This window comes from Rubrivivax gelatinosus IL144 (assembly GCF_000284255.1).
GTDB classification, from domain to species: Bacteria; Pseudomonadota; Gammaproteobacteria; order Burkholderiales; family Burkholderiaceae_C; genus Rubrivivax; species Rubrivivax gelatinosus_A.
The window spans coordinates 4477207-4532436 of record NC_017075.1; the positions used below are offsets into that span (position 1 = coordinate 4477207).

A 55230-nucleotide genomic window follows, 5' to 3' on the forward strand; every position below is an offset into this window, starting at 1 on the left:
GCGGCGCAGAAGGCACCGGTGGTCGCGATCTGCGCCAAGACCGAGGCCGACCTGGCCGACATGTCCGACGAGGACAAGACGATGTTCCTGGCCGAGATGGGCCAGGACGAGCCGGGCCTGAACCGCCTGATCCGCGCCGCGTTCACGCTGCTGGGCCTGCAGACCTACTTCACCGCCGGCGTGAAGGAAGTGCGCGCCTGGACGATCCACATCGGCGACACCGCACCGCAGGCCGCCGGCGTCATCCACACCGACTTCGAACGCGGCTTCATCCGCGCCCAGACCATCGCCTACGAAGACTTCGTCGCCTTCGGCGGCGAACAGGGCGCCAAGGACGCCGGAAAGATGCGCGCCGAAGGCAAGGAGTACGTCGTCAAGGACGGCGACGTGATGAACTTCCTGTTCAACGTCTGATCCCCACGACCAAATCCTGAGCGGCGCGGCACGCGGCGCCGGGCGGCGGTAGAGTGATTCCGTGCGCCTGAACGCCGACGCCCCGCCCGCCGTCGCCCCCCCGCCCGCCTGGCGGGTCGCCGCCGCGACCGCGCTCGCCTACGCCGCCGTCGGCTGGATCGCGCTGCTGCTGGCGGTCCCGCCGGGCTACGCCTCGCCGCTGTACCCGCCTTCGGGCATCGCGCTGGTCGCGGCACTGGTCTACGGGCGCGCCGCGCTGCCCGGCGTGTTCGCCGGCAGCTTCCTCGTCAACGTCGTGCTCGGCGCGGCACGCGGCCAGACCGACGTCGCGGCGCAGCTCGCGCCGCTGGCCATCGGCGTCGGCGCGATGCTGCAGGCGGCGCTGGGCGCGGCGCTGGTGCGCCGGCTGGTGCCGCAACCGCTGGTGCTCGACAGCGCCCGCGACATCACCGCCACCGGCGTCTGGGGCGGCATCGTCGCCTGCCTGCTGAACCCGCTGCTGGCCACCGCCGCGCTGTGGGGCACCGGCGCGATCGCGCCGTCCCAGGTGGCGCTGAACGCGCTGACCTGGTGGGTCGGCGACACGCTGGGCGTGATGATCGGCGCGCCGCTGGCGCTGACCATCGTCGGCCGGCCCGCCGAAGCCTGGCGCCCGCGGCGGCGCACGGTCGCCGTGCCGCTGCTGGCGACGACGCTGCTGCTGTCGGGCGCGACGCTGGCCGTCGGCCGCTGGGACCGCGACCGTCTGGCCACCGCCTTCCGCAACGACGCCGCCTCGCTGGCCGCCGACACCGACCGTCTGCTGCACGAGCCGATGCAGGCGCTGCAGGCCCTGGCCGGCGCCTACCGCGCCGCCGGCGGCATGAACTCCGGCACGCTGGAAGACGCCGCCGGCTGGTGGCTGTCGCAGCCGCTGCAGCTGCGCGCGGTGGGCCACGCCAGCCGCGTCGCGCACGATGAGCTGGCCGCGTTCCAGGCGCGCCGGCGCGACGCCGGCGAAGCCGGCTTCACCATCTACACACGCGGGCCGACGAACGGCGGCGACGCCCTCGTCATCGACCTGATCGCCCCGCGCGAGGCGAACGCCCGCGCGCTGGGGGTCGACGTGACGACGGTCCCGGCGGCGCGAGCGGCCGTCGACCTCGCACGCGGCAGCGGCGAGCCGAGCGCGAGCGCCGCGTTCCGGCTGTCGCAGTCCGACCCGCACGACGACGAGAACGGCTTCGTGCTCTATTACCCGCTGTACGACGGCGCCAAGCCGCACGATCCGGCCGGGCGCCAGCAGCGTTTTGCCGGCGTGCTGTTCGTCACCGTGCGCGCCGAGCGCCTGCTCGCCGGCCTGCCGGGCAACGACGCCGCCGGGCTGCGCTGGTGCCTGGTCGACACCGAGCCCGGCGTCGAGCGCGCGCGACTGGCCGGCCCCGCCGGCTGCGAGAACGAACGCCTGGAACGCCTGTCGGCGCGCCACCGCATCGCGCTGGCCTCGCGCACGCTGGAGCTGCGCGTGAGCTCGACGGCGGCCTGGGAACGCGAGCGCCAGCAGACCAACGCCTGGGTGTTCTCGGTGGCCGGGCTGGCCGCTGCCGCGGTGCTGGGCGCGCTGCTGCTCACCGTCACCGGCCGCGCCCACCGCATCGGGCTGGCGGTCGAGGAGCGCACCGCCGAGCTGCGCCGCGAGATCGGCGAGCGCCGCCGCGCCGAGGAGGAGATGCGCGAGGTCCAGGACCGGCTGCGCGGCATTCTCGACAACGTGCCGATCGGCGTGATGTTCGCCGGCCTCGACGGCCGCCTCGTCGAGACCAACCCCTGCCTGTGCACGATGCTCGGCCGCAGCGCCGAGGAGCTGGTGAACTGCTCGCTGGACGACATCTCGCACCCCGACGAGCGCGAGGCCGACCGCCAGGCGCTGGAGGAACTGCGCAGCGGCAGGGCGAGCACGGTGCGCCGCCAGACGCGGCTGCAGCGTGCCGACGGCGCGGTGCTGCACGCGCGCACGCTGTTCACGCTGCTGCGCGACGCCGCCGGCCAGCCCTGGCGCCTGGCCGGCGTCGCCGAGGACATCACCGAGCACCGCCGGCTCGAGGAGTCCGAACGTGCGCTGCACCGCGCCGAAGCCGCCAACCGCGCGAAGACCGAGTTCCTCTCGCGCATGAGCCACGAGCTGCGCACGCCGCTGAACGCCATGATCGGCTTCGCCCAGCTGCTGGGCCTGGACCGCGACCCGCCGCTGGCGCCGCACCAGCGCGAGTGGTCGACGCAGATGCTGCGCGCCGGCTGGCACCTGCTGGCGATGATCAACGACACGCTGGACCTGGCGCGGCTGGAGACCGGCTCGGTGCAGCTCGACCTTCGCGCGCTGGACCTGCGCTCGGCCGTCGGCGCGAGCATCGAGATGATCGCCACCGCCGCCGAGCGCATGGGCGTCACCGTCGACGCCGAACTGGCGCCCGAGGCGCTGGCCGTGCTGGCCGACGACACCCGGCTCAAGCAAGTGCTGACCAACCTGCTGTCCAACGCCGTCAAGTACAACCGCGCCGGCGGCACGATCGTCGTCGAGTCGGCGGCGCCCGACGACCAGCACGTGCAGCTGCGCGTGCGCGACACCGGCCTGGGCATGACGCCCGAGCAGGTCGCCGGCCTGTTCCAGCCCTACAACCGCCTGGGCCGCGAGCAGAGCGGCATCGAGGGCACCGGCATCGGCCTGGTCATCAGCCGGCGTCTGGCCGAGCTGATGGGCGGCACGCTCGAAGGCGAGAGCAGCGCCGGCCGCGGCTCGGTCTTCACGCTGACGCTGCCGCGCGCCGAGCTCGTGGCCGGCGCGCCGCCGTCGACGATCAGCTCGCCGCTGGAGCCCTACGCCAAGCGCCGCGTGCACTACATCGAGGACAACGAGACCAACATCGAGGTCATGCGCGGCGTGCTCGCCCAGCGGCCGCAGATCGCGCTGGAGGTCTCGATGATGGGCCTGGACGGCCTGGCGGCGGTGCGCCAGCACCGGCCGCACCTGATCCTGCTGGACATGCACCTGCCCGACATCAGCGGGCTGGAGCTGCTGCGCCACCTGAAGCAGGACCGCGACGTCGCCGACATCCCGGTGATCGTCGTCAGCGCCGACGCGACGACGGCGCGCATGCAGGAGGCGCTGACGCTGGGCGCCGCGCACTACATCACCAAGCCGCTGGACGTGCGCCGCTTCCTGCGCACCGTCGACGAGGCGCTGGCCTCGCACGAAACGCGCTGGGGCCTGATCTGAGCCGCGCGCGGGCGCTCAGCCGCGGCGTCGGTCCAGCGCTGCCTGGCCGGCCGCGATCATCTCGGCATGCATGCTGCGGATCTCGTCGAGCCGGGCCCGGGCCTCGGGGTCGAGCGTGGTGCTGACCAGCAGCTCGTCGATCGCCTCCAGGCAGCGCTGCTGGCGTGCGATGCGGCGCTGGGTGAACACCTGCACCGGGTTCTCGACGAGGCGGAAATAGGCCTGGCGGTCGCCCGGGCGCGTGATGCGCTCGAAGACGCCCAGGTTCTCCAGCAACCGCGTCATCGTGCTGACGCTGGCGCGGCTGATCTGCATGCGCTCGCCGATCTCGGAGAAGCTGAACGGCCCGGGTTCGAGCATGAAGGTGGCCGCCATGCGCCCCAGGATCCGGGGCATGCCGTCGGCCTCGGCCAGCTGGCCGTGGGTTTCGATGAAGCGTTCGATGGCCGCGTCGTGGTCGGGCATGGATCTGGAACCGATGGGAGCCGCCCGGTGCGGGCGGCAGCATTACCGCGGTCACATTCAGTCTAGAACGAACAAACAGCGCTCACAACCGAGCCGCGCGCGCAGGTCGTCCCCTCACGACGACGGCCCTGCCGACGAAGGGATGCGGCTTGTGATCGCCCATTGTTCAGTCTAGACTGAACTGTCTGAACGATCCGCTCGCATCTCGGACGTTCGGGCACCAGCGGCACCTCCCGCGGGCCTGGTCGGATGCATGGGAATGCTTGTCGTGAGCCTCGAACCTCTGCGCCGCTTCGTGCAGGCCGCCAGTCTGGCCGTCAACGCAGGCGGCCTTGCCGAACCCCCTCTGCAACTGCTGGCCTGGCAGCTGCGCACCCTGCTCGGCCACGACGGCTGGCTGCCCGACGAGCTCGCGCGCCCGCACCGCGGCTGCAGCACCTACCTGCTCTACGCCGACCCGGTCGACCGTTTTTCGATCGTCAGCTACGTCACCCGGCCGGGCTACCGCTCGCCGGTGCACGACACCGGCGTCTGGGGCCTGTACGGCGTCCTGCGCGGCCGCCACCGGCTGCACCTGCACTCGCGTGCCGCCGATGGCCGCCCCGACAGCGCCGAGCAGATCGAGCTGCTGAAGCCGGGCAACGTGACGCTGCCCGATCCGGAGCGTCTGCCGATGTTCCAGATCGAGAACCCCGACGACGAGGCGCCGGGCATCGGCGTGCACGTCTACGGCGGCGTGCTCGCCGGCCTGCAGTCGCACAGCTTCGACGAGCAGGGCCGGCCGCAGACGCATGTCTTCAGCTACGCCAACTCGTGGATGCCCAATCTCTGGACACGGCGGGGCAACGACAACGTCGGCGAGAGCCTCGCCCCGGTGAGCTGGCGGCGCATGTCCAGCGTCTGAAGGCCCGCACGACGGAAGGCGTGCGCAGCCACGCCGCGTCAGACCAATCAGACATGTGAGCACATGCACACATTCCGTCGGCAAGGTCCTTTAGCACTCATCGGAAGCGAGTGCTAATATTCGACGGAACTCGAGACGCCCGACAGGACTCCCAAGCGACCATGAACCCTGCCACCACCGCCCTGACCGTCCGCGACCCGTGGGCTCTGGTGCCGTCGATCGGCAACCTGGACGCCTACATCACGGCCGTCAACCGCCTGCCGATGTTGACTGCGCAGGAGGAAGTGGCGCTCGGCAAGCGCCTGCGCGACCACGGCGACCTCGAAGCCGCCGGCCGTCTGGTGCTCTCGCACCTGCGCCTCGTCGTCTCGGTCTCGCGCCAGTACCTCGGCTACGGCCTGCCGCAAGGCGACCTGATCCAGGAAGGCAACGTCGGCCTGATGAAGGCCGTCAAGCGCTTCGACCCCGACCAGGGCGTGCGCCTGGTCAGCTACGCGCTGCACTGGATCAAGGCCGAGATCCACGAATACATCCTGAAGAACTGGCGCATGGTCAAGGTCGCGACGACCAAGGCCCAGCGCAAGCTGTTCTTCAACCTGCGCTCGATGAAGCAGGGCCTGAAGGCCGACGCCGCCGAAGCCGACCTGCACCGCAGCACGCTGACGCCCGCCGAAGTCGACACCGTCGCGCGCGAGCTCAACGTCAAGCCCGACGAAGTCATCGAGATGGAAACCCGGCTGGCCGGCGGCGACGTCGCGCTGGAGCCGCAGACCGACGACAGCGAAGAGAGCTTCGCGCCGATCGCCTACCTGGCCGACGACGCGAGCGAACCGACGCGGCTGCTCGAAGCCCGCCACCGCGACTGGCTGTCCGGCGACGGCATCGCCCAGGCCCTGTCGGTGCTCGACGAGCGCAGCCGCCGCATCGTCGAGGAGCGCTGGCTGAAGGTCAACGACGACTCCAGCGGCGGCATGACGCTGCACGAGCTGGCGGCCGAATACGGCGTCAGCGCCGAGCGCATCCGCCAGATCGAGGTCGCGGCGATGAAGAAGATGCGCAAGGCGCTCGAAGCGACCGCCTGAGGCGCCGCACCGCTGCCCCGCCGGGCCGCCTTCGGGCGGCCCGCGTCGTTTTCAGGCGGCCTTCTCGTCGAGCAGGATCTTCAGGTCGTGCTTGAGCTTGTCCAGGCCGGCGCCATAGCGCGTGAACAGCCGCACCCGGCCCTGGGCGTCGAAGACGTAGGAGCCGGCGGTGTGGTCGATCGTGTAGCTGGTCGGCGTCTGGCCGGCGACCTTGTTGTAGAAGACCTTGAACTGCTTGGCCGTGGCCTTGGTCTCGTCGGGCGTGCCGCGCAAGGCGACGAAGCTCGGGTCGAAGTTGGCGACGTAAGCCTTCAGGATCTCCGGCGTGTCGCGCTCGGGGTCGACGCTGACGAACACGCCCTGGATGCGCTCGCCGTCGGCGCCCAGCTGGCGCTTGACCTCGGCGAGCTCGACCATCGTCGTCGGACAGACGTCGGGGCACTGGGTGTAGCCGAAGAAGACCACCGTCACCTTGCCGCGGAAGTCCTGCAGGCTGCGCCGGCGGCCTTCGGCGTCGGGCAGGTTCAGCTCCCGCGCGTAGTCGGCGCCGGTGATGTCGACGCCCTCGAAACCGGCGCGCGGCGGGCTGTTGCCGCGCTCGCAGGCGGCCAGCGTGAGCGCCGCGGCGGCGGCAAGGATCAGACGACGGGAGAAGACAGCCATGGCCAGAGGTAGTGGTCGATCAGCAGGGCCGCGAACAGCAGCGACAGGTGCCAGATCGAGAAGCGGAAGGTCTGCCGCGCGAGCGCGTCGCCCCCTTCGCGCCACAGCCGCCAGGCCAGCACGACGAAGCGTGCACCGAGGACGACCGCGGCTGCGAGATAGATCCCGCCGCTCGACCGGGAGGTGAAGGGTAGCAGCGTCGCGGCGAACAGGGCGATCGTGTAGAGCAGGATCTGCAGCCGCGTGTAGGCGCTGCCGTGCGTCACCGGCAGCATCGGCAGGCCGGCGCGGCGGTAGTCCTCGACGCGGTACAGCGCCAGCGCCCAGAAGTGCGGCGGCGTCCACAGGAAGATGACGAGGAACAGCGCGACCGCCGGCGCGCCGATCTCGCCGGTCATCGCCGCCCAGCCCAGCACCGGCGGCATCGCGCCGGCGGCGCCGCCGATGACGATGTTCTGCGGCGTGCGCGGCTTGAGCACGACGGTGTAGACGATCGCGTAGCCGACGAAGGTGGCCAGCGTCAGCAGCGCCGTCAGCGCGTTCACCCACGCCAGCAGGATGGCGCAGCCCAGCGTGCACAGCGCCACGGCGAAGACCAGCGTCTCGCCCGGCGCGAGTTCGCCGCGTGCGCTGGGCCGCCAGGCGGTGCGCGCCATGCGTCGGTCGATCTCGCGTTCGACCAGGCAGTTGAAGGCCCCGGCCGCGCCGGCGACCAGCCAGATGCCCAGCGTCGCCGCCAGCAGGCGCGGCAGCTCGGGCCAGCCGGGCTGGGCCAGCAGCATGCCGATCAGCGCGCAGAAGACGACCAGCTGCACGACCCGCGGCTTGGTCAGCTGGACGAACTGCGCCGGCTTGGACGGCAGCACGAACGGGGCGGCGGCGATGCGGGCCATGGTGGTCTCCTCGGGAGTCAGGCGGCGGCGGGCCGCGGCTGCGTCTGGGCACGCGGTGCACCCACCGGCGCCGCCAGGGCGACGACGGTGGCCAGCAGCACGACCAGCGCGGCCGCGCCCGCCGAATGCGCCAGCGCGGCCGCCAGCGGCCAGCCGAGCACGACGTTGGACAGGCCGCTGGCCAGCTGCGCCAGCAGCAGCGCCGCCAGCGTGAGGCCGAAACGCTGCCAACCCGGCGAGCGCCACAGCCGCCAGGCCAGCACGGCGAGCGCCAAGGCGGCGACCAGCGCGAACAGCCGATGCGCCATGTGGATCGCGACCAGCGCCTCGAAGGGCAGCAGCGCACCGTCGCTGCCGTGGCCGAGCTCGCGCCAGATCCCGAAGCCGGCCGCGGCGTCCATCGCCGGCCAGGCCTCGCCGTTGCAGGACGGAAAACCGGTGCAGGCGAGCACCGCGTAATTGCTGCTGACCCAGCCGCCCAGCGCGGCCTGCAGCATCAGCACGGCGAAGCCGGCGAGCGCCAACGGCCGCAGCCCCGATGGCGCCGACGGCCGCGCCGCGCGCCACGACGCCTGCTGCCAGGCCAGCAGCCCCAGCAGCCCCAGGCCGCCGAGCAGGTGCAGCGTGACGACGGCCGGGAACAGCTTAAGCGTCACCGTGTACTTGCCCAGCAGGCCCTGGGCCAGCACCCAGGCCAGCGTCGCCAGCGCCCAGCCGGCGCCGTGCGGCAACGTGCGCCGGGCGCGCACGCTGGCCACCGCGAGCACCAGCACCAGCGCGCTGACGGTCATCGCCAGGTAGCGGTGGATCATCTCGACCCAGGCCTTGGACCAGGTCACCGGCCCCGAAGGCAGCGCCTGCTGCGCCGCGGCGATGTGATCGGCGGCGCCGACCGGGCTGGCGTGGCCGTAGCAGCCCGGCCAGTCGGGGCAGCCGAGACCGGAGTCCGACAGCCGCGTGAAGGAACCGAAGAGGACGAGGTCGAAGGCGAGGACCAGCGTCAGCGTGGTCAGGGCCGCGATCCGTGCCGGCGGCGCCGTGCCACGCGTGCGCCACAGCAGCCAACCCAGCGGCAGCGCCGCCAGCAGCGCGGCCAGCGCCAGCAGGCGGCCCAGGGGGGCGAGGTCGACGGCGGCCATCGTCAGCGCCCCGGGCGGTCCCAGGAGGCCGAGGCACGAAGCAGGCGCTCGAGGTCCCGGCGCGCGAGCGACGGGTCGGCGCCGGCCGGCAGGCGCATCATCTCGCGGCCCATCGGGTCGACGATCAGCAGCGCGTCCTCGGCCTCGGCCGGCCCGAGCCAGCGCGCCAGCGCCGCGGCGTCGGCACGCAGCAGCGTCACCGCCGGCGCGGCCTCGACGGCGGCCTGCAGCGCTGGCGCCGGCCGGCCGGCGTCGGGCAGCAGCCAGAGCTTGTCGACGCGGTCGCGCTCGCGGCCGAGCATCTCGCGCAGCTGGCGCTGCAGGAACAGCCGCCGCTCGCAGGCCTCGCCGCAACTCGACGGCGCGACGACCAGCAGCAGCCACTGCCCGCGCAGCGAAGCCGGCGCCACCGGCCTGCCTTCCAGGCCGGCCAGCGACAGGTCGGCCGGCAGCTCGCGCGGTGGCTGCACCAGCATGCCGGCGCGCGGCGCGCCCGCCGGCCGGACGACATAGAACGCCAGATACGAGGCCAGCACCGGCGCGGCGCAGACCGCGGCGACGGCCAGCATCGTCAGCCGCCGGCGAAGCACCAGGCCGGGCGGCGGCTCAGCGTGGCCGGCGGGCACGGAAGACCAGGATTCCGACATACAAGACGAGCGCCAGCGCGGCGAAGAGGAACCATTGGCCGGCGTAGACCCGGTGGCGCGAGACGTCGGCGCTGGGCTGCGGCATCACGCGGCGCAGGCCGTCGACCGGCGTCTGCGGGCCGTCGAGCTGCACCAGCGACAGCGGGCGCAGAGGCACGCCAATCTCGGCGCTCCAGGCGCCCAGGTCCAGGTTCTGACGGATCGCCGCGCCCGGGGCGTCGGCGCCGAAGGCGAACAGCCGCGACGGCGGCGGCGCCAGCTGCCCGGCCACCTGCACCGGCACGGCCGGCAGCAGTGGCGCGGCGATGCGGCTGCGATCGGACGCGTCGCGCGGCAGCCAGCCTCGCTGCACCGCCACCGCGCTGCCGTCGGCCAGCACCAGCGGGGTGACGAGCACGAAACCCGGCCGGCCGTCGACCTGGCGGTTGTCCAGCGCGACGGTGCGATCGGCCAGCCAGCGGCCGGCGAGCGTGACGCGGCGGTAGTGCTGCGCCGCCGCCTCGGGCGTGGCGGCCAGGGCCGCCGCCGGCAGCGGCGGCAGCGCCGCGCGTTCGGCGACCTCGGCGCGCAGCGCCAACTTGGCGGCGGCACGGTCGAGCTGCCAGAAGCCCAGGCGCACGCACAGCGCGGCGAACACCACCGTCACGATCAGCCACAACCCCGCGCCCCGGCGGGCCGGGCGGCGCGCTACGCTGGGGCGATGAAGTTCGCCATCCTCGCCCTGCTCGCTGCGGTCGTCGGCGCGCTGGCCGCCGCCGGCGTCGCGCTGCTCGGCGGCCGCGACGCCGCCACCCGCGACCGCCGCATGGCGCGCGCGCTGGCTTGGCGCATCGGGCTGTCGATCGCGCTCTTCCTCGGCGTGCTGCTGGCCTGGCAGCTCGGCTGGATCGCGCCGAACGCCGTCTGACAGCGCCGTGCTCACAGCCAGTACACCAACAGGTACAGGCCCAGCCAGACGACGTCGACGAAGTGCCAGTACCAGGCTGCGCCCTGGAAGCCGAAATGGCGCTCGGGCGTGAAGTGCCCGGCCTTCAGCCGCAGCGTGATCGAGCCCAGCATCAGCAGCCCGAGGAACACGTGGAAGCCGTGGAAGCCGGTGAGCATGAAGAAGGTCGAGCCGAAGATGCCCGAGTTCAGCTTCAGGTTCAGCTCGGTGTAGGCGTGGTGGTACTCGGTGGCCTGGACGCCGAGGAAGACCAGGCCGAGCACGATCGTCGCGGCCATCCAGCGGATCGTCGCGCCGCGTTCGCCGGCCAGCAGCCGGTGGTGGGCGACGGTGATCGTCAGCCCCGAACTCAGCAGCAGCGCGGTGTTCAGCGTCGGCAGCGGCCAGGGGCCGATGATCCCGAAGGGCTCGACGACGCCGGCCGGTGAAGCCGTGAGCCCCGGCGCCTCGCTGGGCCACAGCGGCTTGAAGTCGGGCCACAGCAGCTGGTGGTCCAGGCTGCCCAGCGAAGGCAGCGAGATCATGCGCGCGTACAGCAGCGCGCCGAAGAACGCGGCGAAGAACATCAGCTCCGAGAAGATGAACCAGGCCATGCCCCAGCGGTAGGAGCCGCCGACCTGCTCGGAATAGAGCCCGGACTCGCTCTCGCGCGCCGCCTGGCGGAACCAGTGGAACAGCACCCACAGCCAGACCGCGATGCCGGCCGCGGTGACCCAGGGCGCCCAGCGCGCGCCGTTGACCCACTGCGAGGCGCCGAGCATCACCAGCAGCATGCCGGCCGCCACCTGCACCGGAAAGCTCGACGGCGACGGGACGAAGTACGCGGACCGGGCGGGCGGATGGGCGGACATGCGGACTCCTCGTGTGGCGGTTCAGGCGGCGACGCCGCTGTCGACGACCCAGGTGGCCAGCAGCAGCAGCGCGGCGACCAGCGCGACCGCCGCGGCGATGCCGACGGCGATCACCAGCGCCGGGTTCAGGTGGCGCAGGTCCTCCTCGTGCGCGGCGCCGCGGCGCACGCCGAAGAAGGACCAGGCGACGGCCCGCAGCGTGCGGGCCAGCGGCAGGCGGCGCGGCGCATTCACGTGCCGCCCCCGGGCGCCGGCGGCGTGCGCCCGCCGACTTCGAAGAAGGTGTAGGACAGCGTGATCGTCGTCACCTCGCGCGGCAGCTTGGGGTCGACGACGAAAACCACCGGCCAGCTGCGTTCCTCGCCCGGCTGCAGCGTCCATTGGCTGAAGCAGAAGCACTCGAGCTTGCCGAAGTGCGCCGCCGCGACCTGCGGGGCGTAGCTCGGGATCGCCTGCGCGGTCATCGCCACCGGCTGGCGGTTGCGGAACACGTAGTCCACCCGCGCCAGCTCGCCGGGGTGCACGCTCAGCGTGCGCTTCTCGGGCCGGAACTCCCAGGGCCCGCGCGCGTTGGCGTCGAACTCGATGACGACGCTGCGGCTGGTGTCGACCTGGGTGTTGGCCGCCGGCGCCGCGGCGCCGCCGGTGTTGAGTTCGGCGCGCGCCAGCACGTTGATGCCCAGCGCCTCGCAGATCGCGCGGTACATCGGCACCAGCGCGTAGCCGAAGCCGAACATCGCCGCGGCGACGACGGCGAGCTTGGCGAACAGCCGCCGGTTGTCGGCCAGCAGCGCCCGCGCCGTCACCAGCGCCCCCAGCTCATGCGCAGCACGAAGGCCAGCCCGAAAGCCAGCGCCAGCGCCGCCAGCCACAGCCCCAGGCGCCGGTTGGCGCGCCGGCGCGCTTCGTGCTCGTCGAGCGCCATCGTCGCGGCCCTCAGCGCAGGATGCGCGTGGCGCTGGCGTCCAGCCGCGGCGGCGTCTCGAAGCTGTGCCACGGCGCCGGCGACGGGATCTCCCACTCCAGGCCCTCGGCGCCGTCCCAGGGCCGGGCCGCCGCCGGCTCGCCCTTGCCGCGCATCATCGGCAGCACGACGAAGACGAAGAAGTAGACCTGCATGATCCCGAAGCCGAAGGCGCCGATCGTCGACAGCGCGTTGAAGTCGGCGAACTGCACCGGGTAGTCGGCGTAGCGCCGCGGCATGCCGGCCAGCCCGAGGAAGTGCATCGGGAAGAAGGCGACGTTGAAGAACACCAGCGACAGCCAGAAGTGCACCTTGCCGTGGAACTCCGAGTACATGCGCCCGGTCCACTTCGGCCCCCAGAAATAGACCCCGGCGAAGATCGCGTACAGCGAGCCGGCGACGAGCACGTAGTGGAAGTGCGCGACGACGTAGTAGGTGTCCTGCAGCTGGATGTCGATCGGCGCCATCGACAGGATCAGCCCGGTGAAGCCGCCGATCGTGAAGACGAAGAGGAAGCCGATGGCCCAGAGCATCGGCGTCTCGAAGCTCATCGAGCCCTTCCACATCGTCGCCGTCCAGTTGAAGATCTTCACGCCGGTCGGCACCGCGATCAGCATCGTCGCGTACATGAAGAACAGCTGGCCGGTGACCGGCATGCCCGTCGTGTACATGTGGTGCGCCCAGACGATGAACGACAGGATCGCGATCGAGGCCGTGGCGTAGACCATCGAGGTGTAGCCGAACAGCTTCTTGCGTGCGAAGGCCGGCAGGATGTGACTGATGATCCCGAAGGCCGGCAGGATCATGATGTAGACCTCGGGGTGGCCGAAGAACCAGAAGATGTGCTGGTACATCACCGGGTCGCCGCCGCCCGCGGGGTTGAAGAAGCTGGTGCCGAAGTGGCGGTCGGTCAGCGTCATCGTCACCGCGCCGGCCAGCACCGGCATCACCGCGATCAGCAGGTAGGCGGTGATCAGCCAGGTCCAGCAGAACAGCGGCATCTTCATCAGCGTCATGCCGGGTGCGCGCAGGTTCAGCACCGTGACGACGATGTTGATCGAGCCCATGATCGAACTCGCGCCCATCAGGTGGATCGCGAAGATCGCCGCGTCCATGCTGGGGCCCATCTGCAGCGTCAGCGGCGCGTACAGCGTCCAGCCGGTAGCCGGCGCGCCGCCGGGCATGAAGAACGAGCCGACGAGCAGCAGCGCCGCCGGGATCAGCAGCCAGAAGCTGAGGTTGTTCATGCGCGCGAACGCCATGTCCGACGCGCCGATCTGCATCGGGATCAGCCAGTTCGCGAAGCCGACGAAGGCCGGCATGATGGCCCCGAAGACCATGATCAGCCCGTGCATCGTCGTCAGCTGGTTGAACAGCTCGGGGTTGAAGAACTGCAGCCCGGGCTGGAACAGCTCGCTGCGGATCGCCAGCGCCAGCACGCCGCCGGTGATCAGCATCGCGAAGCTGAACAGCAGGTACATCGTGCCGATGTCCTTGTGGTTGGTGGCGTAGAGCCAGCGCCGCCAGCCCTGCGGCACGCCGTGGGCGTGCTCGTGCTGCGCGCCATGTGCTGGTCCGTGCGCGGGGCCGACCGGCGGCTCGAGGACAACGCTCATTCGGGGCTCCTGCCGCCTGCGGGCGGCGTCAAGGACGGGCCTGCGCGACCTGCGCGGGCTGCACCAGCACGCCGGTCTGGTTGCTCCAGGCGTTCTTCGTGAAGGTGATGACGGCGGCGATCTCGGTGTCCGACAGCGCCTTCCACGACGGCATCGCGCCGTTGGCCGCGCCGTGCAGCACGATGTCGATCTGGCGCGCCGGGTCGTCGCGCACGATGGCGCTGCCGTCCAACGGCTTGACCGGCCCGCCGCCCTTGCCGTCGGGGCGGTGGCAAGCGGCGCAGGTCGAGGCGTAGACCTGCTGGCCGCGCGCGACGAGTTCGTCCAGCGTCCAGATGCGGGTCGGGTCGTCAGCCGCGGCGGCCATCTCGCGCTTCTTGGCCTGCACCCAGGCGGCGTAGTCCGCGGCGCCGAGCACCTTCACGTGGATCGGCATGTACGCGTGCTCCTTGCCGCAGAGCTCGACGCACTGGCCGTAGAAGTCGCCGGTGCGCTCGGCGCGGAACCAGGTGTCGCGCACGAAGCCGGGGATCGCGTCCTGCTTGACGCCCAGCGCCGGCACGCCCCAGGCGTGGATCACGTCGTTGGCCGTCGTGACGATGCGCACCTTGCGCTGCACCGGCACGACCAGCGGGTTGTCGACGCGCAGCAGGTAGTCGTTGCCCTCGGGCCGGCCGGCGTCGGACATCTGGCGCTGGCGAACGTCCAGCGTCGACAGGAAGGCGATGCCCTCGCCTTCACCCTGCAGGTAGTCGTAGCCCCACTTCCACTGGTAGCCGGTGGCCTTGATCGTCAGGTCGGCGTTGGTCGTGTCCTTCATCGCCACGACGGTGCGCGTGGCCAGCGCGCCCATCAGGATGATGATCAGGAAGGGCACGACGGTCCACGCGATCTCGACCGTGACGCTCTCGTGGAAGTTGGCCGCCTTGTGGCCCAGCGACTTGCGGTGCTTCAGGATGGACCAGAACATCACCCCGAAGACGCCGACGAAGATCACCAGGCAGATGACCATCACGACGTTGTGCAGCGAGTACTGCTCCATCGCGATGCGGGTGGCCGCGGGCTGCAGGTTGAGCTGGCGCACGCCGGGGCCGCCGGCGAGGTCCTCGACGGCCCGGGCCGCCCCCGCCGACAGCAGCAGCACGGCGGCCAGCGCCTGCGCCAGGCGCGGCCGGGCGGTAAATCCTTCTGCTGTTTCGTTCGCGCTCGCCTGGATGTCGTTCAAATCGCTGGACTCCATCAGGCTCGCGCGTCGCTAGCCGGGAGCTCTCCGGCCGGCGCGAACCATGCTTCGCAGGTCGTCGAGCGGCACCGCGGTCTGCGGTGCGACACGCGGCCGCGGCGGGGGCCGGAAGGCGTGTCCGAAGACGATCTCGAACGCGAGTGCCGGGCGACCGCCGGGAGCCGCGTCGGCCGCGAGCGCCGCCTCGAGCCGCCGGCGCCAGCGTGGCGTCCGCAGCCCGGGGTGACGCGACACGTCGACGTTGCCGCCCAGGGTTCTCAGCTCGGCAATCGCCGCTCCCGCGTCAGGCCATGTCAGCGTGATGGTTTCCTGGTCCATCACCGGGTCGGCGAAACCGGCCTCGACCAGCATGTCGCCGAGGTCGTGCATGTCGACGAAAGGCGCGAAGGGCGCCGTCCAACCCTGCTCGGCGTAGAGCGCGCTCAGCCGCTCCATGGTGCCCGGGCCCAGCGTCGAGAACATCAGGAAGCCGTCGACCGCCAGCGCCCGGTGCCAGCGCGCCATCGTGGCCTGCGGGTCGGCGACGCCATGCAGCATCATGTTCGCCCAGACCAGCTCGGCGCCGCCCGGCGCGAGTTCGGCCTCGGCCTCGACCTGCGGCGCACGCGCGCCGCTCCAGCGCCGCGGCGACCACCACGGTGTCGCCGCCGGTGCCGGCGTCGCCTCGGCTTCGACGGCGACGATCTCGGCCGACGGATACGCCGCGGCCAGCACGCTGCGGCTGGCGCCGGTGCCGGCCCACCAGTCGAGCACACGCGAGGGCTGCTTGCGGATCACCACCAGGCGGTCGGCCATGCGGCGCGCGACCTCGCCGTGCAGCCAGGGCGGCTCGTCGGCGGCACGCAGGCGGCGCAGCACACGAGCCAACGCCGCCTCGTCGAGCGGTCGGCGCGTGGAGCGCGCGGCGGCGTCGGTCTCGGGCATGCGGCCAGTATATTGAGACCATGCTCCCGGCCGCCTGGCTCGCCCGCTTGCCCGGACAGTGCGAGGTCTGCCGCAGCGCCACCCGCGCGGCGCTGTGCGCCGACTGTGTCGCACGCTTCGCCGCGCCGCGGCCACGCTGCCGCCGCTGCGCGCTGCCGCTGGCCGCCGGCGATGTCTGCGGCGAATGCCGCCAGCGGCCGCCGCCCTTCGAACACACGGCCTGTGCCGCCGACTACGGCTTCCCCTGGGACGGTCTGGTCGCGGCGCTGAAGTTCCACGGCCGCGTCGAACTCGCCGCCGCGCTGGCGCCGCTGGTCGCCGACGCCGCGGCGGCGCTGCCGGCGCCGGATGTCGTCGTGCCGGTGCCGCTGTCGGCCAAGCGGCTGGCCGAGCGTGGCTACAACCAGGCCTGGGAGATCGCCCGGCGTTGCGCCCGGCTGCGCGGCGTGCCGGCGCGAGCCGACCTGCTGGAGCGCCTGCTGGACACGCCGCCGCAGGCCGAACTGGGCCGCGCCGAACGCCTGGCCAACCTGCGCGCCGCCTTCCACGTGCCGCCGGCGGCGCGCGCCCTGCTCGCCGGCCGCCGCGTCGCGCTCGTCGACGACGTCGCGACCACCGGCACGACGCTGCGCGAAGCCGCCGCCGCCTTGCGCCAGGCCGGCGCCGCGGCGGTCGACGCCTGTATCCTGGCGCGCACGCCGGACTGAGTTATGGTCGGCCGATGTTCGACATCGTGCTCGTCCACCCCGAAATCCCGCCGAACACCGGCAACGTCATCCGCCTGGCGGCCAACACCGGCTGCCGGCTGCACCTCGTCGAACCGCTGGGTTATTCGATGGACGACAAGCAGCTGCGCCGCGCCGGGCTGGACTACCACGAGTACGCACCGGTGCGCCGCCACGCGTCCTGGGACGCGCTGCTGGAGAGCGAGCGCCCCGACCCTGCGCGCATGTTCGCGTTCACGACACGCGGCTCGCACCCGTTGGCCGAGCAGCGCTGGCAAGCCGGCGACTGGCTGGTCTTCGGCGCCGAGAGCGCCGGCCTGCCGGCCGAGCTGCTGGCACGGTTCCCCGATTCGCAGCGCGTGCGCCTGCCGATGCGCGCCGGCCAGCGCAGCCTGAACCTCAGCAACGCGGTGGCCGTCGCGGTCTTCGACGCCTGGCGCCAGAACGGATACGACGGCGCCGCATAGCCGTCCGCGCAGGCCGCGGCGGACCCGCAGCGCATCGGACGTCATACAAACTGGAGCCTCCCTCACGGAGGGAGGCTGGAGGGTGCGCTCGAACGAGCTGGAGCACCCTCTCGGAGGGGGCTCGGGGGAGCCGTGTGGTCAACAGCCGAAGGCTACTCGGCCTTCGACTGGCGGCCCATCAGCCGCCGCAGCGCGGTCTCGGGCGAAACACGGCCTTCGAGCACCTCGACGACGGCTTCGGTGATCGGCATCTCGACGCCCAGCGCACGCGCGCGCTGCAGCACCGTGGCAGCGCTGTAGACGCCTTCGGAGACGTGGCCGAGCTCGGCCAGGATGTCGGGCAGCGCCTTGCCGGCGGCCAGCGCCAGGCCGACCTTGCGGTTGCGTGACAGGTCGCCGGTGGCGGTGAGCACCAGGTCGCCCAGCCCCGACAGGCCCATGAAAGTGGCCGCCTGGCCGCCCAGCGCGACGCCCAGCCGCGTCATCTCGGCCAGCCCGCGCGTGACCAGCGCGGCGCGGGCGTTGAGCCCGGTGGCGGCCAGGCCGTCGCCGATGCCGGTGGCGATCGCGAGCACGTTCTTCACCGCGCCGCCGACCTCGACGCCGACGATGTCGCGCGCCGTGTAGACGCGCAGGCTCTCGCTGTGGAAGGCCTCGACGGCGGCCGCGGCCAGGGCGTCGGACTCGCTGGCGGCGACCAGCGCCGTCGGCTGGCCACGCAGCACCTCGAGCGCGAAGCTCGGGCCCGACAGCACGCCGCCGGCGGCGCCGGGGCGCAGTTCGCGCGCGATCTCGTGGCCGAGCAGGCCGGTGCCGCTCTCGAAACCTTTGCAGGCCCAGAGCGCCGGGCGCTCGTCGGGCAGCGAGCCCAGGTGTTCGCGCAGCCCGGCCATCGGCGTCGCGACGACCAGCAGGCCGCCTTCGCAGTGGGCGAGCGCGGCGTCGCGGTCGGCGCTGACGCGCAGGCCGGCGGGCAGCGGCTCGTCGCCGAGGTAGCGGGTGTTGCGGCCGGTGGCCGCGATCTCGGCGGCCTGGGCGGCGTCACGGGTCCACAGCAGGACCTCGTGGCGCGGCGCGGCCGCGGCGGCGAGCGCCGTGCCCCAGGCACCGGCGCCGAGGACGGCGATCTTCATCGTGTCGGCAGCGCGGGGCGGGGCCGCGAAGGCCCCGCGAAGGCGATCAGTTCGCCGAGGTGATGATCGGCGAGCCGCCGTTGGCCTGGGCGGCCTCGGCCTGCATGCGGGCCTCGAACATGGCCTGGAAGTTGACCTCGTTCAGCAGGATCGGCGGGAAGCCGGCGCGCGTGCAGACGTCCGAGACGATGGCGCGCAGGTAGGGGTAGACCATCTGCGGGCAGACGATGCTCAGGATGCCCTGCATCTGGTCTTCCGGGATGTTGCGGATCTCGAAGATGCCGGCCTGCTTGGCCTCGACGAGGAACAGCGTCTTGTCGGCGACCTTGGTCGTGACGGTGGCGGTGACGGTGACCTCGAAGATGCCGTCGGCGACGACCTCGGCGGCCATCGCGAGATTGATCTCGACCGCCGGCTGCTGCTGCTCGAGCAGGATCTGCGGCGAGTTCGGCTGCTCCAGCGACAGGTCCTTCAGGTACATGCGCTGGATCTGGAAAACGGGGGTCGCGTCGGCCATGGTGGTTCCGTGTTGGGAGGTGGCCGCCCGGGTTCGGGCGGCAGCGGCCGGCGATTATGGACCACCCCACCGGGGCCTCCGCCCCGGGTGCGTCAGCCCGCGAGCAGGGGGGCGAGGCCGCCGCGCTGGTCCAGCGCGACGAGGTCGTCGCAGCCGCCGACGTGGGTCTCGCCGATGAAGATCTGCGGCACGGTGCGGCGTCCGGTGAGCGCAATCATCGCGTCGCGCTGCTTCGGGTCCTGGTCGACGCGGATCTCTTCGATCGCCGCGACGCCGCGCTGCTTGAGCAGCGCCTTGGCGCGCAGGCAGTAGGGGCAGACCTGGGTCGTGTACATCCGGACGGGGCTCATGCACTTTCCTCGCCCGCACGAAGACAGCAGGCTCGGAGCGAATTGTCCGGCGTATGACAAGACCCAGAAGCGCGCGGGGCGTGCCGCGCGCCGGGCTCAGGCGCCCTTGGGTTCCTGCGGCGGGGTCTGCGGCTCGACCGCCGGGACCTCGGCCACGGTCGGTGCCGGCTCGGCCACCGGGGTGACCGGAGCCACCGGAGCGGCCGGCGCCTCGGCTGCCGGCGCCGGCAGCGGCTTGGCTTCCGCCTTGGCGGCCCTGGCCTTCTTCTCGGTCTTTTCAGCGTTCTCGGGCTTGTCGCCCTTGGCGCCGCTTTCCATCGGCAGGTTGGCTTCGCGCCAGGCGGCGTTGCCGCCGGCCACCGCGACGGCCTTCTCGTAACCCGCCTTCTGCAGCTGCGCCGCGGCGCGGCCGGCACGCGCGCCCGAGGCGCACAGCAGCACGATCGGCAGCGTCTTGTTGCCCGGCAGGCCCTTGGCGTCGGCCAGCGTGGCGAGCGGGATGTTGCGCGCGCCGACGGCGTGGCCCTTCTCGTACTCGGCCGGCTCGCAGACGTCGATCAGCACGCCCTTCTCGCGGTTGATGAGTCGCACCGCCTCGGCAGGCGGCACACCGCGGCCGGCGCCGCCTTGGATCGTCTGCCACACGAGCAGGCCGCCCGAGAGGGCAGCCATGAAGACGAGCATCCAGTTTTCGATGAGGAAGTTCAAGGCGTCGGGATCAAAGGCGGCAGAGGGCGCGAATTATAGAATTCGGCCCATGCACAAGCTCGTCCTGATCCGTCACGGGGAATCCACCTGGAACCTCGAGAACCGCTTCACCGGCTGGACCGACGTCCCGCTGACCGAAACCGGCGTCGCCCAGGCGCGCGAAGCGGGCCGTCTGCTGAAGGCCGCCGGCTACGAGTTCGACGTCGCCTACACCTCGGTGCTGAAGCGTGCCATCTGGACGCTCTGGCACTGCCTGGACGAGATGGAGCGCACCTGGCTGCCGGTCGTCAAGGACTGGCGCCTGAACGAACGCCACTACGGCGCGCTGCAAGGCCTGAACAAGGGCGACATGGCCAAGCAGTACGGTGACCAGCAGGTGCTGATCTGGCGCCGCAGCTACGACACGCCGCCGCCGGTGCTCGACGCCGCCGACCCGCGTGGCCAGCGCCAGGACCCGCGTTACGCCAAGCTGGCGCCCGAGCAGGTGCCGCTGACCGAGTGCCTGAAGGACACCGTCGCGCGCGTGCTGCCCTGCTGGAACGAGGTGCTGGCCCCGGCGATCAAGAGCGGCCAGCGCCTGGTCATCGCCGCGCACGGCAACAGCATCCGCGCGCTGGTGAAGTATCTGGACGGCATCAGCGACGCCGACATCGTCGGCCTGAACATCCCCAACGGCATCCCGCTGGTCTACGAGCTCGACGACGAGCTGAAGCCGATCCGCAGCTACTACCTCGGCGACCCCGAGGCCGCGGCCAAGGCCGCCGCCGCGGTGGCGAGCCAGGGCAAGGCCTGAGCCGCCCTCCCCGACTGACGAAACGCCGGCCTCGCGCCGGCGTTTTTCATTGCAGCGCCCGCGCCAGCAGCGGCACCACCGAGACGGCGTTGCTCTCGTGCGCGACGCAGTCGCTGCTCCAGACCTGGCGCACGCCGGCGCCACGCAGCTCGGCCAGGGCGTCGCCGACGAAGAGCGCGTGCGTGACGGCGACGTCGACGCTGGCCGCGCCGCGCGCCAGCAGCCCGCGGGTCGCGGCCTGCAGCGTGCGCCCGGTGCTGGCGACGTCGTCGAGCAGCACGACGGCACGCCCGGCGACCTCGGCCGCCGGCAGCGCGACGTCGACGTCGCGGTCGCCGTGGCGCTGCTTCAGGCAGACCGCGTGCTCCAGCCCGGCGGCCTCGGCGGCCACCGTCACCCACTGCTCGGATTCGGCGTCGGGGCCGACCAGCAGCGCGCCGGGCACACGTTCGGCGGCCAGCCGGCCGAGCAGCGGCGCGGCGCCCAGCGCGACGCCGCGCCGCCCGGGAACGACCTCGGCCATCGACGCGACACGGTGCAGATGGGGGTCGACGGTGACCACGGCGTCGAACCAGGCGGCCAGCGCGCGCCCCAGGTGGCGCTGGCTGACGACCTCGCCCGGCGTGAACGCGATGTCCTGGCGCATGTAGCCCAGATAGGGCGCGACCAGCGTCAGCTCGGCGGCACCGAGTTCGCGCGCGCCGCCGGCCACCAGCAGCAGCTCGGCCAGGCGTTCGTTGGGCCGCTGCAGCCCGCGCAGCAGCGCGACGCGTGACGGCAGCGCCGGTGGCAGCCGCAGCCGCGACTCGCCGTCGGGGAAGACGTGGCGATCGACCACCGCCAGCGGCCAGCCCAGTGCCGCGGCCAGCGGCCGCGCCAGCGCCAGTTCGTCGTCGAAAGCGAGCAGCAGGCTCATCGTGCGCCTCCGGTGATGGCATAGGCGCTGTCGTGCAGCGCTTCGCGGCGTGCGAAGCCGAGGTCGGCGGCGACGCAGGCGTGGATTCGGTACAGCGGCTCGCCGCGCCGCACCGCGTCGCCGAGCTTGACGAACAGGTCCAGCCCGGCGCCGGCCATCTGCGGCGCACCCGACAGCCCGGCGATGCGCGCCAGGCGCAGGTTGTCGATGCCGGCGACGACGCCGTCGGCCGGCGCCGGCACGTCGAAGACCAGCGGCCCCGGCGGCGGCGGCTCGGCGCGCCGGCCCTGGGCGTCGACGATGGCCTCCAGCCGCGCCAGCGCGCGGCCCGAGTCGAGGATCTGCGTGGCGATGCGCTCGCCGTCGCCGCCGCGCACCGCGGGGTCGAACTCGATCATGCGGCCGGCCAGGCGGATCGCCTTGGCACGCAGGTCCTGCGGCGCCTGCGGGTCGTGGCGCAGCACCTGCATCACGTCGCGCGCTTCGAGCACCGGGCCGATGCCGCGGCCGACCGGCTGGCGGCCGTCGGTCAGCACCACCTCCAGCGTCAGCCCCAGGCGCTCGGCGACGAACTCGAAGACCCGCTTCAGGCGCTGCGCCGCGGCCTCGGAATGCACCTTGGCCGTCGGCCCGACCGGGATGTCGAGCACCAGATGCGTCGAGCCGGCGGCGATCTTCTTGGACAGGATGGAGGCGATCATCTGCCCCGGCGAGTCGATCGCCAGCGGGCGCTCGACGGCGATCAGCACGTCGTCGGCCGGCGACAGCGCCGCCGTGCCGCCCCAGGCCAGGCAGCCGTTGACGGCATGCACGATCTGCTTGAGCCGCTCGGGCGCGAGTTCGACCTCGGCCAGCACCTCCATCGTGTCGGCGGTGCCGGCCGGCGAGGTGATCGCGCGCGACGAGGTCTTGGGGCACAGCAGGCCGTGCTCGGCGACGATGGGCACGACCAGCATCGACGTGCGGTTGCCCGGCACGCCGCCGATGCAGTGCTTGTCGACGATCGGCCGGCCGCCACCGCTGCCGTTCCAGTCCAGGCGCCGGCCGGCGGCGATCATCGCCTCGGTCAGGTGCAGCACCTCCTCGCGGTCGAGCTCGTACTGCTGCGTCGCGACGACGAAGGCGGCGAGTTCGACCTTGGTGTAGCGCTCGGCGGCGATGTCGGCGACGACGGCGTGCAGGTCCTCGCGCCCCAGGCGCTCGCCGGCGATCTTGCGCCGCAGCGCGGCGTGCGACGGCGGCGGCGCGGCGTGTTCGATCGAGACGGCGTCGCCGTCGGCGGCACCCAGGCGCGCGAAAGCCTGTTCGCTCAGGCCGAGCTGCAGCGGTTCGAGCAGGTGCGCGTCGTCGACGACGTTGAGCACCGCGGCGATGCTCTGGCCGCCGGCGGCGATCGTCACCTTGGACAGGGCCTGGAAACCGGCGGCGCGCACCACCGGGCAGTCGCGGTGCAGGAAGGCGACGTTCTCGCGCCAGGTGTCGATGCCGAGACGGCGTACGGCGAGGGTCGGACGGTTCATCGCAGGCACGCTCGCTCGCGCGAGGCGTTCAGCTGGGCAGCGCGCTGGCGATCTGTTCACGCACCCGCGCCGCCAGCGCGCGACGGTCGGCGTGGGCACTGGCTTCGGGCGGCAGCACCGTCAGGTGCAGCACCAGCCCTCGGGCCCGGGCGAGTTTCCAGACATTGGCGGCCAGCGTCTCGGCGCCGACCCAGGTGGCCGACGGACTGATCGCATGGCCGGGTTCGGCATAACGCAGCGCCACCGCCTGCACCGGCGTGCCGGTGGCCACCGCCGCCTGCAGCAGGTTGGCGTGGAAAGGCAGCAGCTCGCGGCCGTCGCCGGTCGTGCCTTCGGGGAAGACGGCGACCGTGTCACCGGCCTGCAGCGCCTCGGCCATGCGGTGCACGACGCGCAGCGCGTCGCGTTTGCTCTCGCGCTCCAGGTACAGCGTGCCGGCGGCGTCGACCAGGCGGTTGGCCACCGGCCAGTGGCGCACGTCGGCCTTGGAGACGAAACGCGCCTCGGGGCAGACCGAGTGGATCGCCATGATGTCCAGCCACGACAGGTGGTTGGCGACGATCAGCTTGGCGCCGGGGCGGAACTCGCCCTGCACGCGCAGCTCGATGCCCAGGCAGCGCAGCATCGCCGAGGCCCACCAGCGCGTCAGCCGGTGGCGCCCCGCGGCGTCGCGCCGCGGGAAGATCCACAACACCATCGCGACGCCGCGCAAGCCATGCAGCAGCACGGCGGTCACGCGCCAGGGAGCGCGCAGCACGGCGCTCAAGCGGCCTCGTAGGCGACCGTGCCCGCCACCAGCGTCGCGCGCACCCGGCCGGGCAAGGCCATGCCGGTGGACGCGAAGCTGAACGGCGTGTGTTTGCCCTGGCTGGCCAGCATCGCCGGCGCGACCTGCCATTCGGCCTCGGGGTCGAAGATGCAGACGTCGGCGACGCCGCCTTCGACCAGCCGGCCGGCGCTCGAGACCAGCGAGCCGACGGCCTCGCCGAGCACACGCACCGGCGATTGCGTCACCGGCGCCAGCGCCTGGGCCAGCGTCAGGCCGTGGTCGCGGCCCCAGCGCAGCGCCAGGCTCAGCAGCAGCTCCAGCCCGGTGGCGCCCGGCTCGGCTTCGCCGAAGGGCAGGTTCTTCATGTCCTCGGCGACCGGGTTGTGGTCGGACACCAGCGCGTCGATCGTGCCGTCGGCCAGCGCGGCGCGCAGCGCGTCGCGGTCGGCGCCCTGGCGCAGCGGCGGCGTCAGCCGCATGTCGGCGTTGAAGAAGCCGATATCGACGTCGGTCAGGTGCAGCGAGTTGATGCTGACGTCGGCCGTGACCGGCAGGCCCTCGGCCTTGGCGGCACGCACGAGCTTGACGCCGGCGGCGCTGGACAGCCGACACAGGTGCACGCGGCAGCCGGTGACGCGCACCAGCTCGAGGATGGTCTGCAGCGCCACCGTCTCGGCGGCCACCGGCACGCCCGACAGACCCATGCGCGTGGCCACCGCGCCCGAGGCGGCGACGCCCTTGCCCAGCCAGCCGTCCTGCGGCCGCAGCCAGACCGTGTAGCCGAAGGTCGCGGCGTACTGCATCGCGCGCAGCAGCACCTGGGTGTCCTTGATCGACACGTCGACGTGCGAGAAGCCGACGCAGCCGGCTTCGGTGAGCTCGGCCATCTCGACCAGCGTCGTGCCTTCGAGCCGGCGGGTCAGCGCGCCCAGCGGGAAGAGCCGGCAGCGGCTCAGCTTGCGGGCGCGGAACTTCAGCATCTCGACGAGACCGGGCTCGTCGAGCACCGGGTCGGTGTCGGGCAGGCAGACCAGGCTGGTGACGCCGCCGGCAGCGGCCGCCGCCAGCTCGCTCTCGAGCATGCCTTCGTGTTCCTGGCCGGGCTCGCGCAGGCGCGCGGCGAGGTCGACGAGGCCGGGCGCGACGACCAGGCCGCTGGCGTCGATCGTGCGGTCGGCCTGGAAGTCGCCGACCGAGCCGAGGCCGACGATGCGGCCGGAGGCGATCGCGAGGTCGGCCGTCTCGTCGCGGCCGGTGGCCGGGTCGACGACGCGGCCGTTGCGGATGAGGATCTTCATGGGGTTCAGGCCTGGTTGCCGGCGATCGTCGACATCACCGCCATGCGCACCGCGATGCCGAAGGTCACCTGCGGCAGGATGACGCTGTGCGTGCCGTCGGCGACCGAGGACTCGATCTCGACGCCGCGGTTGATCGGGCCCGGGTGCATGACGATGCAGTCGGGCTTGGCCAGCGCCAGCTTCTCCGGCGTCAGGCCGTAGTTCTTGAAGTACTCGCCGGCCGAGGGCAGCAGCGCGCCGCTCATGCGCTCGTTCTGCAGGCGCAGCATGATGATCACGTCGGCGTCGCGGATGCCTTCGGCCATGTCGTGGCAGACGCGCACGCCCATGCCGGCCAGGTCGCCCGGCACGAGGGTCTTGGGGCCGACGGCGCGGATCTCGGGCACGCCGAGGATGTTCAGCGCGTGGATGTCCGAGCGCGCCACGCGCGAGTGCACGATGTCGCCGACGATGGCCACCGTCAGCTGCGTGAAGTCGCGCTTGTAGTGGCGGATCGTGTACATGTCGAGCAGCCCCTGCGTCGGGTGCGCGTGGCGGCCGTCGCCGGCGTTGACCACGTGCACGTGCGGCGCGCAGTGCTGGGCGATCAGGTAGGGCGCGCCGCTCTCGCTGTGGCGCACGACGAACATGTCGGCATGCATCGCCGACAGGTTGGCGATCGTGTCCAGCAGGCTCTCGCCCTTGGCGGTGCTGCTCTTGTTGATGTCCAGGTTGATGACGTCGGCCGACAGCCGCGTCGCGGCGATCTCGAAGGTCGTGCGGGTGCGCGTGCTGTTCTCGAAGAACAGGTTGAACACGCTTTTGCCGCGCAGCAGCGGCACCTTCTTGACCTCGCGGTCGTTGACCGACAGGAAGGTGCCGGCGGTGTCCAGGATCTGCGTCAGCACCGCACGCGGCAGGCCTTCGATGGACAGCAGGTGGATCAGCTCGCCGTGGCGGTTGAGCTGGGGGTTGCGGCGCGAGAGCATCAGCGGGCCTCCCGCTGCGGAGCGTGGTCGCGGCGGCACGGGGTCATGCGGCCTCCTCGATGGCGAAGGTGAAGCGGCCGTCCTCGGTGCGCGCCAGCGACAGGCGCTGCGTGGACGGCAGGGCGATGCGCGCCGCGGCCAGCGCCGCGGCGACCGGCAGCTCGCGGCCGCCGCGGTCGACCAGCACCACCAGCGTCACGCTGGCCGGGCGGCCGAAGTCGAACAGCTCGTTGATCGCGGCGCGGATCGTGCGGCCGGTGTAGAGCACGTCGTCGATCAGCACGACGTGGCGGCCGTCGACGGAGAACGGCAGCTGCGTCGCGTCGGCGCCAGCGGCCAGGCCGCGCGAGCCGAAGTCGTCGCGGTGCAGCGCGCTGGAGATGACGCCGTGCGCGCCGGGCAGGCCCAGGTCGCGCTGCAGGCGTTCGGCCAGCCAGGCGCCGCCGGACCAGATGCCGACGAGCACGGCGTCGGGCGGGAGTACGGCGCGCAGGCCCTGGCGCAATTCGGCGTACAGGGCCTCGGCATCGAGCTGCAGGACGGTCATGGGACGAGGGTTCTCAGGTGTTGGTCGAGGATCAGCGCGGCAGCCGCGGCGTCGGCGTCGCGGGCCCCGGCGGCCAGCGCGTCGACGGTCGTGTAGCGCTCGTCGACCTCGTGCACCGGCAGCCGGAAGCGGCCGTGCAGCTGGCGGGCGAAGCGCCGCGCGCGGCGCGTATTGTCGTGCTCCGCGCCGTCGGGATGGAACGGCACGCCGACGACCAGCGCGTCGGGCTGCCACTCCTCGATCAGCCGGGCGATGGCGGCAAATCGTGCGTCGCCTTCGGCGGCGACGGTCTTCAGCGGCCGCGCCTGGGCCAGCAGCGTGTTGCCGACGGCGACGCCGACGCGGCGGACGCCGAAATCGAATGCGAGAAAGCTGCGCGCGGGTTCAGGCGGAGCGGCCGGGCTCATTCGAAAGCGTCGAGACGGGCCACGCGTCAGGCGTGCCCGGCCTCCTGCGACAGCATGCGCGGGTCGAAGCCCAGCAGCGACAGCGCCTGGTCGTAGCGCTGCTCGATCGGCGTCTCGAAGATGATCTTCGGATCGGCGTCGACGTTGAGCCAGCCGTTGCGGCGGATCTCGTCCTCGAGCTGGCCGGCGTCCCAGCCGCTGTAGCCCAGCGTCACCAGCACGCGGCGCGGGCCGCCGCCTTGCGACATCGCCTCGAGCACGTCCTTGCTGGTCGTCATCTCCAGGCCGCCGGGCACCGACATCGTCGAGCTGTAGGCGTCGCCGTCGCCGGTCTTCTCGTGCAGCACGAAGCCGCGTTCGGTCTGCACCGGGCCGCCGAAGAACACCGGCTGCTCGGCGAACTCGTCGCGGTCCAGCGGCAGTTCGACGCGTTCGAACAGGTTGCGCAGCTTGATGTCGATCGGCTTGTTGATGACGAGCCCGAGCGCGCCGCGCTCGTTGTGCTCGCACAGATAGACCACCGCGCCGGCAAAGGTCTCGTCGGCCATGCCGGGCATGGCGATGAGGAACTGGTTCGACAGGTCGATGGCGGCCATCCTCCTATCTTATTCCCGGGCACACTGCCGGATGTGAAGAACAGCATCGACCACGCCCTCGTCTGGCTGCGCCGCGACCTGCGCACCGACGACCACGCGGCCCTGTACCACGCGCTGCGCGCCGCCCGGCGCGTCTGGTGCGTCTTCCTGTTCGACCGCGACATCCTGGACGCGCTGCCGCGTGCCGACCGGCGCGTGGAGTTCATCCGCGACAGCGTCGTCGGCGTCGACGCCGAGCTGCGTGCGCTGGCGGCCTCGCACGGCATCGAAGGCGCCGGGCTGATCGTGCGCCACGGCCGGGCGCTGGAGCAGATCCCGCGCTTGGCAGCGGCGCTCGGCGTGCAGGCGGTCTTCGCCAGCCACGACGACGAGCCCGAGGCGCTGGTCCGCGACGCCCGCGTGCGCGGCGCGCTGGCCGACGCCGGCGTCGCTTTCCACAGCATGAAAGACCACGTGGTCTTCGAGCGCGACGAGGTGCTGACCCAGGGCGGCGGCCCGTTCTCGGTGTTCACGCCCTACCGCAACGCCTGGCTGAAGAAGCTCGACGACTTCTATCTCGCGTCCTACCCGGTCGAGCGTCACGCCGGCGCGCTGGCCCCCAAACCCGCCGGCGAGACGCTGCCGACGCTGGCCGAGATCGGCTTCGAGACCACCAACCTGCACGCGCTGAAGCTGCCCAGCGGCCCGGCGGGCGGCCGCGAGCTGCTGGCCGACTTCCTGGAGCGCATCGACCACTACGCCGACTGGCGCGACTTCCCGGCCGTCAAGGGGCCGAGCTACCTGGGCCCGCACCTGCGTTTCGGCACGCTGTCGATCCGCCGCCTGGCGCGCGAGGCGCACCAGCGTTCGACGGCCGGCTCGCGCGGTGCCGAGATCTGGCTGTCGGAGCTGATCTGGCGCGAGTTCTATCACCAGCTGCTGCACCACCACCCGCGAGTCGTCGGCGGCTGCTTCAAGCCCGAGTACGACCGGCTGCACTGGGAACACGGCAAACACGCCGACGAACTCTTCGCCGCCTGGTGCGAGGGCCGCACCGGTTACCCGATCGTCGACGCGGCGATGCACCAGCTCACGCGCACCGGCTACATGCACAACCGGCTGCGCATGATCAGCGCCAGCTTCCTGACCAAGGACCTCGGCATCGACTGGCGCCGCGGCGAAGCCTGGTTCGCGCGCCACTTGAACGACTTCGACCTGGCATCGAACAACGGCGGCTGGCAGTGGGCTGCCTCGACCGGCTGCGACGCCCAGCCCTATTTCCGCATCTTCAACCCGGTCGCCCAGAGCGAACGTTTCGACCCCGAGGGGCGCTTCATCCGCCGCTACCTGCCGCAGCTGGCCAGGCTGCCCGACGCCCTGCTGCACGCGCCCTGGCGCGCCCGCCCGGCCGACCTGGCCGCCGCCGGCGTCGTGCTCGGCCGCGACTACCCCGAACCGGTCGTCGCCCACGACGAAGCACGCGAACGCACACTCGCCCGTTTTGCCGCCGTCAAGCCGGTAAAACCCCGAGTCGCGATGGCCCGCAGCCGCGCCGACTGACCCCGCTCAACAAAGCCCTCGCAAGCGCAGGGCGGAGCGCAATTCGCACTTCACTTGACCCCATTTCCTGCCGATATGACGCTGTGGCGGGCCCAAGATCCGGGGCCTGCAATGGACGTCAGGAGCGTGCGCGATGCACGTCACGCAAAAAAAGATCTGGGTTCAGCTGATCAGCACGATCGCAGTGGCGCTCACGGTGGTGTGGGCCGTGGGCATCTTCTGGCAAGGCAGGGTCAACCGTGAGGCGGCGATCGAGCAGGCCACCGCCTTCTCCAGCAGCATGCACGACGCCACGATGGCCGGGCTGACCGGCATGATGGTGACGGGCACCGTGGCGCAGCGCGCCGTGCTGCTCGACCAGGTGCGCCAGCTCGACAACATCCGCGACCTGCGCGTGCTGCGCGGCGAGGCCGTGAACAAGCTCTTCGGCAACGGCACCGGCGCCGACGCGAACGACCCCGACGAGGTCGAACGCAAGGTGCTGGCCTCGGGCAAGCCCGAGGTGCACGTCGCCAGCGACGAGAAGGGCGAGTACCTGCGGGTCGTGCGCCCGGCGCTGGCCTCGAAGAACTACCTCGGCAAGGACTGCACGAGCTGCCACCAGGTGTCCGAAGGCACGGTGCTCGGCGTCGTCAGCATGAAGGTCTCGCTGGAGCAGACCAACGCGCTGATGGCCCGCCAGCGCTGGCAGACCATCCTGATGGCCATCGTCACCTGCATCCCGGTGCTGATCGTCATCTACCCCTTCATCCGCCGCGTCGTCACGCGGCCGCTGGAGGCGGGCGTCGACATGGCGCACGGCATCGCCTCGGGCGACCTGACGCGCGACGTCGTCGTCGACAGCCGCAACGAGATCGGCCACCTGCAGCGTGCGCTGCACGAGATGCGCGGCAGTCTGGCGTCGATCGTCGGCCGCGTGCGCCGCGGCACCGACACCATCGCCCAGGCCTCGGCGCACATCGCCGGCGGCAACAAGGAGCTGGAGTCGCGCACCGAGCATCAGGCCCAGGCGCTGCACGAGACCGCAGTGTCGATGTCGCGCCTGACCGACGCGACGCGCCAGAACGCCGAACACGCCAGCCAGGCCAACGCGCTGGCGATCTCGGCCTCCGACGTCGCCAAGGCCGGCGGCGCCGTCGTCGCCCAGGTCGTGACGACGATGGACTCGATCAACGCCGCGTCCAAGCGCATCGCCGAGATCAACCGCGTCATCAACGACATCGCCTTCCAGACCAACCTGCTGGCGCTGAACGCCGCGGTCGAGGCCTCGCGCGCCGGTGAACACGGCCGCGGCTTCGCCGTCGTCGCCAGCGAGGTGCGCGCGCTGGCGCAGCGCTCGTCGCAGGCGGCGCAGGAGATCAAGTCGCTGGTGGACACGACGGTCGAGCAGGTCGGCGGCGGCTCGCGCATGGCGCACCGCGCCGGCGAGACGATGACCGAGATCGTCGACAGCGTGAAGCGCGTCACCGACATCATGTCGGAGATCGACGCCGCCAGCCGCGAGCAGATGGCCGGCATCGAGGAAGTCAACCGCACGCTGGCCAGCCTGGAAGGCGTGACCGGCGACAACGCCCGCCTGGTGCAGGAAGCGGCCAACGCCACCGCGGCGCTGGCCGAGCAGGCCACCGCGCTGGACGAGGCGGTGAAGCTGTTCCGCCTGCCGGCCAAGAACGAGGCCTGAACCCCGCGCCTGCGGCCGGCGACGCCGGCCGCGGGGGCCGGGCGTGGTCTTCAGCTCAGAACAGGACGACGTCGTCGCCGTCGAGGCGCTGTTCGACGAGATCGCCGCGTGCGACCAGCGCCGCGTGGCTCTCGACGCGGTTGCGGCCGTGCTGCTTCACGTAGTAGACGGCCTGGTCGGCACGTTCGAAAGCCGAGGTCGGCGTGTCGCTGGGCCGCACCGCGGTGAAGCCGATGCTGACCGTGATGCGGCCGACACGCGGGAAGGCGTGGCCCTCGATCGTCGAGCGCAGGCGCTCGAAGGCGATGGCGGCGGCGGCCGCGTCGTCGCAGCGCATCAACACGACGAACTCCTCGCCGCCGAAGCGGTAGAGCTGGTCGCCCTGGCGGAACACGCCGCGCATCAGCCGCGCCAGCAGCAGCAGCACCTCGTCGCCGATCAGGTGGCCGTGGCAGTCGTTGACGTGCTTGAAGTGGTCGATGTCGACGACGCCCAGCCAGGCCGTGTGCCCGCCGCGGCGCAACCCCAGCCGGCCTTCGAGACTCGGCGGCACGGGCACCGTGCAGCGCATGAAGTTCTCGTCGAAGGTCTTGCGGTTGAGCAGGCCGGTCAGCGTGTCGCGCTCGCTGTAGTCCAGCAGCGACTGGAAGTTGCGGTAGACGCGCAGCACGCTGCTGATCAGGCGCAGCTGCTCGGTGCCCAGCGGCGAGTGGGTGCGCAACTCCAGCACCGCGTCGCAGTCGCGCTCCAGGTCCAGCGGCAGCAGCGTCAGCGCCGGCTGGCCGTCGAGCATCAGGCCCTCGCGCTGGCGCAGACAGGTCTGGCGCACCGGGTGCTCGGACAGCGGCGGCAGCGCCGACAGGTCGGCCCACAGCGGGTCGGCGCTGGGCACGCGGTCGCCGGCGGCGATGCGCGCCCGCGTGAACCAGCGGCGGTCCTCGCCTTCGCCGACGATGCGGTAGATCGCGATGTCCAGCGGGCGCAGCAGGTCGTGCAGCGCGCTGACCAGCGTCGCGTCCAGCGCGTCGCGGTCCCGGAACCCCGTCAGTTCCGCGAGATGGTCGGCAACCCGGGACACGCTCTAGCTCGGCCGCGCCGCTCCCGCGTAACGTGCGACGAGGGCCAGCAGCTCCTCTTCCGCATAGGGTTTGCCGAGATAGTGGTCGGCGCCCAGCGCCGCCGCGTGGTCGCGGTGCTTCTGCGCGATGCGCGAGGTGATCATCACGATCGGCAGGCCGGCCAGCGCGGCCTCGGCACGCACCGCGCGCAGCAGCTCGAAACCGTCCATGCGCGGCATCTCGATGTCCGACAGCATGACCGCCGGCCGTTCCTCGGCCAGGCGTTCGAGCGCGTCGACGCCGTCCTTGGCGGTGACGACGCGCCAGCCCTCGCGCTGCAGCAGGCGCTGCGTGACGCGGCGCACGGTCAGCGAGTCGTCGACGACGAGCACCAGCGGCGCCGCCGGCGCCTGGGGCGCGGGTTCGGCCAGCGGCGTGCCGTCGACCTGTTCCAGCCGCGCACGCGCCGCCGGGCCGTAGAGCGTGGCCAGCGCCACCGGGTTGTAGATCAGCGCCACCGCGCCGCTGGGCAGCAGCGTCACGCCGGCCAGGCCCGGCATGCGCGCGAGCTGCGGGCCGACGTTCTTGACGACCACGTCCTGGTTGCCGGCGACCTCGTCGACGTGCAGCGCGACGCGCTGCTCGGCCGAGCGCACGACGACCACCGCCTGGCTGCGCGCCGTGGTGGCACCGCGGGCCGGGCCGTCGAGCAGCGCCGCCAGCCAGTGGAAGGGCAGCGCCTGGCCGCCGTCGGTGTAGACGCCGCTCGCATAGGCCGCCTCGACCTCGGCCGGCGGGACACGCCGCACCGCTTCGATCAGCGTCGACGGCACGGCGACCGAACGCTCGCCGCAGCGCAGCATGACGACCTGCGTCACCGCGGTCGTCAACGGCAGCAGCAGCTTGAAGCTGGTGCCGCGGCCCGGCTGGTGGCCGAGCTGCACGCGCCCGCCCATTGCGTCGACCTCGGAGCGCACGACGTCCAGGCCGACGCCGCGGCCGGCGAGCTCGGTGACGTCGGCGGCGGTGCTGAAGCCCGGCGCGAAGACGAGCTGGGCCAGCGCCTCGTCGTCGACCGGCGCGCCGGCGGCGAGCAGGCCACGTTCGGCAGCGCGCTCGCGGATGCGCGCCAGGTCCAGCCCGGCGCCGTCGTCGCGCAGCTCGACGCCGACCTCGTTGCCTTCCTGGGTGATGACCAGGGTGATCGTGCCGGTCGTGTCCTTGCCGGCGGCAGCACGCGCCGCGGCCGGCTCGATGCCGTGCACGACGGCGTTGCGCAGCAGGTGCTCGAACGGGCCGGTCATGCGCTCGAGCACGCCGCGGTCGACCTCGATCGCGCCGCCCAGGATGTCCAGGCGCACGCTCTTGCCGGTCTCCTTGGCCGCCTGGCGCACGGTACGGTAGAGGCGGTCGCTGGCGCTGTCGAACTCGACCATGCGCGTGCGCAGCAGGTCGCCCTGCAGCTCGCGCGCCAGGCGCGCCTGTGCCGCCAGGTCGTCTTCTGCCGACTGCAGCGTGCGCTGCAGGCTGCGCTGCAGCGTCGCCACGTCGTTCACGGACTCGGCCATGAAGCGCGTCAGCTCCTGCAGCCGCGTGAAGCGGTCCATCTCCAGCGGGTCGAAGGTCTCGGCGGCGGCCTTGGCCGCCTCCAGCCGCGACACCATCTGCGACTCGGCCTGCAGTTCGATGTCGCGCAGCTGGGCGCGCATGCGCTCCAGGCTCTCGGTCAGCTCGCCCAGCGAACCCTGCAGCTGACGCACGCTGCCGTCGAGACGGGCGCGCGCGATGCTCACCTCGCCGGCATGGTTGACCATGCGGTCGAGCAGCGCGCCGCGCACACGCACCGCGGCGGCACCGGCCGGCGCGGCACGCTCGGGCGCGACGGCCGGCAGCGGCGTGGCGCTGGCGAAACGGCTCCAGTCGATCTCGGCGGCCGGCACTTCGGGCGGCGGCGCCAGCTCGGGCGGCGGCTCGGCCGCCAAGGCCGGCGCTGCGGCGGGCTCGGCCACCGCGACGGCGGGCGCCGCCGGCGTGCGCAGCGCCTCGAAGTCGGCGACCATCGCGTCGGCACGGGCGAGCAGGGTCTCGACCTCGCCGGCGTGCACGCCGCCGCGGTCGCCCAGGCGCTCGATCGCCGTCTCCATGCGGTGGGCGCGTTCGCCCAAGCGCATCGCGCCGGCCAGGCGCGCACCGCCCTTGAAGGTGTGCAGCGTGCGCATGCAGGCCGCGGCGGCGCCGCTGTCGGCCGGGTTGTCGACCCAGTCGCGCAGCCGCGCCAGCAGCTGCGGCAGCAGCTCGTCGGCCTCGTCCTCGAAGATCGGGAACAGCTCCGGATCGAGCGCGTCCTCGGCGTCGAGATCGTCGTCGTCCGCGTCCAGCGGCCCGAGGCCGGTGGTGTCGGCGGCGACGCGCGGCGGCAGTTCGGGCCAGCGCTCGTGTTCGGCCAGCCGTTCGACCAGCGCCGGCGAGGCCGGGCGCAGGAAGCCGGCGGCGAACTGGTGCAGCAGGCGGCGGATCTCCTCGGCGGCTTCGCCGAACAGCTCGGGCTCGCCGTCACGGCCGCGGCCGCCGGCACGCGAGCGCATCAGCGCGTGTTCGAGCGAACGCGCCAGCGCCGACAGCTCGGCATAACCGACGGTGGCCGAGCTGCCGGCCAGCGAATGCGCCAGCGCGACGGCGGCCTCGGACACCGGCCGGTGCTCGGCTTCCAGCGCCCACTCGGCCAGCTCGGTGCCCAGGCGGCGCGAGAGCTCGTCGGCTTCGTTGAGGTAGATGTTGAACAGCGGCAGCGGCACGCGCAGCGGGCCGACGATCTTGACCGGCTCCTCGTCGGCGGGCGGCTCGTCGGCCGGCGGCGGCGTCTCGGCCACCGGCTCGGGCGCGGGCACGGGTTCGGGCTCCGGCGGGGAGATAGGCTCGGCTTCCGGCAGCGGCAGCGGCTCAGCCGCGGGCTCGGCCCCGATGGCCCCGAGCCCGTCCAGCGACGGCAGCTCGGCGAAGGCTTCGGCGATGTCGGGCAGCGCCGGCATCGGCACCGCGGGCTGCGGCGGCGGCTCGCTCGGGTAGGCGGCGGCCTCGAACGCGGCTTCGTCGAAGGCCGGCAGCGGCGTCGCCTCGGCGACCGGCGGGGCGGCCTCGGGAACGCTGTCGGCCGCGGCGTCGGGTGCGGCCTCGAGCGGCCAGTCGACGCCGCCTTCCAGCACCTCGACCGCCGGCAAGGCCTCGGGTTCGGGCTCGGACTCGGCGAACACCGGCTGCGGCAAGGGCTCGTCGGCGGGCTCGTCTTCGCGGCGTTCGGGCCAGTCGGTGTCCTCGGCCGCGGGTTCGTCGGCCGGTGCTTCGGACAGCGGGGCGGCGGCCGGCTCGGCGGGTTCGGCCGGGGTCCGTTCGCCGAGGTCGAAATCGAAGTCGGCGTAGCCGGCCTCGGGCGCCGGGGGCGCGGCCGGCAGCGGCTGCAGCGCCTCGATGGCCTCGAAGGTCTCGGGCGTCTCCAGCGGCAGCTCGGCGTCGACGGGCTCCGGCTCGGCGACCGGCTCGGCGACCGCCGGCGCGGGCTCGGCCTCGGGCTCCAGCGCGCCGAGGTCGAAGCTGAAGTCGACCTCGTCGGCGGCCGGCGCCGGGCCGGCGGCCCCGAGGCCGAGGTCCAGATCCAGGTCGGCGGCGCTCGGCAGGTCGGGCACACGCTCGGCCAGCGCTGGCGCGGGTTCGGGCCCGGTGCCGAAATCGAACTCGAAGTCGGGCGCCAGCGCCTCGTCCACCGTCTCGGTGACCTCGGGCTGCTTCGGCGGCTCGGCGGCCTCTTCAGGCTCGACCTCGACGGGCAGCTCGGGCGCGACGGCTGGCGGCGCTTCGGCGGCGACGGCGGGCGCCTCGGCCGCGCTCGGCGCGGCGATCGCCAGGCGCTGGCCGTCCAGACGCAGGCCGTCGGCCGCACGCACGACCGGCGGCGAGGCATGGCCTTCGTCGCGGCCGGCGGCCAGCGCCGCGACCCAGGCGCCGAAGTAGTCCAGGGCCTCGGTCGTGAAGGCGCGCAGCGCCGGGTCCAGGCGCGGCGACTGCGCCAAGCGCGAGTTGAACAGCTGCTCGCAGGCCCAGGCGGCTTCGCCGAAGTCCTTGAGCCCGACCATGCGCGAGCTGCCCTTGAGCGTGTGGAAGGCGCGCCGCACGGCGGTCATCTCGCCCAGGTCCTCGGGCTCCTCGGCCAGGCGGGCGAGCGACTCGCGCGCCGCGGGGATCACCTCGCCGGCTTCCTCCAGGAACACGGCGCGCATCTCGTCGTCTTCGGCCGACGGGGCCGGCGCGGCCGGCGCGGGGGCCACCGGCGCGGCGGCCACCGGCGGCGGCGGCGCGGACGGCATCGGCGGCGCGACCGGCGGCGGCGCCGGGGCACGCGGCGCCTCCTGGCCCATCAGCGTCGACAGACGGCCGGTGTCGGCGTCGTAGCGGAACAGCGACTTCGCCAGCCCCGGCTGCACGCCGAGCATGTCGATCAGGAAACTGAGCGCGCCCAGGTTCTCGGCCAGGCGCTCGAAGACCAGGCGGGCCGGCTCGTGCGTCGGGTCGACCTCGGTCTGGGCCAGCGTGTCGACCTCGTCGCGCATGCGCAGCACGGCCTGCGAGGCCTGGTCCAGGCCCAGCACCGAGAGCACGCCGCGCATCGCCGACAGCTGCCCCGGCACCGGGATCAGCGCCTCGCGCTGCGCCGGGTCGCGGAAATAGGCGTCGATCTGCTTCTCGGCCTCGGACAGGCTGGCGCGCAGCTCCTGCACGACGCTGCCCATGGTCTGGCGGTCGCTGACGCGGCGGTACAGCTCCTCCATCCAGGGTTCGAGAGGCGCCTGCGGCTGGCCGCGGCGCACGTCGTCGACGCGGCGCGCCAGGCGCTGCACGCGTTCGGGCAGCGCCGGGTGGTCGAACTCGCCGTCTTCCAGCGAGGCGTCCAGGTACAGCAGCGCGGTGGCGACTTCCATCGCCAGCGGCGCCGGCGGTGCGGCCTGCGCGGCGACGGTCTGCGCGGCGGCGTCCTGCAGCACCGCGGCCAGCACCTCGCCCGACGGGAACAGCCGCTGCAGCGAGTCGCCGACCAGCGTGAACTGCTCGGCCAGGCCGGTGAGCCGGTGCTCCTCGCCGCCGGCGACGCCGGACCACGCGTCCTTGGCGCCGGCGACACGCTTGCGCGCCTGCGCGACCCAGGACGGATCGAAACGGCCCAGGCGCGCGACGTCGTAGTCGGCGGCGGCGCTGTCGTCCAGGCGCCAGGCGGCACGCACCGCGGCCAAGCGCGGCGCTTCGCCCTCGCCCGGCGAGCGCGCGCGGGCGCAGAAGAACAGCAGGTCCTGGGCGAGCCGGTCGGAGACCTCGTCGCTGCCGGCGATCGTCGTGCGCAGCTGCGACAGCAGGCGCGAGGCCATGCGCTTGGTGTAGACGTCGCCGGCCAGCAGACCACGCGCCTGGGCCTCGAAGAAGGCCGCGGCCAGATGCCACAGCGTCGCCAGCCGGCCTTGCGTGCCGGCGGCCAGCGAGGCGCAGACCTCGCCCATCGCCGTCAGGCGCGAAGGATCGGGCTGGCGCATCAGCGCCAGCGACAGCGACTCCATCGCGGTGCGTGCGGCGGCGTCGGCGGCGTGCGGGCGCACGCCGGGTTCGGGCGGCAGCTCCAGCCAGTGCCAGTCCTGCGGCCAGAGGTCGGCCGGGTGCACGCGGTCGGCGCCGGCCAGCGTCTGCACCGCCAGGTACTGCGGGAACATCGCCACCGACGACACCGGCCGGCGCGACAGCAGCCGCGCCAGGTAGTCCAGCAGCGCGAACGAGGCCTTCTCCAGCGTCTGCACGGCCTTGGCGTCGGCCAGCGCGGGCTTGGCGATCCAGCGCTGCACGACGGCCTCGCTGGCGCGCAGCATCGTCGCGGCGGCCGGCAGGCCGACCAGCTCGAGCGCGCCGACGCCCTGGTGCAGGTGCACGCGGGCCGTACGCAGCACCGCCGGTTCGACGGCGTCGACGTCGGAGGCGGCGGCGGCCTCGGCTTCCTTCAGGTGCCGGTGCAGCGCCTTGTGCGCCAGCTCGAGCGAGCGGCGCAGTTCGCCGTGCACCCAGGCCAGCGGGCTCAGGTCGTCGGCGCTGCCGCTCAGGCTGTCGGTGACGGCGTTCATCCGCGTCGTCAGGCGATCTTGAAGCGCGCGATCGACGCGCGCAGCTGCTCGGCGGCGCGCGACAGCTCGTGCACCATCTGCGCCGTCGAGCGCGTGCCCTCGCCGGTCTGCTCGGTGACGGCGAAGATGTGCTGGATGTTCTCGGCCACGCCGCCGGCGGACTCGGCTTCGCTGGAAGCCTGCGCGGCGATGCGCGCGATCAGCTCGGCCAGTTCGCGCGTCACGCGGTCGATGTCGGCCAGCGCGCTGCCGGCGGCGTCGGACAGCCGCGCGCCTTCGATCACGCCCTGCGTCGAACGCTCCATCGCGGCCACCGCGTCCTGGGTGTCGGTCTGGATGGTGCGCACGATGGCGGCAATGTTGCGCGTCGCCTCGGCGGACCGTTCGGCCAGGCGCTGCACTTCCTCGGCGACGACGCTGAAGCCGCGGCCGGCCTCGCCGGCGCTGGCGGCCTGGATGGCGGCGTTCAGCGCCAGCACGTTGGTCTGCTCGGTGATGTCCGAGATCAGCTCGGTGATCTCGCCGATCTCCTGCGAGCTCTCGCCCAGGCGCTTGATGCGCTTGGAGGTCTCCTGGATCTGGTCGCGGATCGAGTTCATGCCGCCGATCGTGTTCTGCACCGCCTGCTGGCCGGTGGCCGCGGCCTCCAGCGACTGGCGCGCGACCTCGGCGGTGCGCTGGGCGTCGGCCGACACCTCGGTGATGCGGCTGGCCATGCCGAGCACCGACTCGCCGGTCTCGCGGATGACGCGCAGCTGTTCGGTCGACGCGGCGAGCAGCTCGGACGAGGTCTGCTCGACCTGCTGCGTGGTGTCGGTCACGCGCGCCACCGTGCTCTGCACCGAGGTGACGAGCGAACGCAGTTCCTCGACGGTGTAGTTCACCGAGTCGGCGATCGCGCCGGTGATGTCCTCGGTGACGGTGGCCTGCTGCGTCAGGTCGCCCTCGGCGACGGTCTGCAGCTCGTTCATCAGACGAAGAATGGCGGCCTGGTTGGCGTCGTTGACGCGTTTGGCCTCCAGCTCCTGGCGTTCGGCTTCCAGGCGCTGGCCTTCGGCGAGGCGGGCGCGCGCGGTCTGGTCGGCGACGAACAGGCGCAGCAGGCCGAAGGCGCCGGCGGCCAGCAGCAGCGCCGACAGCACGCCGGGGATCAGGATCGCGGCACGCAGGCCGCCGGAGCCGGCGAGCTCTCCCTGCAGCTCGTCGAGGCCGCGGCGCAGCGGTTCGCTGTCGCGCACGATGGCCGCCTGCGCTTCGCGCGCGCCGACCAGCCCCTGCAGGTTGCCGAGGATGGCGCCGGCTTCGGTGCGCGTCTTGTCGTACTGGGCGATCAGCTGCTGCAGCTGCTCGCGGGCCTGCGGCTCGCGCGTGCCCGGCAGGCGCAGCTCGGGGCTGCCGTCGAGCAGGCCCTGGGCGATCTCGCGGAAGGAGTTCAGGTCCTTGCCGAGCAGGAACACGGCCTCGGCGCTGACGCCTTCGGTGGTCTGGAACTCGTTGGCGCTCTTGCCGATGCGCTGGGTCAGCATGACGAGCTGGCCGACGGCCGACAGCTCGCCGGCCGAGGCGCCGCTCTGCAGCTTCAGCGAGGACACCGTCTCGGCGGTCTCCAGCAGGTCGGCCGACTGGCGGTTGATCGTGCGCAGCGCGGCGCCGACCTGGGTCAGCGTCTTCTGCTGGGCGAGCACCGCACGCGCGCTCTTGTCGGCGCGGTCGACCATCGGCAGCAGCGCCTCGACTCGATCGGCGTGCTCGCCCGAGACCGCCGGCACCTCGCCGCCTTCGGCCAGGCCGTGCACGTTGCGCACCAGGATCTCGACGCTTTCCTTCAGTTCGCCGAAGGCCTGCGGCGTGCCCAGCAGCGCCTGCGTCACCGACTTGGCCAGGCGCTGCGACTGCGTCTGGGCCTGGCCGGCGGCCGACACCTGCTGCGCGCTGCGGCTGGCGGCGACGATGCCGGCGCCGCCGCTGAGCACCAGCCCGGTCAGGCCGATGCCGAAGGCGAAGGCCATCAGCTGCTGCTGGCGCGCCACCGGCAGGCCGCCGACGAAGGGCAGCCCGGTGGCCGCGGCCGGCGCGCCGTCCTCGGGCGCGCGGGTGTTGACATACTCGCCGGCCAGCTCGGACGGCGCGGCCTCGGAGATGATCGACGAGTCGTCGGCCCGGGTCTCGGCCGGCGCCAGCGTGCCGGGGCCGAGGCGGATCGTCGCGTCCATCGCGTCGCCGGCGACGGTGAGGGCTTCGGGTGAAGGCGCCGGCGGCGTCGGGGTGCGGCCCCGCGCGGGGCTCTTCAGCTTGTCGAGAAGGCTCATTCGGTCCTCGCGGCGTTCGTCATCGGGCGATGCCGAGAAACTGTTCGTGCTGCACCAGCGCGGCCGGATCGATCTCCTGCCACACGCGCTGACGGTCGTCGCGCCATCGGGGGCCGGCGAACGACGGGCGCGACAGCTCGTCGTCGGGCTCGCGCTGAAGCTGGGCCGCGGTGCGCAGGCCGGCCAGGCGCTCGAACAGCAGCGCCACATGGCTGCCGACGGAAGGGTTCAGGGCCAGCAGCCGGGCCTGCTCGCGCACGCCCTCGGCCGCGGCCTGGGTCGGCCGCAGGCCGAGGAAGGCGGCGAAGTCGACGACGCCGTGCAGCCCGCCACGCAGGTTGGCGACGCCGACGAACCACGGCCGGGTGTGCGGCACCGGCGCGATCGTGCCGACCGGGAAGATCTCGCCGGCTCCGGCCAGCGGCAGCAGCAGGCCGACGCCGGCGCACTCGATGGCCAGCCACGACGCCGACGGCGCCTCGGTGCGCACGGCGCTCAGCCGTTGCGCCAGGCGGCTCTGCAACTCCCGCAGGGCGTCGCGCTTGGCCATCGTGTCAGTCGAAAGCGCGGATCTTGGCGAGCAGCTCGTCGGCCTGCACCGGCTTGACGATGTAGTCGCGTGCCCCCTGGCGCAGGCCCCAGACCTTGTCGGTCTCCTGGCCCTTGCTGGTGCACATGATCACCGGCACCTCGGCGTAGCGCGGATCGCGCGTGATCTGGCGCGTGAGCTGGAAGCCGTTCTGGCCCGGCATCACGACGTCCATCAGGATCAGATCCGGCAGCTGCTCCTCGAGGCGGCGCATGGCCTCGTCGCCGTTCTCGGCGGTGCGCACGGCGTAGCCGCGCTTGCCGAGGATGTCCGACAGGTGGTGCAGCTCGGTCTTCGAGTCGTCGACGACGAGGATGTTGCGGATGGCCATCGGCGGGCGGAGTTGGGTGTTCTGACGGTGCGGCGGCGGCCGCGGCTTCAGGCGGCGGTGCGGCGGAAAGCCTCCACCGCGCGCAGCAGCTGTTCCTTGGTGAAGGGCTTGGTCAGGTAGTCCTCGGAGCCGACCATGCGGCCGCGGGCCTTGTCGAACAGACCGTCCTTGGACGACAGCATGATGACCGGGACCTTCGCGAAACGCGGGTTGCGCTTGATGATGGCGCAGGTCTGGTAACCGTCCAGCCGCGGCATCAGGATGTCGCAGAAGATCAGTTGGGGGTCGTGGTCATTGACCTTGGCGAGCGCGTCGAAGCCGTCTTCGGCGAGCACGACCTCGTGGCCGCCCTGGCGCAGGAAGATCTCGGCGCTGCGCCGGATCGTGTTGCTGTCGTCGATCACGAGGACCTTGGCGCCCGAGGGCACGGCTTCGTTCACGTCACTGCCCACCTGTCGAAAAGGAGAGCGCGGCCGTCACGATGGCCGCCGCTGGACATCAGATTTCGACCATTTCGAAATCTTCTTTACGGGCGCCGCATTCCGGACAGGTCCAATTCATCGGAACGTCGGCCCATGCGGTGCCCGCGGCAATGCCATGTTCCGGATCGCCGACGGCTTCGTCGTAGATCCAGCCGCAGATCAGACACATCCAGGTTCGGCTTTGGCTCACGTCGGGGCGGTCACTCACTACAATGGGCAACGATTGTAGTCACGCATATCCAAGAAAAATCAAGGATTTGTGAGGACATACGCACCATTCTTCAGGCTTCGCTCGAGGTCCGGCAACGCTGTCGGGCACGGGCTGGCAAAGGCAGCGAGATGACCCCCGACCCCACCCCCGCCACGGAGCTGCAGGATCCCGCGCAGGAACCGCCGCCGCCGGCGTGCGTGATCAGCTTCAACGCCAGCGACCCCAGCGGTGCCGGCGGGCTGGCCGGCGACGTCTCGACGATAGCGGCGATGGGCGCGCACGCGCTGCCGGTCGTGACCTCGATCGTGATGCGCGACACGGCCGAGGTCTTCGACCACCACGAGATCGACGACGACGCCGTCGTCGAGCAGGCGCGCACCATCCTCGAAGACGTCACGATCTCCGGCTGGAAGGTCGGTTTCCTGGGCAACGCCGAGACGGTGAGCGCCGTCGCCGAGGTGCTCTCGGATTACGCCGACGTGCCGCTGGTGGCCTACCTGCCCAGCCTGTCCTGGCTGGATGAGGAACAGCTGCAGCCCTACCTGGACGCCTTCCGCGAGCTGATCCTGCCGGCCACCGAGGTGCTGGTGGGCAGCCACAAGACGCTGCAGGACTTCCTGCTGCCCGACTGGGACAGCGAGCGTCCGCCGTCGGCGCGTGAACTCGCGGTCGCCGCCGGCGAACACGGCACGCGCTACGTGCTCGTCACCGGCGTGATGCTGGCCAGCAAGGGCCACGAGCAGTACATCGACAACGTGCTGGCGTCGCCGCAAGGCGCACTGACCGGCGAGAAGTTCGAGCGTTTCGACACCGCGTTCGTCGGCGCGGGCGACACGCTCTCCGCGGCCCTGGCCGCACTCCTGGCCGCCGGCAGCGAGCTGCAGGCGGCGGTGGGCGAAGCCCTGTCCTTCCTCGACCAGAGCCTGGACGCGGGTTTCCGCCCCGGCATGGGCAACGTCGTGCCCGACCGCTTCTTCTGGGCTTTGCCGCCGGCCGAAGACGGCGAGCCCGAACCCGGCCCCGACGAGCCGGATCCCGGTTTCGACGATCCCAAGACCCAAGGCGCCCCGCGGCGCGTGCACTGAAAACCTCTCGATGACCACCAACGAACAGCTCTTCGCCCGCGCCCAGGCCGTCATTCCCGGCGGCGTCAACTCGCCCGTGCGCGCCTTCCGCGCCGTCGGCGGCACGCCGCGCTTCATCGCCCGCGCCGAGGGCCAGTACATCTGGGACGCCGAAGACAAGCGCTACATCGACTACATCGGCTCCTGGGGCCCGATGATCCTGGGCCACGGCCACCCGGCGGTGCTCGAAGCGGTGCAGAAGGCGCTGCTCGAAGGCTTCAGCTTCGGCGCGCCGACCGAGCGCGAGATCGAACTCGCCGAGGCCATCATCGCCCAGGTGCCGAGCATCGAGCAGGTGCGCCTGGTCTCCAGCGGCACCGAAGCCGGCATGAGCACGCTGCGCCTGGCGCGCGGCGTCACCGGCCGCAGCAAGATCGTCAAGTTCGAGGGCTGCTACCACGGCCACGCCGACGCGCTGCTGGTCAAGGCCGGCTCGGGCCTGGCGACCTTCGGCCACCCGACCTCCGCCGGCGTGCCGGCCGAGGTCGTGCAGCACACGCTGGTGCTCGAATACAACAACGTCGAGCAGCTCGAGGAGACCTTCGCCGCCCAGGGCGACGAGATCGCCTGCGTGATGCTGGAGGCGATCGCCGGCAACATGAACTTCGTGCGCGCCTCTGTGCCGTTCGTGACCAAGCTGCGCGAGCTGTGCACCAAGCACGGCGCGCTGCTGGTGTTCGACGAGGTGATGACCGGCTTCCGCGTCGCGCTGGGCGGCGCACAGAGCGTCTACGCCAAGCTGATCCCGGGCTTCGAGCCCGACATGACGGTCTTCGGCAAGGTCATCGGCGGCGGCATGCCGCTGGCGGCCTTCGGCGGCAAGAAGGACGTGATGAAGCAGCTCGCGCCGCTGGGCCCGGTCTACCAGGCCGGCACGCTGTCGGGCAACCCGGTGGCCACGGCCTGCGGCCTGGCGACGCTGGCCGAGATCACCAAGCCCGGCTTCTACGAGGCGCTGACCGCCAAGACGCAGAAGATGGTGCAGGGCATCGCCGAGGCCGGCCGCGAGGCGGGCGTGCCGATCGTCACCGACAGCGAAGGCGGCATGTTCGGCTTCTTCTTCGCCGACACGCTGCCGCAGAACTACACCCAGGTGATGGCCACCGACAAGGAGCGCTTCAACCGCTTCTTCCACGGCATGCTGGACCACGGCGTCTACCTGGCGCCGGCGATGTACGAAGCCGGCTTCGTCAGCGCCGCGCACACCGACGCCGACCTGGCGGCGACGAAGGCGGCGGCGCTGGCGGCGCTGCGCGGCTGATACCCCGCAGATCGGGACGCACGGCCGCCTTCGGGCGGCCGTTTTCGTTGCGACGCTGCCTCGCCCGCGGCACTTCTTGACCGACGGCCGGGCCCGGGCCACCGGGCGCTGCTTAGACTGCGGCGCGGAGCCGACCCCAGAGTGCCGGCCCGATCAGGGAGTGTGTTCAATGCGATTGCTACACGGGACCGGCCGCTGGATCGGCCGCCTCTTCGTCGCCTGCCTGCTGGGCAGCGCCTTGTCGGCCCAGGCCGTCGATCCCACGGCCTACGTCGCGCAGGCCCAGTTCTCCGCCGCCAAGCTGTCCCCGTCGGGCAACCGGCTGGCGCTGGTGCTGCACAACGACAAGGGCCGCAACGCCCTGGCGGTGATGGACCTGCCGCCGACCAAGCCGCCGCGCGTGCTGCAGTCCTACGACCGCGCCTCGGTCGATTGGGTGCACTGGGTCAACGACGACCGCATGATCCTGCGCGTCACCGAGTGGGACACCCAGATCCGCGAGAACGGCAGCGCGATCTTCGCCATCGACCACGACGGTCAGGACGAGGTGATGCTGAGCTCGCACAGCTACTCCCGCGGCGCTTCCAAGATCCGCTCGCACGTCCTGTCCTACGCCTGGAACTTCCTGGAAGCCCTGGACGACGGCAGCGCCGACGTCATCATGACCGAGACCAAGTTCGACGCCATGGGCGACCCGAGCGGCGTGCGCCTGGGCCGGGTCAACACCAAGACCGGCGTGATGACGCCCATCGTCCTGGGCGGCGGGATCTCGCTCAACGGCATCGCCTGGGAGTTCGACGTTCACGGCACGCCGCGTGTCGTGCGCGTGCAGTCCAAGGACCGCGACCGGCTGTTCGTGCATCGCGCGGCGAAGGATGCCTGGGAACCGGTCTGGGACCGCAACGTGCTGGACAGCGACACGCTGTCGCCGATCCAGATCGAAGGCGACAAGGACCTCGTCGTCGGGGCGGCGATCGGCGGCGAGACCAACGGCCTGCACGTGCTCGACCTGAGCAAGGGTCAGATCGACCCCGAACCGCTGCTGCGCGTGGCGCGCTACGACGTCGACGGCACGATCGTCGACAAGCGCGCCGGCAAGGTCGTCGGCGCCACCCTGACGGCGGACCGCCCGACCACGGTCTGGTTCAGCGATCGCGTGGCGGCGATCCAGCAGTCCGTCGACAAGGCACTGCCCGACCGCTTCAACCACGTGCGCTGCGGCCGCTGCGACAGCTCGCGCTTCTTCGTCGTGCTGTCGCAGTCCGACCGGAACCCGGGCGAGTTCCTGCTCTACGACGACGAGAAGAAGTCGATCTCGCCGATCGGCAGCGTGCGCCCGGCGATCGACCCGGCGACGCAGGGGCGGCGCAGCTTCCACTGGATCCAGGCGCGCGACGGGCTGGCGATGCCGGTGGTCGTGACGCATCCGGCGGGCCACGACGCCAAGGAAGCCCTGCCCGCCGTCGTGCTGGTGCACGGCGGCCCCTGGGTCCAAGGCGCCAACCGGACCTGGGATGCCTGGGCGCAGTTCCTGGCGGCCAACGGCTGGCGGGTCATCGAGCCGAACTTCCGCGGCACCCTGGGCCTGGGCACCCGCCACTTCACGGCCGGGTTCAAGCAATGGGGCCAGGCGATGCAGGACGACCTGCAGGACGCGGTGCGATGGGCCGCCAAGGAAGGGCTGATCGACGCCAAGCGCGTCTGCATCTTCGGCGCCAGCTACGGCGGCTATGCCGCCCTGATGGGGCCGGTGCGCCACCCGGACACCTATCGCTGTGCCGCCAGCTTCGCCGGCGTCACCGACATCCAGCTGATGTTCACCAGCGCGCGCGCGGACGTGACCCGCAACCAGCTGCACTACGGCATGCCGCAAATGATCGGCGACCCGGACAAGGACGCGGCGATGCTGCGCGCGAACTCGCCGGTCGAGCGCGTCGCCGACATCAAGGTGCCGGTGCTGCTGGCCCAGGGCGGCTACGACCGCCGCGTTCCGAAGCAGCACGCCGACGACTTCGAGGACGCCGCGCGCAAGGCCGGGGTGAAGATCGAACGCCTCGACTATCCCTTCGAGGGCCACGGCTTCGTCGAGCTGGAAAGCCAGGTCGACTTCATGAATCGCCTCGCGGCCTTCCTGAAGCGTTCGCTGGAACCCTGACGCCCAGGCGTCAGGCCGCGGCCGGCCCTCCGGGGCCGGCTGCCTAGAATGCCCGGATGCATCTCCACATCCTCGGCATCTGCGGCACCTTCATGGGCGGCATCGCCGCCCTCGCCCGCGAAGCCGGCCACCGCGTGACCGGCTGCGACGCCAACGTCTACCCGCCGATGAGCGACCAGCTGCGCTCGCTCGGCATCGAGCTGATCGAAGGTTTCGGTGCCGAGCAGCTGGCGCTGAAACCCGACGTCTTCGTCGTCGGCAACGTCGTCACGCGCGGCAACCCGCTGATGGAAGCCGTGCTCGACGCCGGCGCCGCCTACACCAGCGGGCCGCAGTGGCTGGCCGAGAACGTGCTCTTCGGCCGCCACGTGCTGGCCGTCGCCGGCACGCACGGCAAGACGACGACGACCTCGATGCTGGCCTGGATCCTCGAGCAGGCCGGGCTGGAGCCGGGTTTCCTGGTCGGCGGCGTGCCGCTGAACTTCGGCGTCTCGGCGCGCCTGGGCGGCGGCCGGTTCTTCGTCATCGAGGCTGACGAGTACGACACGGCGCTCTTCGACAAGCGCAGCAAGTTCGTGCACTACCGGCCGCGCACGGCGATCCTGAACAACCTCGAGCACGACCACGCCGACATCTTCCCGGACCTGGCGGCGATCGAGACCCAGTTCCACCACCTCGTGCGCACCGTGCCGGCCAGCGGCCGGCTGGTCGTCAACGCGCGCGACGAGGCGCTGCAGCGTGTGCTGCAACGCGGTTGCTGGAGCGAGGTGCAGCGTTTCGGGCCGAAGCGAGAGGAGCCCGGCGCGCTGCGTGCACGCGGCGAGCCGCACGCCTTCGACGTGCTTCGCGGCAGCCTGAAGATCGGCCGCGTCGAATGGGCGCTGCTGGGCGAGCACAACCAGCTCAACGCGCTGGCGGGGATCGCCGCCGCCGAGCACGCCGGCGTCGCGCCCGAGACCGCGGCGGCTGCGCTGGCGAGCTTCCAGAACGTGCGCCGGCGGCTGGAGCTGCGCGGCGAGGCCGGCGGCGTCAAGGTCTACGACGACTTCGCCCACCACCCGACGGCGATGCGCACGACGATCGACGGCCTGCGCCGCAAGGTCGGCGCAGCGCGCATCCTGGCCGTCTTCGAGCCGCGCTCGAACACGATGAAGCTCGGCACGATGAAGGCCCAGCTGCCCTGGGCGCTGGAAGACGCCGACCTCGCCTTCGGCCTGCAGGGCGACTGGGGCTGGAGCGTCAAGGAAGCGCTGGCGCCGCTGGGCGCCAAGGCAGCGACGGCCGACACGGTGGACGCGCTGGTGGCCGCGATCGCACGCGCCGCGCGGCCCGGCGACCAGGTCGTCTGCATGAGCAACGGCGGCTTCGGCGGCATCCACGGCAAGCTGCTGGCGGCGCTGCAGGGCCATCAGTGAGCGGCGCGCCGACCCACCTGCTGTATCTGCACGGCTTCCGCTCCTCGCCGCAGTCGGCGAAGGCGCGGCGCGTCGGCGCCTGGCTGGCCGAGCACCGCCCGGAGCTGAAGTTCTGGAGCCCGCAGCTGCCGCCGTCGCCGCGTGCCGCGGTGGCGATGCTGCTCGAGGGCACGGCCGACTGGCCGGCGACCTCGGTCGTGGTCGGCAGCTCGCTCGGCGGCTTCTACGCCACCGCGGTCGCCGAGGCACGCGGCTGGACGGCCGGCGTGCTGAACCCGGCCGTCGACCCGGCGCGCGACCTCGCGGCCTACATCGGCGAGAACAAGCAGTTCCACAAGCCGGAGGAGAGCTTCTTCTTCCTGCCCGAGTACGTCGACGAGCTGCGTGCGCTGCGCCCGCCGGCGATCACCCGGCCCGAGCGCTACTTCGCCGTCGTCGCCACCGGCGACGAGCTGCTGGACTGGCGCGAGATGCACGCGCGCTATGCCGGCGCGACGATCCGCCTCGTCGAGGGCAGCGACCACGCGCTCTCGGACTTCGACGAGCACCTTCCCCACCTGCTGAGGTATCTGCGGCTATGCGATTGAAGGACAAGGTCTGCATCGTCACCGGCGCGGCGCAAGGCATCGGCGCGGCCACCGTCGCCAAGTTCGCGGCCGAAGGCGCCGTCGTCGTCGCCTGCGACCGGCGCGCCGACGCCGTGCCCGGCGCCGCCGAGAGCCTGGCGGTCGACGTGACCGTGCGCGCCCAGGTCGACGCGATGGTCGCCGCGGTGAAGGCGAAATACGGCCGCATCGACGTGCTGGTCAACAACGCCGGCATCACGCGCGACGCGCGGCTGGTGAAGATGAGCGAGGAGCAGTTCGACGCCGTCATCGACGTCAACCTGCGAGGCGTCTTCCACTGCGCGCAGGCGGTGGCGCCGATCATGATCGAGCAGGGCTCGGGCGTGATCCTCAACGCCAGCAGCGTCGTCGGCATCTACGGCAACTTCGGCCAGACCAATTACGCCGCGTCCAAGTTCGGCGTCATCGGCTTCACCAAGACCTGGAGCCGCGAGCTCGGCCCCAAGGGCGTGCGCGTCAACGCCGTCGCCCCGGGCTTCGTCGCGACGCCGATCCTGGAGACGATCCCGGCCAAGGTGCTGGAGCACATGCGCGAGCAGGTGCCGCTGCAGCGCCTGGGCCGGCCCGAGGAGATCGCCGCCGTCTACGCCTTCCTGGCCAGCGACGAGGCCAGCTATGTCAACGGTGCGGTGCTGGAAGTCTCGGGCGGGATGACGGTGTAGCGGGCTACACGCACGGTTTTCGCGCCAGCGGCGGCGCGAGGCCGGCCGACGGGGCGTGTCCCTGCGTTCATGTCCCCCGCCCCGGCCGGGGGCCGGGTCTCCTCCTTTACTTCACTCCGGGACACGCCCCGCCGACCGGCCCGAACCGGCTGTTGCACACCGCACGCCAGCTGCCCGACGCCTCGGCGGTGCCGGCCGCGGACGCCGGGCGGCCGGATCGCGGAAGTATCAGGAGGAGGCCGGGCGCAGCCCGGCCGGGGGACATGGAGCGAGCCGGCTGCCCGGTGTCCGTGGCCCGCCTCGGCAGCAGCAACGCCAGTGGCCAGCCGTGCACACAGGACATGACACCGATCGAAACCCGGCAATCCGGCGAGCCCGGCGCCCCGGCCGCTGGTGGACAATCGCCCGGTGACTTATGCCCTGTTCGACGACGCCGGGAAATTCCACGCCGGCCGCGTGATGTCCGAAGCCGAGAGCTCGATGCAGATCGAGCTCGATTCCGGCAAACGCGTGAAGGTGAAGGCGGCCAACGTGCTGCTGCGCTTCGAGAAGCCGGCCCCGGCCGAGCTGATCGCCCAGGCGCAGGCGCTGGCGGCGGAAATCGACCTCGACCTCGCCTGGGAGTTCGCGCCGGAAGGTGAGTTCGGTTTCGCCGACCTGGCACGCGACTATTTCGAAGCCTCGGCAGGCCCCGACAAGCAGGCCGCGGCGCTGTTCCGATTGTTCGAGGCGCCGCACTACTTCCGCCGCCTCGGCAAGGGCCTGTTCCGCAAGGCGCCCGAGGAGACGGTGAAGGCGGCGCTGCTGGGCATCGAGCGCAAGAAGCAGCTCGCGGCGCAGATCGAGGCCTGGGCCGGCGAGATCGCCGCCGGCGAGTGCCCGCCGCCGGTGCGCGAGCAGCTCTACCGCATCCTCTTCAAGCCCGACAAGAACGCGCCCGAGTACAAGGCCGTCGTCGAGGCCGCCAAGCGCACCCAGCGCGCGCCGCTGGACCTGCTGAAGGACGCCGGCGCGATCGACAGCCCCTACCAGTTCCACTGGCGGCGCTTCCTGTTCGAGACCTTCCCGCAGGGCACCGGCTTCCCGGCGCTGGCCGCGCCGGCGATCAAGGACGAGCTGCCGCTGGCCGCCGTGCAGGCCTTCTCGATCGACGACTCGCAGACGACCGAGATCGACGACGCGCTGTCGATCCAGGGCCTGGGCACCGGCACCGTGGTCTTCGGCGTGCACATCGCCGCGCCGGGCCTGGCGGTGCAGCCCGAGTCGCCGGTCGACAAGGTTGCGCGCGACCGTCTGTCCACCGTCTACATGCCGGGCTGGAAGATCACGATGCTGCCCGACGAGGTCGTGCAGGCCTACACGCTGATCGAAGGCCGCGACTGCCCGGCCGTCAGCCTGTATGCGACGGTCGACGAAACGACCTTCGAGGTGCGTGCCGTCGAGACCAGGCTGGAGCGCGTGCCGATCGTCGCCAACCTGCGCCACGACAAGCTCGACGACGTCATCACCGAGGCGACGCTGGCCGGCGAGGCGCCGGCCGACTACGCCTTCGCCGCCGAACTGGCCTTCTGCTGGCGCTTCGCGAAGGCGCTGAAGGCGGCGCGCGAAATCGTGCGCGGCAAGCCCGAGAACTTCAACCGCCCGGACTACAACTTCCGCCTCGAAGGCAACGTCGCCGAGCCGGACGGCAGCGAGCGTGTGCAGATCACGACCCGGCAGCGCGGCGCGCCGCTGGACCTGATCGTCTCCGAAGCGATGATCCTGGCCAACAGCCGCTGGGGCGGCTGGCTGGCCGAATGCGGCGTGCCCGGCATCTACCGCAGCCAGGCCAGCCTGCTGCCGGGCATCAAGGTGCGCATGGGCACCAAGCCGGCGCCGCACGCCGGCATGGGTGTGGCGCAGTACACCTGGGCCACGTCGCCGCTGCGGCGCTACGTCGACCTCGTCAACCAGTGGCAGATCATCGCCTGCGCGCGCCACGGCCGCACCGCGGCGCTGGCGGCGCCCTTCCGGCCCAAGGACGCGTCGCTGTTCTCGATCATCTCGGGCTTCGACGCCGCCTACTCGGCCTACAACGACTTCCAGCACGGCATCGAGCGTTTCTGGACGCTGCGCTGGATCGAGCAGAACGGCGTCACCGAACTCGAGGCCGCGGTGATGAAAGGCGGGCTGGTGCGCGCGGAGACGCTGCCGCTGGTCTTCCGCGTGCCCGGCACCGAGGACTGGCCGCGCGGCGCGCGGCTGCGTGCACGCGTCGCCGGCATCGACCTGCTGACGCTGGACCTGCACGCCTCGCTCGTCGCACGCATCGAGGACGAACCGCCCGAAGCGGTGGCCGAGGTCGACGACGAAGCCGAGGCCGTCGGCCCGCTGACGCTGGCCATCGACGTCAACGACGCCCCTGCCGGAGATGCCGCCGCTTAAGTTCGACGCGCTGGCCAGGCTGTCGGCGCTGCAATGGGCGCTGCTGGCGTCCGTCGCCGTGCACGGCGTGCTGCTGACGGTGCGCTTCGTCGACCCGGAGGCCTTCAACCGCGTGTTCCGCGACACGCCGCTGGACGTCATCCTCGTCAACGCACGCTCCAACGAGGAGCCGACCGAAGCCCAGGCCATCGCCCAGGTGCGCCTGGCCGGCGGCGGCGACGCGGCGCGCGGCCGCGCGAGCTCGCCGCTGCCGCGCTCGCACCAGACCCAGGCCGGCGACGCCGCCGACGACGCCCGCAAGCGCATCGAGGACCTGCAGGAGCAGCAGCAGCAGTTGCTGGCCCAGATGCGGCGCGAACTCGCCGCGCTGCCGCCGCCGGACCCGCGGCGCGACACCGGCAGCCCGCAGGAGCGCGAGCGCGAGGAGCACCGCCGCCAGCTGCTGCAGATGCTCGCCGAGATCGAGAAGCGCATCAACGAAGAGAACGCGCGCCCGCGCAAGCGCTACATCAGCCCGGCGACACGCGAGGAGGTCTACGCGCTGTATTACGACCTGCTGCGCCGGCGCATCGAGGACCGCGGCACGCGCAACTTCCCCGAACGCAACGGCGTCAAGCTCTACGGCGAGCTGGTGATGAACGTCACCGTCGACGCCGCCGGGCGTGTCGTCGACACCGAGATCGTGCGCCCGAGCAGCTCGCGTGTGCTCGACCAGCAGGCGATGGCCATCGTGCGCGCCGCAGCGCCTTTCGGCCCCTTCACCGCCGCGATGCGCCGCCAGGCCGACCAGATCGTCGTCACCTCGCGCTTCCGCTTCACGCGCGAGGAAGGCCTGGAAACGATTCCGCTCGCCCGCTGAGCCCCGTGACCCGTATGACCGCTCCCGATCGCTACGCTGTGCTCGGCCACCCGGTGGCGCACAGCCAGTCGCCTTTCATCCACGCCGAGTTCGCACGCCAGACCGGCGAGGCCGTCGACTACGGCCGCGTCGAATGCCCGCTCGACGGCTTCGAGGCGACGCTGCGCGCCTTCGCCGCCGGCGGCGCCCGAGGCTGCAACGTCACCGTGCCGTTCAAGTTCGAGGCCCCGCGCCTGGCCGCCCGCGTGACGCCGCGCGCCGCGCTGGCCCAGGCGGCCAACGTGCTGCGTTTCGACGCCGAAGGCTGGAGCGCCGACAACAGCGACGGCATCGGCCTGGTGCGCGACTTGGAACTGCACGCCGGCCAGCCGGTCGCCGGCCAGCGTGTGCTGCTGATCGGCGCCGGCGGTGCCGCCGCCGGCGTGCTGGGGCCGCTGATCGAGGCACGCGCCGCCGCCGTCACCGTCGTCAACCGCACGCCCGGCCGCGCCGCGGCGCTGATCGCACGCCACATGTTGCTGGCCGCCGAACACGGCTGCCAACTCGCCGCCGCCGGGCTGGACGCGCCGGGCACGGCTTACGACATCGTGCTCAACGCCAGCGCCAGCAGCCTGGCCGGCGCGGCGGTGCCGGTGCCGGCCTCGGTGCTCGCGCCGGGCGCACTCGCCGTCGACCTGATGTACGGGCCGGCGGCCGAGCCCTTTCTCGCCTGGGCACGCGCCGCCGGCGCACGCTCGCGCGACGGCCTGGGCATGCTCGTCGAGCAGGCGGCCGAAGCCTTCTGGTTCTGGCGCGGCGTGCGCCCCGAGACGGCGCCGGTGCTGGCCGCGCTGCGCGCGCGCGTGGAGGCCAAGGCGTGAAGCGCCAGGTCTGGCGGCTGGCCGTGCTCGTCGTCGTCTGCGGCCTGGCGCTGCAGGCGTTCTTCGCGCTGCGCGTCGCCGCGATGGCCGTCTTCGATCCGCAGTCCACCGCCTTCCAGCGCAGCGAGGCCTGGCGGCTGCTCGTCGAGCAGCATCGCCTGGACTGGACGCAGGACTGGGTGCCGCGCGAGCGCCTGGGCACGGCGATCCAGCGCGCCGTCATCGCCAGCGAGGACGCCGGCTTCGCCGAACATTCCGGCGTCGAATGGGACGCGATCGAACAGGCCTGGGAGCGCAACCAGCGCGCCGAGGCGCGCTTCGAGGCCGGCCGCGCGAAGACCGCCAAGATCGTCGGCGGCTCGACGATCACCCAGCAGCTGGCCAAGAACCTGCTGCTGTCGGGCGAACGAACAGCCCTGCGCAAGGCTCAGGAGTTCGCGATCACGATGATGCTCGAGGCCTTCCTGTCCAAGCAGCGCATCCTGGAGATCTATCTGAACAACGTCGAATGGGGCGAAGGCGTGTTCGGCGCCCAGGCCGCCGCGCGCCACTACTTCCGCGTCGACGCCCAGCGCATGTCGGCGACGCAGGCGGCGCGCCTGGCGGTCATGCTGCCGGCGCCCAAACGTTTCGAGAAGAAGCCCAACTCGGGCTACGTCGCCGGGCGCGCGCAGACCATCGTCGCGCGCATGGGCGCGGTGGAGCTGCCGTGAGTCACCAGGCCGAGATCGCTGCCGCCGCGGCACGGTTGGTCGTCGAGGACGGCCTGGAGTACGCCGCCGCCAAACGCAAGGCGGCGCGCGACCTGGGTCGCCGCGCCGGCCGCGCCGGCGAGCTGCCGAGCAACGAGGAAGTCGAGGACGAGGTCCGCGCCTATCTGGAGCTGTTCTGCGCCGACACCCAGCCGGCCGAGCTGCGCGCGCTGCGCGAGACGGCGCGCGTCTGGATGCGCCGGCTGGCCGAGTTCCGCCCGCACCTGGCCGGCGCCACCTGGCGCGGCACCGCGACGCGGCGCTCGGCGGTGCTCATCGACCTGTACTGCGACGATTCCAAGGCCGCCGAGATCGCGCTGATCAACGCCGGCGTCGACTACGACGTCGCCAGCATCGAACGCCCGGGCGCACCCGAGACCTCGGTGCTGATCGTCGGCAGCCGCAACGCCGAACTCGGCGAGATCGTCACGCTACAGCTCGTCGTCAACGAACACGACGCGCTGCGCGGTGCGCTGAAACCCGATGCACGCGGGCGCAGCTGGCGCGGCGACCTGGCGGCGCTGGAGCGATTGCTGGCGGAGGACGGCGCATGATCCGCCGCGCCTTGCTGGCCGCCGCGGTGGGCGGCGTCGGCGCCGGGCTGGCCTGGCGCTGGTTCGACGGCCGTCGGCTGGACCCCGGCGAAGAAGCGCTGTGGGCAGCGCGTTACCCGCGCCCGGACGGCAGCGAACTGGCACTGGCCGGGCTGCGCGGCCGGCCGCTGATCGTCAATTTCTGGGCGCCGTGGTGCCCGCCCTGCGTCAAGGAGATGCCGGCGCTGGACCGCTTGCAGCGCCGCCGCAGCGACGTCACCATTCTCGGAATTGCCATTGATCAAGCCGAGCCGGTGCGCCGTTTCCTGGAGCGCAGCCCGATCTCGTTCCCGATCGCGATCGCCGGTTTCGCCGGCATCGGCCTGTCCCAAGGCCTCGGCAACCCGGGCAGCGGGCTGCCGTACACGGTGCTGATGGCGCCGACCGGGCGGCAGATCCGCCACAAGTTCGGCGAAACGACCGAAGCCGAGC

54 protein-coding genes (2 of these 54 cut by a window edge) are annotated in these 55230 nt (G+C 72.2%); 22 read left to right on the top strand and 32 right to left on the bottom strand.

Annotation, left to right across the window (positions count from 1 at the left end; genetic code table 11):
- Together ychF and RGE_RS20335 are read left to right on the top strand one after the other, a co-directional pair.
- On the top strand, positions 1 to 414 hold the final stretch of the coding sequence (gene ychF / locus RGE_RS20330) for a redox-regulated ATPase YchF (RefSeq protein WP_014430357.1). It extends 681 nt beyond the left edge of the window; 414 of the gene's 1095 nt are visible here — the last part of the coding sequence; the start codon falls outside the window, past its left edge; its stop codon occupies positions 412 to 414.
- A gap of 61 nt (positions 415 to 475) precedes the next feature.
- A complete protein-coding gene (locus tag RGE_RS20335) occupies positions 476 to 3667 on the top strand; it encodes a CHASE domain-containing protein (protein WP_014430358.1) in 3192 nt (1063 codons plus the stop codon).
- A gap of 15 nt (positions 3668 to 3682) precedes the next feature.
- On the opposite strand, the gene RGE_RS23425 is transcribed toward RGE_RS20335, so the two are convergent.
- The gene (locus RGE_RS23425) at positions 3683 to 4132 is read right to left on the bottom strand and encodes a GbsR/MarR family transcriptional regulator (RefSeq protein ID WP_014430359.1); all 450 of its coding nucleotides are present in this window, start codon (positions 4130 to 4132) and stop codon (positions 3683 to 3685) included.
- 268 nt (positions 4133 to 4400) lie between these two features.
- On the opposite strand from RGE_RS23425, the gene RGE_RS20345 reads away from it, so the two are divergent.
- Both RGE_RS20345 and rpoH read left to right on the top strand, forming a co-directional pair.
- Positions 4401 to 5036: a cysteine dioxygenase family protein gene (locus RGE_RS20345; protein ID WP_148280252.1), complete on the top strand. Its 636-nt coding sequence runs from the start codon at positions 4401 to 4403 to the stop codon at positions 5034 to 5036.
- A gap of 161 nt (positions 5037 to 5197) precedes the next feature.
- Complete coding sequence (gene rpoH, locus RGE_RS20350; RefSeq protein WP_014430361.1) at positions 5198 to 6118, top strand: RNA polymerase sigma factor RpoH; 921 nt, start codon at positions 5198 to 5200, stop codon at positions 6116 to 6118.
- Positions 6119 to 6169: 51 nt separating this feature from the next.
- Here rpoH and RGE_RS20355 read toward each other — a convergent pair whose 3' ends face one another.
- The 5 genes from RGE_RS20355 to RGE_RS20375 are packed head-to-tail and all read right to left on the bottom strand — an operon-like array spanning position 6170 to position 10118.
- A complete protein-coding gene (locus RGE_RS20355; RefSeq protein WP_014430362.1) occupies positions 6170 to 6781 on the bottom strand; it encodes an SCO family protein in 612 nt (203 codons plus the stop codon).
- The gene (gene cyoE / locus RGE_RS20360; protein ID WP_014430363.1) at positions 6757 to 7674 is read right to left on the bottom strand and encodes a heme o synthase; all 918 of its coding nucleotides are present in this window, start codon (positions 7672 to 7674) and stop codon (positions 6757 to 6759) included. The genes RGE_RS20355 and cyoE overlap by 25 nt, the downstream gene beginning before the upstream one ends.
- 17 nt (positions 7675 to 7691) lie before the next feature.
- Positions 7692 to 8813, bottom strand: coding sequence for a COX15/CtaA family protein (locus tag RGE_RS20365; RefSeq protein WP_014430364.1), 1122 nt, complete (start codon positions 8811 to 8813; stop codon positions 7692 to 7694).
- 2 nt (positions 8814 to 8815) lie between these two features.
- Positions 8816 to 9382, bottom strand: coding sequence for a thioredoxin domain-containing protein (locus RGE_RS20370; RefSeq protein ID WP_014430365.1), 567 nt, complete (start codon positions 9380 to 9382; stop codon positions 8816 to 8818).
- Positions 9383 to 9419: 37 nt separating this feature from the next.
- A complete protein-coding gene (locus RGE_RS20375) occupies positions 9420 to 10118 on the bottom strand; it encodes an SURF1 family protein (protein WP_043784336.1) in 699 nt (232 codons plus the stop codon).
- A 42-nt stretch (positions 10119 to 10160) separates the two neighbouring features.
- Here RGE_RS20375 and RGE_RS20380 point away from each other — a divergent pair, with 42 nt between their 5' ends.
- Positions 10161 to 10367 (top strand): DUF2909 domain-containing protein, encoded by a 207-nt coding sequence (locus RGE_RS20380; protein WP_014430367.1) that lies wholly within the window; start codon positions 10161 to 10163, stop codon positions 10365 to 10367.
- 11 nt (positions 10368 to 10378) lie between these two features.
- Here RGE_RS20380 and RGE_RS20385 read toward each other — a convergent pair whose 3' ends face one another.
- From RGE_RS20385 to RGE_RS20410, 7 genes are read right to left on the bottom strand one after another with little or no spacing between them, the layout of a single operon-like run.
- A complete protein-coding gene (locus RGE_RS20385) occupies positions 10379 to 11257 on the bottom strand; it encodes a cytochrome c oxidase subunit 3 (protein ID WP_014430368.1) in 879 nt (292 codons plus the stop codon).
- Positions 11258 to 11278: 21 nt separating this feature from the next.
- The gene (locus RGE_RS20390) at positions 11279 to 11491 is read right to left on the bottom strand and encodes a DUF2970 domain-containing protein (RefSeq protein WP_014430369.1); all 213 of its coding nucleotides are present in this window, start codon (positions 11489 to 11491) and stop codon (positions 11279 to 11281) included.
- On the bottom strand, positions 11488 to 12063 hold the full coding sequence (locus RGE_RS20395) for a cytochrome c oxidase assembly protein (RefSeq protein WP_014430370.1): 576 nt from the start codon (positions 12061 to 12063) through the stop codon (positions 11488 to 11490). Before RGE_RS20395 ends, RGE_RS20390 begins: the two co-directional genes overlap by 4 nt.
- Complete coding sequence (locus RGE_RS24765) at positions 12060 to 12182, bottom strand: cytochrome oxidase small assembly protein (protein ID WP_231384589.1); 123 nt, start codon at positions 12180 to 12182, stop codon at positions 12060 to 12062. The genes RGE_RS20395 and RGE_RS24765 overlap by 4 nt, the downstream gene beginning before the upstream one ends.
- 11 nt (positions 12183 to 12193) lie before the next feature.
- On the bottom strand, positions 12194 to 13837 hold the full coding sequence (gene ctaD, locus RGE_RS20400; protein WP_014430371.1) for a cytochrome c oxidase subunit I: 1644 nt from the start codon (positions 13835 to 13837) through the stop codon (positions 12194 to 12196).
- A gap of 28 nt (positions 13838 to 13865) precedes the next feature.
- Entirely contained in the window at positions 13866 to 15077 is a 1212-nt protein-coding gene (coxB, locus tag RGE_RS20405) for a cytochrome c oxidase subunit II (RefSeq protein ID WP_014430372.1), read from the bottom strand.
- Between the two features lie 15 nt (positions 15078 to 15092).
- Positions 15093 to 16004 (bottom strand): methyltransferase domain-containing protein, encoded by a 912-nt coding sequence (locus RGE_RS20410; protein ID WP_014430373.1) that lies wholly within the window; start codon positions 16002 to 16004, stop codon positions 15093 to 15095.
- Between the two features lie 20 nt (positions 16005 to 16024).
- On the opposite strand from RGE_RS20410, the gene RGE_RS20415 reads away from it, so the two are divergent.
- Both RGE_RS20415 and trmL read left to right on the top strand, forming a co-directional pair.
- The gene (locus RGE_RS20415) at positions 16025 to 16711 is read left to right on the top strand and encodes a ComF family protein (protein ID WP_014430374.1); all 687 of its coding nucleotides are present in this window, start codon (positions 16025 to 16027) and stop codon (positions 16709 to 16711) included.
- A gap of 14 nt (positions 16712 to 16725) precedes the next feature.
- A complete protein-coding gene (trmL, locus tag RGE_RS20420) occupies positions 16726 to 17196 on the top strand; it encodes a tRNA (uridine(34)/cytosine(34)/5-carboxymethylaminomethyluridine(34)-2'-O)-methyltransferase TrmL (protein WP_014430375.1) in 471 nt (156 codons plus the stop codon).
- Positions 17197 to 17348: 152 nt separating this feature from the next.
- Here the strand turns inward: trmL and RGE_RS20425 are convergent, their stop codons facing one another.
- The 4 genes from RGE_RS20425 to RGE_RS20440 form a co-directional block, all read right to left on the bottom strand.
- Positions 17349 to 18329, bottom strand: coding sequence for an NAD(P)H-dependent glycerol-3-phosphate dehydrogenase (locus tag RGE_RS20425; RefSeq protein ID WP_014430376.1), 981 nt, complete (start codon positions 18327 to 18329; stop codon positions 17349 to 17351).
- Positions 18330 to 18375: 46 nt separating this feature from the next.
- Positions 18376 to 18846, bottom strand: a complete 471-nt coding sequence (gene secB, locus RGE_RS20430) for a protein-export chaperone SecB (RefSeq protein ID WP_014430377.1) — start codon at positions 18844 to 18846, stop codon at positions 18376 to 18378.
- A gap of 92 nt (positions 18847 to 18938) precedes the next feature.
- A complete protein-coding gene (grxC, locus tag RGE_RS20435; RefSeq protein ID WP_014430378.1) occupies positions 18939 to 19196 on the bottom strand; it encodes a glutaredoxin 3 in 258 nt (85 codons plus the stop codon).
- Between the two features lie 96 nt (positions 19197 to 19292).
- Positions 19293 to 19904: a rhodanese-like domain-containing protein gene (locus RGE_RS20440; RefSeq protein WP_014430379.1), complete on the bottom strand. Its 612-nt coding sequence runs from the start codon at positions 19902 to 19904 to the stop codon at positions 19293 to 19295.
- Positions 19905 to 19953: 49 nt separating this feature from the next.
- Here RGE_RS20440 and gpmA point away from each other — a divergent pair, with 49 nt between their 5' ends.
- Positions 19954 to 20697: a 2,3-diphosphoglycerate-dependent phosphoglycerate mutase gene (gene gpmA, locus RGE_RS20445; RefSeq protein ID WP_014430380.1), complete on the top strand. Its 744-nt coding sequence runs from the start codon at positions 19954 to 19956 to the stop codon at positions 20695 to 20697.
- Positions 20698 to 20743: 46 nt separating this feature from the next.
- Here gpmA and RGE_RS20450 read toward each other — a convergent pair whose 3' ends face one another.
- Genes RGE_RS20450 through RGE_RS20485 form a run of 8 tightly spaced genes read right to left on the bottom strand, consistent with a single transcriptional unit; the run spans position 20744 to position 27718 of the window.
- Positions 20744 to 21613 carry a ribose-phosphate diphosphokinase gene (locus tag RGE_RS20450; protein WP_014430381.1) on the bottom strand — a complete coding sequence of 290 codons (870 nt, stop codon included), beginning with the start codon at positions 21611 to 21613 and terminating at the stop codon, positions 20744 to 20746.
- Positions 21610 to 23133, bottom strand: coding sequence for a thymidine phosphorylase family protein (locus tag RGE_RS20455; protein ID WP_014430382.1), 1524 nt, complete (start codon positions 23131 to 23133; stop codon positions 21610 to 21612). The genes RGE_RS20450 and RGE_RS20455 overlap by 4 nt, the downstream gene beginning before the upstream one ends.
- Before the next feature lie 28 nt (positions 23134 to 23161).
- Positions 23162 to 23899: a lysophospholipid acyltransferase family protein gene (locus tag RGE_RS20460; RefSeq protein WP_014430383.1), complete on the bottom strand. Its 738-nt coding sequence runs from the start codon at positions 23897 to 23899 to the stop codon at positions 23162 to 23164.
- Positions 23896 to 25200 (bottom strand): dihydroorotase, encoded by a 1305-nt coding sequence (locus RGE_RS20465; protein ID WP_014430384.1) that lies wholly within the window; start codon positions 25198 to 25200, stop codon positions 23896 to 23898. Before RGE_RS20465 ends, RGE_RS20460 begins: the two co-directional genes overlap by 4 nt.
- 5 nt (positions 25201 to 25205) lie before the next feature.
- Positions 25206 to 26168: an aspartate carbamoyltransferase catalytic subunit gene (locus tag RGE_RS20470; RefSeq protein WP_014430385.1), complete on the bottom strand. Its 963-nt coding sequence runs from the start codon at positions 26166 to 26168 to the stop codon at positions 25206 to 25208.
- 43 nt (positions 26169 to 26211) lie between these two features.
- Positions 26212 to 26715 (bottom strand): bifunctional pyr operon transcriptional regulator/uracil phosphoribosyltransferase PyrR, encoded by a 504-nt coding sequence (gene pyrR / locus RGE_RS20475; protein WP_014430386.1) that lies wholly within the window; start codon positions 26713 to 26715, stop codon positions 26212 to 26214.
- Positions 26712 to 27122 (bottom strand): Holliday junction resolvase RuvX, encoded by a 411-nt coding sequence (gene ruvX, locus RGE_RS20480; RefSeq protein WP_014430387.1) that lies wholly within the window; start codon positions 27120 to 27122, stop codon positions 26712 to 26714. Before ruvX ends, pyrR begins: the two co-directional genes overlap by 4 nt.
- 26 nt (positions 27123 to 27148) lie before the next feature.
- Complete coding sequence (locus tag RGE_RS20485; RefSeq protein ID WP_014430388.1) at positions 27149 to 27718, bottom strand: YqgE/AlgH family protein; 570 nt, start codon at positions 27716 to 27718, stop codon at positions 27149 to 27151.
- A gap of 33 nt (positions 27719 to 27751) precedes the next feature.
- Here RGE_RS20485 and RGE_RS20490 point away from each other — a divergent pair, with 33 nt between their 5' ends.
- A complete protein-coding gene (locus RGE_RS20490) occupies positions 27752 to 29257 on the top strand; it encodes a cryptochrome/photolyase family protein (protein ID WP_014430389.1) in 1506 nt (501 codons plus the stop codon).
- A gap of 133 nt (positions 29258 to 29390) precedes the next feature.
- Positions 29391 to 30938: a methyl-accepting chemotaxis protein gene (locus RGE_RS20495; protein WP_014430390.1), complete on the top strand. Its 1548-nt coding sequence runs from the start codon at positions 29391 to 29393 to the stop codon at positions 30936 to 30938.
- Positions 30939 to 30993: 55 nt separating this feature from the next.
- On the opposite strand, the gene RGE_RS20500 is transcribed toward RGE_RS20495, so the two are convergent.
- From RGE_RS20500 to RGE_RS23845, 7 genes are read right to left on the bottom strand one after another with little or no spacing between them, the layout of a single operon-like run.
- Positions 30994 to 32016, bottom strand: coding sequence for a GGDEF domain-containing protein (locus RGE_RS20500; RefSeq protein ID WP_014430391.1), 1023 nt, complete (start codon positions 32014 to 32016; stop codon positions 30994 to 30996).
- 3 nt (positions 32017 to 32019) lie between these two features.
- Entirely contained in the window at positions 32020 to 38145 is a 6126-nt protein-coding gene (locus tag RGE_RS20505; RefSeq protein WP_014430392.1) for a hybrid sensor histidine kinase/response regulator, read from the bottom strand.
- A gap of 8 nt (positions 38146 to 38153) precedes the next feature.
- The gene (locus RGE_RS20510) at positions 38154 to 40454 is read right to left on the bottom strand and encodes a methyl-accepting chemotaxis protein (RefSeq protein ID WP_014430393.1); all 2301 of its coding nucleotides are present in this window, start codon (positions 40452 to 40454) and stop codon (positions 38154 to 38156) included.
- A 19-nt stretch (positions 40455 to 40473) separates the two neighbouring features.
- Entirely contained in the window at positions 40474 to 41004 is a 531-nt protein-coding gene (locus RGE_RS20515; RefSeq protein ID WP_014430394.1) for a chemotaxis protein CheW, read from the bottom strand.
- A 4-nt stretch (positions 41005 to 41008) separates the two neighbouring features.
- Positions 41009 to 41374: a response regulator gene (locus RGE_RS20520; protein ID WP_014430395.1), complete on the bottom strand. Its 366-nt coding sequence runs from the start codon at positions 41372 to 41374 to the stop codon at positions 41009 to 41011.
- 47 nt (positions 41375 to 41421) lie between these two features.
- Complete coding sequence (locus RGE_RS20525) at positions 41422 to 41814, bottom strand: response regulator (protein ID WP_014430396.1); 393 nt, start codon at positions 41812 to 41814, stop codon at positions 41422 to 41424.
- Positions 41815 to 41872: 58 nt separating this feature from the next.
- Positions 41873 to 42025, bottom strand: a complete 153-nt coding sequence (locus tag RGE_RS23845) for a rubredoxin (RefSeq protein WP_081487558.1) — start codon at positions 42023 to 42025, stop codon at positions 41873 to 41875.
- A gap of 170 nt (positions 42026 to 42195) precedes the next feature.
- Here RGE_RS23845 and thiD point away from each other — a divergent pair, with 170 nt between their 5' ends.
- The 12 genes from thiD to RGE_RS20585 form a co-directional block, all read left to right on the top strand.
- Positions 42196 to 43152 carry a bifunctional hydroxymethylpyrimidine kinase/phosphomethylpyrimidine kinase gene (gene thiD, locus RGE_RS20530; RefSeq protein ID WP_014430398.1) on the top strand — a complete coding sequence of 319 codons (957 nt, stop codon included), beginning with the start codon at positions 42196 to 42198 and terminating at the stop codon, positions 43150 to 43152.
- Positions 43153 to 43162: 10 nt separating this feature from the next.
- A complete protein-coding gene (gene hemL / locus RGE_RS20535; RefSeq protein WP_014430399.1) occupies positions 43163 to 44452 on the top strand; it encodes a glutamate-1-semialdehyde 2,1-aminomutase in 1290 nt (429 codons plus the stop codon).
- A gap of 169 nt (positions 44453 to 44621) precedes the next feature.
- The gene (locus RGE_RS20540) at positions 44622 to 46607 is read left to right on the top strand and encodes an alpha/beta hydrolase family protein (protein WP_014430400.1); all 1986 of its coding nucleotides are present in this window, start codon (positions 44622 to 44624) and stop codon (positions 46605 to 46607) included.
- Positions 46608 to 46663: 56 nt separating this feature from the next.
- Positions 46664 to 48022 (top strand): UDP-N-acetylmuramate:L-alanyl-gamma-D-glutamyl-meso-diaminopimelate ligase, encoded by a 1359-nt coding sequence (gene mpl / locus RGE_RS20545; RefSeq protein ID WP_014430401.1) that lies wholly within the window; start codon positions 46664 to 46666, stop codon positions 48020 to 48022.
- The gene (locus tag RGE_RS20550; RefSeq protein WP_014430402.1) at positions 48019 to 48609 is read left to right on the top strand and encodes a YqiA/YcfP family alpha/beta fold hydrolase; all 591 of its coding nucleotides are present in this window, start codon (positions 48019 to 48021) and stop codon (positions 48607 to 48609) included. Before mpl ends, RGE_RS20550 begins: the two co-directional genes overlap by 4 nt.
- A complete protein-coding gene (locus RGE_RS20555; protein WP_014430403.1) occupies positions 48600 to 49310 on the top strand; it encodes a beta-ketoacyl-ACP reductase in 711 nt (236 codons plus the stop codon). The genes RGE_RS20550 and RGE_RS20555 overlap by 10 nt, the downstream gene beginning before the upstream one ends.
- Before the next feature lie 408 nt (positions 49311 to 49718).
- On the top strand, positions 49719 to 51734 hold the full coding sequence (locus RGE_RS20560; RefSeq protein ID WP_014430404.1) for a ribonuclease catalytic domain-containing protein: 2016 nt from the start codon (positions 49719 to 49721) through the stop codon (positions 51732 to 51734).
- Positions 51721 to 52593: an energy transducer TonB gene (locus RGE_RS20565; protein WP_014430405.1), complete on the top strand. Its 873-nt coding sequence runs from the start codon at positions 51721 to 51723 to the stop codon at positions 52591 to 52593. The genes RGE_RS20560 and RGE_RS20565 overlap by 14 nt, the downstream gene beginning before the upstream one ends.
- Positions 52594 to 52607: 14 nt before the next feature.
- On the top strand, positions 52608 to 53453 hold the full coding sequence (aroE, locus tag RGE_RS20570; protein WP_043784343.1) for a shikimate dehydrogenase: 846 nt from the start codon (positions 52608 to 52610) through the stop codon (positions 53451 to 53453).
- On the top strand, positions 53450 to 54166 hold the full coding sequence (gene mtgA, locus RGE_RS20575) for a monofunctional biosynthetic peptidoglycan transglycosylase (RefSeq protein ID WP_014430407.1): 717 nt from the start codon (positions 53450 to 53452) through the stop codon (positions 54164 to 54166). The genes aroE and mtgA overlap by 4 nt, the downstream gene beginning before the upstream one ends.
- Entirely contained in the window at positions 54163 to 54759 is a 597-nt protein-coding gene (locus RGE_RS20580) for a hypothetical protein (protein ID WP_014430408.1), read from the top strand. The genes mtgA and RGE_RS20580 overlap by 4 nt, the downstream gene beginning before the upstream one ends.
- Positions 54756 to 55230, top strand: partial view of a TlpA family protein disulfide reductase gene (locus tag RGE_RS20585; RefSeq protein ID WP_014430409.1) — the 5' portion only. Its footprint extends 20 nt past the window's final position; 475 of the gene's 495 nt are visible here — the first part of the coding sequence; the start codon lies at positions 54756 to 54758; the stop codon falls past the right edge of the window. Before RGE_RS20580 ends, RGE_RS20585 begins: the two co-directional genes overlap by 4 nt.

What these genes read in the sequence shown, in the direction of transcription:
- aroE (WP_043784343.1), top strand. Translation starts at nt 52,608, where the DNA reads ATGACCGCTCCCGATCGCTACGCTGTGCTCGGCCACCCGGTGGCGCAC.
- RGE_RS20540 (WP_014430400.1), top strand. Translation starts at nt 44,622, where the DNA reads ATGCGATTGCTACACGGGACCGGCCGCTGGATCGGCCGCCTCTTCGTC.
- RGE_RS20505 (WP_014430392.1), bottom strand. Translation starts at nt 38,145, where the DNA reads ATGAACGCCGTCACCGACAGCCTGAGCGGCAGCGCCGACGACCTGAGC.
- ruvX (WP_014430387.1), bottom strand. Translation starts at nt 27,122, where the DNA reads ATGAGCCCGGCCGCTCCGCCTGAACCCGCGCGCAGCTTTCTCGCATTC.
- grxC (WP_014430378.1), bottom strand. Translation starts at nt 19,196, where the DNA reads ATGAGCCCCGTCCGGATGTACACGACCCAGGTCTGCCCCTACTGCCTG.
- rpoH (WP_014430361.1), top strand. Translation starts at nt 5,198, where the DNA reads ATGAACCCTGCCACCACCGCCCTGACCGTCCGCGACCCGTGGGCTCTG.
- RGE_RS20555 (WP_014430403.1), top strand. Translation starts at nt 48,600, where the DNA reads ATGCGATTGAAGGACAAGGTCTGCATCGTCACCGGCGCGGCGCAAGGC.
- RGE_RS20520 (WP_014430395.1), bottom strand. Translation starts at nt 41,374, where the DNA reads ATGGCCATCCGCAACATCCTCGTCGTCGACGACTCGAAGACCGAGCTG.
- RGE_RS24765 (WP_231384589.1), bottom strand. Translation starts at nt 12,182, where the DNA reads ATGGCGCTCGACGAGCACGAAGCGCGCCGGCGCGCCAACCGGCGCCTG.
- RGE_RS20515 (WP_014430394.1), bottom strand. Translation starts at nt 41,004, where the DNA reads ATGGCCAAGCGCGACGCCCTGCGGGAGTTGCAGAGCCGCCTGGCGCAA.
- RGE_RS20470 (WP_014430385.1), bottom strand. Translation starts at nt 26,168, where the DNA reads ATGCTCTCGCGCCGCAACCCCCAGCTCAACCGCCACGGCGAGCTGATC.
- RGE_RS20425 (WP_014430376.1), bottom strand. Translation starts at nt 18,329, where the DNA reads ATGAAGATCGCCGTCCTCGGCGCCGGTGCCTGGGGCACGGCGCTCGCC.
- RGE_RS20450 (WP_014430381.1), bottom strand. Translation starts at nt 21,613, where the DNA reads ATGAGCCTGCTGCTCGCTTTCGACGACGAACTGGCGCTGGCGCGGCCG.
- thiD (WP_014430398.1), top strand. Translation starts at nt 42,196, where the DNA reads ATGACCCCCGACCCCACCCCCGCCACGGAGCTGCAGGATCCCGCGCAG.
- RGE_RS20355 (WP_014430362.1), bottom strand. Translation starts at nt 6,781, where the DNA reads ATGGCTGTCTTCTCCCGTCGTCTGATCCTTGCCGCCGCCGCGGCGCTC.
- RGE_RS20410 (WP_014430373.1), bottom strand. Translation starts at nt 16,004, where the DNA reads ATGCCCGAGACCGACGCCGCCGCGCGCTCCACGCGCCGACCGCTCGAC.
- RGE_RS20385 (WP_014430368.1), bottom strand. Translation starts at nt 11,257, where the DNA reads ATGTCCGCCCATCCGCCCGCCCGGTCCGCGTACTTCGTCCCGTCGCCG.
- RGE_RS20365 (WP_014430364.1), bottom strand. Translation starts at nt 8,813, where the DNA reads ATGGCCGCCGTCGACCTCGCCCCCCTGGGCCGCCTGCTGGCGCTGGCC.
- RGE_RS23425 (WP_014430359.1), bottom strand. Translation starts at nt 4,132, where the DNA reads ATGCCCGACCACGACGCGGCCATCGAACGCTTCATCGAAACCCACGGC.
- RGE_RS20380 (WP_014430367.1), top strand. Translation starts at nt 10,161, where the DNA reads ATGAAGTTCGCCATCCTCGCCCTGCTCGCTGCGGTCGTCGGCGCGCTG.
- RGE_RS20370 (WP_014430365.1), bottom strand. Translation starts at nt 9,382, where the DNA reads ATGCTGGCCGTCGCCGCGGTCTGCGCCGCGCCGGTGCTGGCCTCGTAT.
- trmL (WP_014430375.1), top strand. Translation starts at nt 16,726, where the DNA reads ATGTTCGACATCGTGCTCGTCCACCCCGAAATCCCGCCGAACACCGGC.
- RGE_RS20455 (WP_014430382.1), bottom strand. Translation starts at nt 23,133, where the DNA reads ATGAACCGTCCGACCCTCGCCGTACGCCGTCTCGGCATCGACACCTGG.
- hemL (WP_014430399.1), top strand. Translation starts at nt 43,163, where the DNA reads ATGACCACCAACGAACAGCTCTTCGCCCGCGCCCAGGCCGTCATTCCC.
- RGE_RS20485 (WP_014430388.1), bottom strand. Translation starts at nt 27,718, where the DNA reads ATGGCCGCCATCGACCTGTCGAACCAGTTCCTCATCGCCATGCCCGGC.
- RGE_RS20510 (WP_014430393.1), bottom strand. Translation starts at nt 40,454, where the DNA reads ATGAGCCTTCTCGACAAGCTGAAGAGCCCCGCGCGGGGCCGCACCCCG.
- gpmA (WP_014430380.1), top strand. Translation starts at nt 19,954, where the DNA reads ATGCACAAGCTCGTCCTGATCCGTCACGGGGAATCCACCTGGAACCTC.
- coxB (WP_014430372.1), bottom strand. Translation starts at nt 15,077, where the DNA reads ATGGAGTCCAGCGATTTGAACGACATCCAGGCGAGCGCGAACGAAACA.
- secB (WP_014430377.1), bottom strand. Translation starts at nt 18,846, where the DNA reads ATGGCCGACGCGACCCCCGTTTTCCAGATCCAGCGCATGTACCTGAAG.
- cyoE (WP_014430363.1), bottom strand. Translation starts at nt 7,674, where the DNA reads ATGGCCCGCATCGCCGCCGCCCCGTTCGTGCTGCCGTCCAAGCCGGCG.
- RGE_RS20415 (WP_014430374.1), top strand. Translation starts at nt 16,025, where the DNA reads ATGCTCCCGGCCGCCTGGCTCGCCCGCTTGCCCGGACAGTGCGAGGTC.
- RGE_RS20565 (WP_014430405.1), top strand. Translation starts at nt 51,721, where the DNA reads ATGCCGCCGCTTAAGTTCGACGCGCTGGCCAGGCTGTCGGCGCTGCAA.
- RGE_RS23845 (WP_081487558.1), bottom strand. Translation starts at nt 42,025, where the DNA reads ATGTGTCTGATCTGCGGCTGGATCTACGACGAAGCCGTCGGCGATCCG.
- RGE_RS20465 (WP_014430384.1), bottom strand. Translation starts at nt 25,200, where the DNA reads ATGAAGATCCTCATCCGCAACGGCCGCGTCGTCGACCCGGCCACCGGC.
- mpl (WP_014430401.1), top strand. Translation starts at nt 46,664, where the DNA reads ATGCATCTCCACATCCTCGGCATCTGCGGCACCTTCATGGGCGGCATC.
- ctaD (WP_014430371.1), bottom strand. Translation starts at nt 13,837, where the DNA reads ATGAGCGTTGTCCTCGAGCCGCCGGTCGGCCCCGCGCACGGACCAGCA.
- pyrR (WP_014430386.1), bottom strand. Translation starts at nt 26,715, where the DNA reads ATGACCGTCCTGCAGCTCGATGCCGAGGCCCTGTACGCCGAATTGCGC.
- RGE_RS20495 (WP_014430390.1), top strand. Translation starts at nt 29,391, where the DNA reads ATGCACGTCACGCAAAAAAAGATCTGGGTTCAGCTGATCAGCACGATC.